Annotated in this window: 52 protein-coding genes (1 of these 52 cut by a window edge); 36 read left to right on the top strand and 16 right to left on the bottom strand. The window is 46.6% G+C overall.

The window, feature by feature from the left end; translation table 11 throughout:
* Nucleotides 1-710: the end of a sodium/proline symporter PutP gene (gene putP, locus GZ78_RS00645; protein ID WP_034831959.1), read on the top strand. It extends 820 nt beyond the left edge of the window; only the last 710 of its 1530 coding nucleotides appear in the window; its start codon lies beyond the left edge, outside the window; its stop codon occupies nucleotides 708-710.
* A gap of 406 nt (nucleotides 711-1116) precedes the next feature.
* Here putP and GZ78_RS00640 read toward each other — a convergent pair whose 3' ends face one another.
* Nucleotides 1117-1653, bottom strand: a complete 537-nt coding sequence (locus GZ78_RS00640) for a hypothetical protein (RefSeq protein ID WP_034831957.1) — start codon at nucleotides 1651-1653, stop codon at nucleotides 1117-1119.
* Between the two features lie 126 nt (nucleotides 1654-1779).
* Between GZ78_RS00640 and GZ78_RS00635 the strand changes: the two genes are divergently transcribed.
* Nucleotides 1780-2007: a hypothetical protein gene (locus GZ78_RS00635; RefSeq protein WP_034831955.1), complete on the top strand. Its 228-nt coding sequence runs from the start codon at nucleotides 1780-1782 to the stop codon at nucleotides 2005-2007.
* A 57-nt stretch (nucleotides 2008-2064) separates the two neighbouring features.
* Here the strand turns inward: GZ78_RS00635 and GZ78_RS00630 are convergent, their stop codons facing one another.
* A complete protein-coding gene (locus GZ78_RS00630; protein ID WP_034831954.1) occupies nucleotides 2065-2280 on the bottom strand; it encodes a DUF6500 family protein in 216 nt (71 codons plus the stop codon).
* 55 nt (nucleotides 2281-2335) lie between these two features.
* Nucleotides 2336-2668 (bottom strand): hypothetical protein, encoded by a 333-nt coding sequence (locus tag GZ78_RS00625; protein ID WP_034831952.1) that lies wholly within the window; start codon nucleotides 2666-2668, stop codon nucleotides 2336-2338.
* 262 nt (nucleotides 2669-2930) lie between these two features.
* On the opposite strand from GZ78_RS00625, the gene GZ78_RS00620 reads away from it, so the two are divergent.
* From GZ78_RS00620 to thpR, 6 genes are all read left to right on the top strand, one after another.
* The gene (locus GZ78_RS00620) at nucleotides 2931-4364 is read left to right on the top strand and encodes an isochorismate synthase (RefSeq protein WP_051785686.1); all 1434 of its coding nucleotides are present in this window, start codon (nucleotides 2931-2933) and stop codon (nucleotides 4362-4364) included.
* Nucleotides 4365-4401: 37 nt separating this feature from the next.
* Entirely contained in the window at nucleotides 4402-6144 is a 1743-nt protein-coding gene (menD, locus tag GZ78_RS00615) for a 2-succinyl-5-enolpyruvyl-6-hydroxy-3-cyclohexene-1-carboxylic-acid synthase (protein WP_034831950.1), read from the top strand.
* Nucleotides 6141-6977 carry a 2-succinyl-6-hydroxy-2,4-cyclohexadiene-1-carboxylate synthase gene (gene menH, locus GZ78_RS00610; protein WP_051785685.1) on the top strand — a complete coding sequence of 279 codons (837 nt, stop codon included), beginning with the start codon at nucleotides 6141-6143 and terminating at the stop codon, nucleotides 6975-6977. The genes menD and menH overlap by 4 nt, the downstream gene beginning before the upstream one ends.
* 139 nt (nucleotides 6978-7116) lie before the next feature.
* Nucleotides 7117-8169: an o-succinylbenzoate synthase gene (gene menC, locus GZ78_RS00605; RefSeq protein WP_034831949.1), complete on the top strand. Its 1053-nt coding sequence runs from the start codon at nucleotides 7117-7119 to the stop codon at nucleotides 8167-8169.
* Complete coding sequence (menE, locus tag GZ78_RS00600; RefSeq protein WP_051785684.1) at nucleotides 8145-9551, top strand: o-succinylbenzoate--CoA ligase; 1407 nt, start codon at nucleotides 8145-8147, stop codon at nucleotides 9549-9551. The genes menC and menE overlap by 25 nt, the downstream gene beginning before the upstream one ends.
* An 83-nt stretch (nucleotides 9552-9634) precedes the next feature.
* Nucleotides 9635-10222 (top strand): RNA 2',3'-cyclic phosphodiesterase, encoded by a 588-nt coding sequence (gene thpR, locus GZ78_RS00595; RefSeq protein WP_034831947.1) that lies wholly within the window; start codon nucleotides 9635-9637, stop codon nucleotides 10220-10222.
* An 84-nt stretch (nucleotides 10223-10306) separates the two neighbouring features.
* On the opposite strand, the gene thiM is transcribed toward thpR, so the two are convergent.
* Nucleotides 10307-11107 carry a hydroxyethylthiazole kinase gene (gene thiM, locus GZ78_RS00590; RefSeq protein WP_034831945.1) on the bottom strand — a complete coding sequence of 267 codons (801 nt, stop codon included), beginning with the start codon at nucleotides 11105-11107 and terminating at the stop codon, nucleotides 10307-10309.
* A 420-nt stretch (nucleotides 11108-11527) separates the two neighbouring features.
* Between thiM and alaE the strand changes: the two genes are divergently transcribed.
* The 11 genes from alaE (at nucleotide 11528) to GZ78_RS00535 (ending at nucleotide 23558) form a co-directional block, all read left to right on the top strand.
* The gene (gene alaE / locus GZ78_RS00585; protein ID WP_034831943.1) at nucleotides 11528-11959 is read left to right on the top strand and encodes an L-alanine exporter AlaE; all 432 of its coding nucleotides are present in this window, start codon (nucleotides 11528-11530) and stop codon (nucleotides 11957-11959) included.
* Nucleotides 11960-12487: 528 nt separating this feature from the next.
* Nucleotides 12488-14230 carry an ABC transporter ATP-binding protein gene (locus tag GZ78_RS00580; RefSeq protein ID WP_034831941.1) on the top strand — a complete coding sequence of 581 codons (1743 nt, stop codon included), beginning with the start codon at nucleotides 12488-12490 and terminating at the stop codon, nucleotides 14228-14230.
* A 121-nt stretch (nucleotides 14231-14351) separates the two neighbouring features.
* A complete protein-coding gene (locus GZ78_RS00575; RefSeq protein WP_034831940.1) occupies nucleotides 14352-15911 on the top strand; it encodes an ABC transporter substrate-binding protein in 1560 nt (519 codons plus the stop codon).
* A gap of 421 nt (nucleotides 15912-16332) precedes the next feature.
* Nucleotides 16333-17313: an ABC transporter permease gene (locus GZ78_RS00570; RefSeq protein WP_034831939.1), complete on the top strand. Its 981-nt coding sequence runs from the start codon at nucleotides 16333-16335 to the stop codon at nucleotides 17311-17313.
* Nucleotides 17310-18254 (top strand): ABC transporter permease, encoded by a 945-nt coding sequence (locus tag GZ78_RS00565; RefSeq protein WP_034831938.1) that lies wholly within the window; start codon nucleotides 17310-17312, stop codon nucleotides 18252-18254. Before GZ78_RS00570 ends, GZ78_RS00565 begins: the two co-directional genes overlap by 4 nt.
* A 218-nt stretch (nucleotides 18255-18472) precedes the next feature.
* On the top strand, nucleotides 18473-19339 hold the full coding sequence (locus tag GZ78_RS27020; RefSeq protein ID WP_161787272.1) for a transposase: 867 nt from the start codon (nucleotides 18473-18475) through the stop codon (nucleotides 19337-19339).
* Nucleotides 19329-19955: a transposase gene (locus tag GZ78_RS00555; protein ID WP_034831936.1), complete on the top strand. Its 627-nt coding sequence runs from the start codon at nucleotides 19329-19331 to the stop codon at nucleotides 19953-19955. The genes GZ78_RS27020 and GZ78_RS00555 overlap by 11 nt, the downstream gene beginning before the upstream one ends.
* A 351-nt stretch (nucleotides 19956-20306) precedes the next feature.
* Nucleotides 20307-20519, top strand: a complete 213-nt coding sequence (locus GZ78_RS00550) for a hypothetical protein (RefSeq protein ID WP_152558471.1) — start codon at nucleotides 20307-20309, stop codon at nucleotides 20517-20519.
* 144 nt (nucleotides 20520-20663) lie between these two features.
* Entirely contained in the window at nucleotides 20664-22352 is a 1689-nt protein-coding gene (locus tag GZ78_RS00545; protein ID WP_034831931.1) for a colicin E5-related ribonuclease, read from the top strand.
* A gap of 15 nt (nucleotides 22353-22367) precedes the next feature.
* On the top strand, nucleotides 22368-22685 hold the full coding sequence (locus GZ78_RS00540; RefSeq protein ID WP_152558470.1) for a hypothetical protein: 318 nt from the start codon (nucleotides 22368-22370) through the stop codon (nucleotides 22683-22685).
* Between the two features lie 408 nt (nucleotides 22686-23093).
* The gene (locus GZ78_RS00535; protein WP_034831928.1) at nucleotides 23094-23558 is read left to right on the top strand and encodes a hypothetical protein; all 465 of its coding nucleotides are present in this window, start codon (nucleotides 23094-23096) and stop codon (nucleotides 23556-23558) included.
* Nucleotides 23559-23674: 116 nt separating this feature from the next.
* Here the strand turns inward: GZ78_RS00535 and GZ78_RS00530 are convergent, their stop codons facing one another.
* Nucleotides 23675-24835 carry a glycosyltransferase family 87 protein gene (locus GZ78_RS00530; RefSeq protein WP_034831926.1) on the bottom strand — a complete coding sequence of 387 codons (1161 nt, stop codon included), beginning with the start codon at nucleotides 24833-24835 and terminating at the stop codon, nucleotides 23675-23677.
* 464 nt (nucleotides 24836-25299) lie between these two features.
* On the opposite strand from GZ78_RS00530, the gene hemG reads away from it, so the two are divergent.
* Entirely contained in the window at nucleotides 25300-25887 is a 588-nt protein-coding gene (gene hemG, locus GZ78_RS00520; protein WP_051785682.1) for a menaquinone-dependent protoporphyrinogen IX dehydrogenase, read from the top strand.
* Nucleotides 25888-26243: 356 nt separating this feature from the next.
* Here the strand turns inward: hemG and GZ78_RS00515 are convergent, their stop codons facing one another.
* Nucleotides 26244-27566 (bottom strand): TolC family outer membrane protein, encoded by a 1323-nt coding sequence (locus GZ78_RS00515; protein WP_034831922.1) that lies wholly within the window; start codon nucleotides 27564-27566, stop codon nucleotides 26244-26246.
* Nucleotides 27567-28095: 529 nt separating this feature from the next.
* Here GZ78_RS00515 and GZ78_RS00505 point away from each other — a divergent pair.
* A complete protein-coding gene (locus GZ78_RS00505) occupies nucleotides 28096-28899 on the top strand; it encodes a M23 family metallopeptidase (RefSeq protein WP_034831919.1) in 804 nt (267 codons plus the stop codon).
* Nucleotides 28900-28945: 46 nt separating this feature from the next.
* On the opposite strand, the gene GZ78_RS00500 is transcribed toward GZ78_RS00505, so the two are convergent.
* Nucleotides 28946-29635, bottom strand: coding sequence for a sporulation protein (locus GZ78_RS00500; protein ID WP_269078744.1), 690 nt, complete (start codon nucleotides 29633-29635; stop codon nucleotides 28946-28948).
* A 66-nt stretch (nucleotides 29636-29701) separates the two neighbouring features.
* Nucleotides 29702-30106, bottom strand: coding sequence for an IS200/IS605 family transposase (tnpA, locus tag GZ78_RS00495; protein ID WP_034831916.1), 405 nt, complete (start codon nucleotides 30104-30106; stop codon nucleotides 29702-29704).
* A 69-nt stretch (nucleotides 30107-30175) separates the two neighbouring features.
* Between tnpA and GZ78_RS00490 the strand changes: the two genes are divergently transcribed.
* Together GZ78_RS00490 and msrA are read left to right on the top strand one after the other, a co-directional pair.
* Entirely contained in the window at nucleotides 30176-31447 is a 1272-nt protein-coding gene (locus GZ78_RS00490; RefSeq protein WP_034831913.1) for an RNA-guided endonuclease InsQ/TnpB family protein, read from the top strand.
* A 331-nt stretch (nucleotides 31448-31778) separates the two neighbouring features.
* Complete coding sequence (gene msrA, locus GZ78_RS00485; RefSeq protein ID WP_034831910.1) at nucleotides 31779-32426, top strand: peptide-methionine (S)-S-oxide reductase MsrA; 648 nt, start codon at nucleotides 31779-31781, stop codon at nucleotides 32424-32426.
* A gap of 257 nt (nucleotides 32427-32683) precedes the next feature.
* Here msrA and mnmC read toward each other — a convergent pair whose 3' ends face one another.
* The gene (gene mnmC, locus GZ78_RS00480; RefSeq protein WP_051785680.1) at nucleotides 32684-34717 is read right to left on the bottom strand and encodes a bifunctional tRNA (5-methylaminomethyl-2-thiouridine)(34)-methyltransferase MnmD/FAD-dependent 5-carboxymethylaminomethyl-2-thiouridine(34) oxidoreductase MnmC; all 2034 of its coding nucleotides are present in this window, start codon (nucleotides 34715-34717) and stop codon (nucleotides 32684-32686) included.
* Nucleotides 34718-35087: 370 nt separating this feature from the next.
* The gene (locus GZ78_RS00475; RefSeq protein WP_236631451.1) at nucleotides 35088-36074 is read right to left on the bottom strand and encodes a tRNA dihydrouridine synthase; all 987 of its coding nucleotides are present in this window, start codon (nucleotides 36072-36074) and stop codon (nucleotides 35088-35090) included.
* A gap of 853 nt (nucleotides 36075-36927) precedes the next feature.
* Between GZ78_RS00475 and GZ78_RS00470 the strand changes: the two genes are divergently transcribed.
* From GZ78_RS00470 to GZ78_RS00455, 4 genes are all read left to right on the top strand, one after another.
* Nucleotides 36928-37212 (top strand): OadG family protein, encoded by a 285-nt coding sequence (locus tag GZ78_RS00470; protein WP_034831904.1) that lies wholly within the window; start codon nucleotides 36928-36930, stop codon nucleotides 37210-37212.
* Nucleotides 37213-37264: 52 nt separating this feature from the next.
* Nucleotides 37265-39052 carry a sodium-extruding oxaloacetate decarboxylase subunit alpha gene (gene oadA / locus GZ78_RS00465; RefSeq protein WP_034831901.1) on the top strand — a complete coding sequence of 596 codons (1788 nt, stop codon included), beginning with the start codon at nucleotides 37265-37267 and terminating at the stop codon, nucleotides 39050-39052.
* A 14-nt stretch (nucleotides 39053-39066) separates the two neighbouring features.
* On the top strand, nucleotides 39067-40365 hold the full coding sequence (locus tag GZ78_RS00460; protein WP_034831898.1) for a sodium ion-translocating decarboxylase subunit beta: 1299 nt from the start codon (nucleotides 39067-39069) through the stop codon (nucleotides 40363-40365).
* Nucleotides 40366-40545: 180 nt separating this feature from the next.
* Nucleotides 40546-41004 (top strand): methylglyoxal synthase, encoded by a 459-nt coding sequence (locus tag GZ78_RS00455; protein WP_034831895.1) that lies wholly within the window; start codon nucleotides 40546-40548, stop codon nucleotides 41002-41004.
* A 339-nt stretch (nucleotides 41005-41343) separates the two neighbouring features.
* Here GZ78_RS00455 and GZ78_RS00450 read toward each other — a convergent pair whose 3' ends face one another.
* Nucleotides 41344-41748: a hypothetical protein gene (locus GZ78_RS00450; protein WP_152558469.1), complete on the bottom strand. Its 405-nt coding sequence runs from the start codon at nucleotides 41746-41748 to the stop codon at nucleotides 41344-41346.
* 1061 nt (nucleotides 41749-42809) lie between these two features.
* On the opposite strand from GZ78_RS00450, the gene pflB reads away from it, so the two are divergent.
* From pflB to GZ78_RS00435, 3 genes are all read left to right on the top strand, one after another.
* Entirely contained in the window at nucleotides 42810-45092 is a 2283-nt protein-coding gene (gene pflB / locus GZ78_RS00445; protein WP_034831890.1) for a formate C-acetyltransferase, read from the top strand.
* A gap of 151 nt (nucleotides 45093-45243) precedes the next feature.
* Nucleotides 45244-45975 (top strand): pyruvate formate-lyase-activating protein, encoded by a 732-nt coding sequence (gene pflA / locus GZ78_RS00440; protein ID WP_034831878.1) that lies wholly within the window; start codon nucleotides 45244-45246, stop codon nucleotides 45973-45975.
* A 116-nt stretch (nucleotides 45976-46091) separates the two neighbouring features.
* Nucleotides 46092-47261, top strand: coding sequence for a hypothetical protein (locus GZ78_RS00435; protein ID WP_034831876.1), 1170 nt, complete (start codon nucleotides 46092-46094; stop codon nucleotides 47259-47261).
* A gap of 27 nt (nucleotides 47262-47288) precedes the next feature.
* Here GZ78_RS00435 and GZ78_RS00430 read toward each other — a convergent pair whose 3' ends face one another.
* From GZ78_RS00430 to yciA, 3 genes are all read right to left on the bottom strand, one after another.
* Nucleotides 47289-48326, bottom strand: coding sequence for a GMP reductase (locus GZ78_RS00430; protein ID WP_034831874.1), 1038 nt, complete (start codon nucleotides 48324-48326; stop codon nucleotides 47289-47291).
* Between the two features lie 467 nt (nucleotides 48327-48793).
* On the bottom strand, nucleotides 48794-49417 hold the full coding sequence (gene udk, locus GZ78_RS00425; protein WP_201772623.1) for a uridine kinase: 624 nt from the start codon (nucleotides 49415-49417) through the stop codon (nucleotides 48794-48796).
* A 10-nt stretch (nucleotides 49418-49427) separates the two neighbouring features.
* Complete coding sequence (yciA, locus tag GZ78_RS00420) at nucleotides 49428-49811, bottom strand: acyl-CoA thioester hydrolase YciA (protein ID WP_034831871.1); 384 nt, start codon at nucleotides 49809-49811, stop codon at nucleotides 49428-49430.
* Between the two features lie 228 nt (nucleotides 49812-50039).
* On the opposite strand from yciA, the gene GZ78_RS00415 reads away from it, so the two are divergent.
* The 4 genes from GZ78_RS00415 to GZ78_RS00400 all read left to right on the top strand — a co-directional run bounded on the left by GZ78_RS00415 (nucleotide 50040) and on the right by GZ78_RS00400 (nucleotide 55083).
* A complete protein-coding gene (locus GZ78_RS00415; RefSeq protein WP_051785679.1) occupies nucleotides 50040-51107 on the top strand; it encodes a class I SAM-dependent methyltransferase in 1068 nt (355 codons plus the stop codon).
* A 324-nt stretch (nucleotides 51108-51431) separates the two neighbouring features.
* Nucleotides 51432-52241 carry an amino acid ABC transporter substrate-binding protein gene (locus tag GZ78_RS00410; protein ID WP_051785678.1) on the top strand — a complete coding sequence of 270 codons (810 nt, stop codon included), beginning with the start codon at nucleotides 51432-51434 and terminating at the stop codon, nucleotides 52239-52241.
* A 137-nt stretch (nucleotides 52242-52378) separates the two neighbouring features.
* A complete protein-coding gene (locus GZ78_RS00405) occupies nucleotides 52379-53044 on the top strand; it encodes an amino acid ABC transporter permease (protein WP_034831869.1) in 666 nt (221 codons plus the stop codon).
* A gap of 332 nt (nucleotides 53045-53376) precedes the next feature.
* The gene (locus tag GZ78_RS00400) at nucleotides 53377-55083 is read left to right on the top strand and encodes a hypothetical protein (RefSeq protein WP_152558468.1); all 1707 of its coding nucleotides are present in this window, start codon (nucleotides 53377-53379) and stop codon (nucleotides 55081-55083) included.
* A gap of 53 nt (nucleotides 55084-55136) precedes the next feature.
* Here GZ78_RS00400 and GZ78_RS00395 read toward each other — a convergent pair whose 3' ends face one another.
* Both GZ78_RS00395 and GZ78_RS00390 read right to left on the bottom strand, forming a co-directional pair.
* Nucleotides 55137-55847, bottom strand: a complete 711-nt coding sequence (locus tag GZ78_RS00395; RefSeq protein WP_034831864.1) for a tRNA1(Val) (adenine(37)-N6)-methyltransferase — start codon at nucleotides 55845-55847, stop codon at nucleotides 55137-55139.
* Nucleotides 55847-56764 carry a DMT family transporter gene (locus tag GZ78_RS00390; protein WP_034831855.1) on the bottom strand — a complete coding sequence of 306 codons (918 nt, stop codon included), beginning with the start codon at nucleotides 56762-56764 and terminating at the stop codon, nucleotides 55847-55849. The genes GZ78_RS00395 and GZ78_RS00390 overlap by 1 nt, the downstream gene beginning before the upstream one ends.
* Nucleotides 56765-57074: 310 nt before the next feature.
* Between GZ78_RS00390 and GZ78_RS30850 the strand changes: the two genes are divergently transcribed.
* Both GZ78_RS30850 and GZ78_RS29905 read left to right on the top strand, forming a co-directional pair.
* Nucleotides 57075-57176, top strand: coding sequence for a MerR family transcriptional regulator (locus GZ78_RS30850; protein ID WP_407919740.1), 102 nt, complete (start codon nucleotides 57075-57077; stop codon nucleotides 57174-57176).
* The coding region (locus GZ78_RS29905) for a recombinase family protein (RefSeq protein WP_236631450.1) at nucleotides 57151-57472 on the top strand (322 nt) is incomplete at its 3' end. The genes GZ78_RS30850 and GZ78_RS29905, both read left to right, overlap by 26 nt.

The following is a 57472-nucleotide window of genomic DNA, read 5'->3' as shown; positions in this document are numbered from 1 at the left end:
CCCTGGCAAGACGTATTGCGATCAGCTGGACCGCTATTTGTATGTTGGGTGCATTGCTGGTCGGTCTGGCAGGAATAGTTTATACCGAGAGAACAGGTATTCAGCTGGATGATCCTGAAGCCATCTTTATGCTGATGGTGAATACTCTTTTCCATCCAGTGCTTGCCGGTATTCTGCTGGCAGCTATTTTGGCAGCTATCATGAGCACAGCAGATTCTCAGTTACTGGTTTGCTCAACGGCTTTTGCTGAAGACTTCTATCGGGATATTTTCAGAAGGAATGCCAATGCTCAGGAAGTGCTTCTGGTGGGGCGTTTGGCTGTTGTAGGTATTGCGGTGATAGCAACCTGGTTGGCTATGAATCCTGATAGTAGTGTTCTGGGAATGGTGTCATATGCCTGGGCTGGTTTTGGTGCCGCGTTCGGACCGGCGCTACTTTTGTCTCTGTATTGGAAAAGAATGACTGGCGTAGGCGCAATGGCAGGCATTATTGCAGGCGCAGTCACTGTTCTGGTATGGAAGCCATTATCCGGTGGGGTATTTGATCTTTATGAGATTGTCCCGGGGTTTTTGATTTCTCTGCTCATTTGTATTTTGTTTAGCTTGATGAGTCGACAGCCTTCAAGGGATATGATTGATTGTTTTGAAGAGGTGGAGAGCCGGGCCCGTTCTGTTTCTCGCTATGATGATGAAGAGCCCTCACTGTCATAATTCAATATCACCTGCACACTGCCTATAAAAGCAGTGTGTAGGTTGGCCAGACAATTACGATCACAGTCAGTAACCAGTAAGCTACATCTCCGACCTTTTGTTCTAGGTGAATCAGTTTTTTCAAGTCGTTCATTACAGTTCCATTGAAACAATTGATGATGTGGAGAAACGACTATCGGCACTCGTCATTCAAACATGACAAAAAATTTTATGGCTCCTGTCACAGTTTAAAAACACTCGCCCAAAACATCACTCATGTTGATCACTCCAGAGGCTCATTGCTGTTTCTACACTCTAAAAGTTATGAGTTTTCGAAGACAGTTACTTTGATGTTTTTGTGATAGCAGGATAAACGACGAAGAGAATGTGTTTAGGCCTCGCATAAGATTTACGAGGCCCGGAGAAGTTAGGCTTTTCGGGGGGAGAACCAGAAGTTGTAACTGAAGGGTTGAGTTAGGCTTGACCCTTGAGCCGCTAGCATTGCTTCAGGGTGATAGCGTTGTATCTGTTGCTTAACGAGTAGCTCCTGAGTTCTGTGGACGTCGACCATAATAAGGTACTGACCTTTTTCAAGGTCATTATGAAAGCGCTTGATTTTATAGTTCTCCTTGGTAATGCCTACCAGTCCACCACACCATGCCCCAAATAGGGTGCAGCAGACCATGACTGCAGCTGGAACAAGTAGCGGTAATGAGAAAAGGCTGTCGACGGTGAGTCCGGCCATAGTGCCTAGAGCAGCGCCAATCATGGCACCCATTTCTCCCGAATGGATCAGATCATTTTGGTGGAAAAGATTGGCACCATGAACATGGCGGTGGTAGAGGCCGGCGATATCTTTACTGAGTACGTGGATGTTCCAGTCTGATAAGCCTTCCCGGTGAAGATCGTCTGAGATCTGACTGACGCTGTCCAGTGACTTGGTCAGGTAGTAGAGACGTTTCATGAACTCCCTCCTGCACTATGGCACGCAGAAACAATTATTTGAGTATAGAGTAAGGGGTGTCTGCTCTGAGAGCTGTTCTCAATAAAGAATCCTGAGTTCATATATTAATGAAATATGGAGAGAGTCATGAAACAATTGAAAGTTGCAGTCAAAAAGCGTGATCAGGAAAGCGAAATTCGCGACCCTCATGATGACGAGTTAAGGCAAGTTCTGGAGCGACTGAAGAAAAAAGGTCTGAACCCTATGCAAATGTGTCACAAGCTGATCGAGCATGATGAGCCAGCCCCGAAAAGCCAGTCCTGGAGCTATGACCTGGTGGTGGAAGAGTGCAAGCGATTGAAGGTGATGCTGTAAATCTGGATATGAAAAGCCTGCATCGTAATAGTGCAGGCTAATGGTTCACCAGAAAGGTCAGTTGGACTGAATCATGGCTTTAATTTTTATGGCTTTTTCAAAATGGTCCAGCTGATGAGTCATAATCCACCACTCTGCAGCTTCCATGAGCAGTTCTGGGTCATCATTTTTGTTTTTGAAAAATGCATAAAATGAAACGCCTGCGTCCTCACCCTTGCTGGCTACTTTTTTATCACATATTTCAATAATCTTACGTTTCAGACTTTCTCTCATCTTCCTGATTTTGAACTCAAGGTAAGTGATGGGTGACTCTATGCATGAAAGAGGTTTATAACTTGCCTGTTTTTAGCAGTTGCTGAAACTTCAACTTCTTCTCTTGTGCTGTTAGTTGAGGGGCTTCGGCATCAGCATGAGAAACCAGCGGTCCCAGATCCAGACTAACAGGTTCACTTTCTGGTGTGGGTGGCTCCTGATCTTCCTGAAGCAGATGATTATCCATTACATCCAGGGCTTCAAGCAGTCCTGGATAAGTCTCATCGGACTCATTCAGGTCCTGTAACTTACTTGAGATGCTATCGCGTATTTGTCGTATACGTTCAAGTGAAACCTTGTCCTGGTTTTCTTCCAGCCATCTTCTGGCAGATTCGCCATTGGTTGCCATACTCGATCTAGTTCCAGAGTATTTATGTCAGCCCACATAATACCATTTCCATGCCGCTTCTGGTGAGTGTTTCGAGTGGACATTATGAATGTATCTCAAGAAATGCCTCTTGAGTGACTTTTACAGGTGCTAGGCGAAGGGTTCTTCAGGATAAATGCTGCTCGTGTTTTTGTCTGTTTCGGTAATTACCATCCTGAATGGGCTGATGCAAATACGTACAATTTAATATCTGAATTTGGCCTAAGCGCTTGGGAGTAGGGTCTTGATAGAAGAAGTTCGAAGTCAGGTAGCAGAGCTGACTGAGCGGCTGAGGCAGCTTCGGTTGTCCGGTGCACCAGGGCAGCCTCTGGTACGGATAGAACAGCCCTTTCCCATGATTAATCTTTTTAACTGGCTTACGGCTCAGACACTATCAGGAAAAAGTTACTGGCAGGATAGAGACAGCGACTACAAAGTGGCAGGGCTTGGCAAAGCCTGGCGTTTCAAAATCAGGGATCAGTCGGAAGTGAGCACTTGTTTTGAGCAGGTCGATTCATTACTGGGCAAAACAACACGCTGCCTGGGCTATTTATCCTTTTCCGACAGTCATCACATGATCTGGCCTGACTTTGGTTACGGTGAATTCTTTTTCCCGGTGCTGGAAGTGACTCAGACCCGAAAGGGGGGGTCTCTGGCCTGTCATTTACTGGGTCAAGATGAACTGTCATGGACGTGTAGTATTGAAAAAGTTCTGAACAACCTGGAGCAGGTGAGTTGGGCTCTGGAAGAAACGGATACGCAGTGTTTGCTCAGTACGCCGGAGTTTAAGCCTGATCAGTCCCTCTGGACTTCCCTGATCAGGCAGGCCTTGCAGGGTTTTGAGTCGGGAGTGTTGAAAAAGGTGGTGCTTTCCAGAGAAGCACGTTTGCACTTGTTGGAAGGGCAACTGGATCCCTGGATGATATTGTATTTATGGCAGGTTGCGAATCCCAGGTCTTATGTCTTTGGCTTTGAATCTGACGAAGGTTCTCTGTTCTTTGGCTGTTCGCCTGAGCGACTGTTTCGCAGAGTCGATCGTGTTATCCATACTGAAGCTCTGGCCGGCACAACGAGACGGGGCAGTGACAGGGATGAAGACTTTAAACTTGAGCTTCGTCTGCTTAATGACTCAAAGAATGTCCATGAAAATCGCCTGGTGCTGGAAGATATTCGCACACGTCTTGAATCAATATGCAGCTACCTGGAGTTCGATCGCAGTCATTCTGTTGTCAAACTCCAGACCATCCAGCATCTGAGGCAATTGATAAGAGGCGTTCTCAAAGAAGGTGTCGATGACAGTCAGTTATTTTCCCTTTTACACCCAACACCTGCGGTGGGTGGCGAACCCAGAGAAATGGCCCGGCACTTTATTGAAAAGCATGAAACCTACAATAGAGGACTTTATGCTGGCGCCTGTGGTGTATTGGGTAAAAAACGCAGTGAATTCACCGTATCTATACGCAGCGCCTTGCTGGAGGAGAAGAGCCTCTCGTTATTTTCTGGTGCAGGCATTGTCAATGGCTCAGATGTGCAGGATGAATGGCAGGAGTTGAATAACAAGATCAAAACTGTTCAGTCACTTCTGGATCAGAAAACCTGTGTTACAGAGACATCCATCAGCCGTGAGCCGGAAGTGCAGCATACGCCGGATCATGAAAATGGCTATCGGGTTGGCTAAAGCTGCATCACCATAGAGTACTGTATTGGAAAACCAAATGACCTTTCCCACCAGGCATCCTAGCCTTAACTTTCTTTGGTCTGCACTGATTCTGGAAGAGTTGAGTCGTCTAGGCGTTGAACATGCCTGTATTGCACCGGGCTCGCGTTCTGCCCCTCTGACATTGATGGCTGCAGAGCATCAAAAACTTGAGAAACATGTGCACTTTGATGAGCGCGGGTTGGGTTTTTTTGCTTTGGGGCTGGCTAAAAGCACCCGTAAGCCGGTTGCCGTTATTACTACTTCCGGCACTGCGGTTGCCAATCTCTATCCGGCTGTTATTGAAGCCCGGCAGTCCGGGGTTCCTCTGATCATCCTGACTGCAGACAGACCACCCGAGCTTATTGACTGCGGGGCTAATCAGGCTATTGAACAACAGGATATTTATGCGGGTTATCCCGGAGCTACTTTAAAGTTGCCAACACCTGATGAAAATATCCCCCCAAGCTGGTTACTGACCAGTATTGATCAGGCGTTTGCCCGCTCCTGTATGCAGGGGTTACCCATGCACGTAAATTGTATGTTTCGTGAACCCTTATATCCGCAAGGGCGGGAGTTTGATTTCTCTGGCTATTTGAGTCGACTGTCACTCTGGTGTTCAGCTCATGCTCCCCATACGGTTTATGACGCTCAGTTGAATGTCTCAATTGAGAAGAGCCCTGTTGAGTGGTCAGAGTTTGCCAATGGTAAAGGGGTGATCATTGCTGGCCGTATTGAGGAAAGGGAGTCTGCAGAAGCCGTTGCAGAGTTGGCGCGTCAATTGGGGTGGCCTCTGCTGGCCGATCTCCAATCCCAGCTTCATGGTCATCCGGATGCTATTCCTCATGCAGATCTTCTATTGGCTGGCAAAGCAGGAAAGTTTCTCCTTAGTCAGGCGGATCGAATTTTCCAGGTCGGTGGTCATTTAGTTTCAAAGAGACTGGATAAGTTTGTATCTGCAGGTGAGTGGCAACATTACTGGATGGCAGGGCAGGAGTTCAGGCGGATGGATACGGGTCATAGTCAAACGTATCGCCTGGTAGCTCCTGTCGCTGATTGCTGTCGTATGTTGGCGGGTCGGTCCTGTGTAACTGACTCTGAGATGGCATGGAAAAAACAGATCGAGCAGCTGTCTCAATCGGTCCATTCTCAGGTTACTGAGCTTGATTCGGAAACAGGATCGTTAACTGAGCGTTGGTTGGGTGCAAACCTGACTCAAATGCTGCCCGAAGGCAGCAGCCTGTTTTTGGGTAACAGCCTGCCGATTCGATTGCTGGATATGTTTTCCCTGTTTCCCACCGGTCAGGTGTATACCAACCGTGGAGCCAGTGGTATTGACGGGCTAATGGCGACGGCAGCAGGGTGTGCTTTGGGTGAAAAAAACGTCATGGTGGCAGTGATTGGCGATCTTTCATTCCTTCATGATCTGAACTCTCTTCAACTGCTGCGTCAGCTGAAAACACCTTTTGTATTACTGGTGATCAATAACGACGGTGGTGGCATTTTTAATATGCTGCCTGTGGAAGATCGGCCTGAAGCTGCACAGGAATACTTTGTGACTCCCCATGGCCTGAATGCCAGCCAGGCTGCTGCGATGTTTGGCCTGTGTTATCACCAGCCTGCCAATCGTCATGAACTGGAATCTTTACTGAAACAGGCGGGCCAACAGTCAGGCGCTTCAGTCATTGAGGTCACGACTCGGCCCGGTCAGGCGGCTGAACAAATAAAGCAGGCGGTGAGCCTGCTGGAGATGTTGTCATGAGCGAAATCAATCTGGCTTATCGAACCTGGGGTATCCGAGAAGGGGTGCCACTGGTTTTATTGCATGGATTTCTCGGTGACTCCAGTGACTGGGAAGCATTGGCTAGAAATCTTGAAAACGATCTTTATCTGGTGGCTGTGGATTTGCCCGGACATGGTAAAAGCCGCGATATCAAGGTCAGTCAGGACAATGCGTTTGAAGCATTTAGCGATTTGCTGCGCCAAACGCTTTCCCAGCTTGGGCTCAGTCAATACAGTCTTTTGGGCTACTCACTGGGTGGGCGTTTGGCTATGAGTCATCTGGTTCAGGAAACAGAGGCTGTTGACCGGTTGCTGGTGGAGTCTTCCCATCCGGGTCTCGAAGACGAAGCTGAGCGAAAGGCTCGCTGGAAGAATGACCAGGGCTGGGCAGAACAATTCCGCAATAATCCATTAAGTGAAGTCTTGCAGCGTTGGTATCACCAACCGATTTTTGCTGATCTGAACAGTCGTGAGCGAGAACGGCTGATGCAGCATCGTTGCAACAGTCATCAGGTAGAAATATCGTCTACTGAGCAGGAGGCAGCTACTGAGAGTGGTGAATCACTGGCGTATGCCCTTGAAGCCTTCAGCCTGTCTCGGCAACCTGAATTTTGGGGGATGCTGAACCGAACTTCGGGAGCTTCACATTATTTTTGCGGTGAGAGAGATTTGAAGTTTCAGGCCATCGCTCACCGTCTGCTGGAGATGGGGTGTTTTCATGGGATTCATGAAATTAAAGAGGCGGGTCACAATATTCACAGGGAACAGCCAGAGGTAATGGCGAAAATGATCAGGCAGTTACTTTTACCGTGATAAAGACTGTGCTCAGCGACTTCCTCTACTCAAGGGAAGCTGAGAACAATGTTATTTGCTCATGGCTGTTTTTGAAGAGTCTTGAGTCGTCTCTGCAGCACACAGCCAGTCGCACTGGTACAGGAGTCTTCAGCCGTCTATGAAGCAAGCGTTATTCCAGTCATGTCATATTTATCGCTACCGACAGCCACTAAGAAAGTCCCTTCCTTTAAAGACTGTGACTTTGACTGAGCGTGAAGGATTTATTCTGGAAATGGTGGATCAGGCAGGGCTTGTTCACTACGGAGAAGCCTCTCCACTGACTGATTTTAGCCAGGAAACTCTTTCAGAGGCTCTGATGCAACTAAAGCATGCCGCAGAGCTTTACTGTACTCGGGGGACTGTGGATCAAAACCTTATGTTCCCCTCTGTTGCTTTCGCTATTGAAAGTATTCGATTCAGTGCTGGAAAAAAGAAATGGTGTCGGCAAAAGGCGCCCAGTGCGCCTTTGCTCATGGGGGCTGATGAATCCTCACTTGAGCGTCTTGACCATTGGCAGGGAGATTGGCCAAGGGAGTTTAAGTTGAAGGTTGGGCGCAATGCCATCAAGCAGGATGTTGAAGCGGTAAAAAAAATACTTGAACGTATCCCTGAACAGATAAATCTTCGGCTGGATGCCAATCAGCGTTGGTCACTGGATGAGGCTATCGACTTTTCCATGCAGGTACCCATTAACAGGATCAGTTATATCGAAGAGCCGACTGGTGATTGTGGGGACTTCCCTCAGTTATTTCAGGCAACAGGTATGGGGTATGCACTGGATGAAACACTGCAGGCATGTGCTGTCAATTTGAAACGGCCAGAAATGGTTCCGTTCAATGTTGTTGATGGGCTCAAGGCTGTTGATGGGCTCAAGGCTGTTGTATTGAAACCGACTCTGGTGGGGGGTATTGCCAAATGCCAGTCTCTGGCTGCCTGGGCCAGAGAGAGCGAACTCAGAACCGTATTTAGCTCATCGTTTGAAAGTGCTCTGGGTGTGGGGATTATCGAACAGCTCAGCCTTGAATGTGATCCTCTGGAAAGCGCAGGCCTTGATACGCTTTCTGCATTTCGTTCTCCGGAATTTTGCCTTTTACCTGACATTGGTAAGCCTCTGCCTTTTGATTTAACCCATAACATGGAGATTGTATGGAGTTATCATTCTGCCCTCTGAGGGAGTGGGTTCTCAAAGATCCACGCCGGAGTATTATCCGTCTTGATGGACAGGCTGTTTCCAGAGCTGAGCTTGATAGAAGGGTAGAAACACTTCGTGGTTCTTTTCATGAGCAGGGGGTTAAGAAAGGAGATCGAATACTGGCTCCACCTGTCCATGTTCTGGATGCCGTAACGCTGATTGTTGCGTGTTTGAGGAGTCACTGGGTCTATTGCCCGATCAATCCCCAAATGCCTGAAGAGCAGAAAGAGCAGTATTGTCAGAAGATAGGTGCTCAATGGTCACTGCAGAAAGAACGTGGGGCAATGAAGAGACTGAAGTGGCCTTCTCAATCAGACAAGGTAATGTGTACCGAAGTCAGGCTGGCAATAAATCCCCAGGCTATTTTTGATCTGATTGCAACATCGGGTACTACCGGTGTTCCCAAAGCAGTAAGCCACACTTTTGCAAATCATCTATACAGTGCAGAAGGTTCGTTGATCCGTATTCCACTTACAGAAGACGATAGCTGGTTATTGTCACTGCCTCTGTTCCATGTCGGCGGTTTTGGCATAGTCATCCGCTGTCTTCTGGCTGGGGCGGAAATGGTTATAGATGCCCAGAAAACGTCATTGCAGCAGTTGCTGGAGGAACAGCGGATCAGCCACGTCTCTCTGGTGAATACCCAGTTACGCAGGTTATTGGTACGAGGGGCTGGGCCTCTGGATAAAAGCTATCTCAAATGTATTCTTCTGGGGGGAGGGTATGCTTCACCAGAGCTGGTTTCCAGGGTTCAGGAGAGAGGTATTCGAATTCTGACCACTTATGGAATGACAGAAATGAGCTCTCAGGTCTGTACCGGGTCTCCTGACTTTATTGCTTCTGGTGTGACGTCTGGCGAACCGTTGCCTTTTCGAGAGGTCTCTATAGCACCTTCCGGTGAGATCCTGGTTAAAGGCCAGACATTATCACCCGGGTATTTTGAAGGTGGTGAGGTTCTTCCCTTCGTCGATGAAGAGGGTTGGTATCATTCGGGGGATCTGGGAAGGTGGGCGGGTAGCCAAATAATCGTTATTGGTCGTATAGATAACATGCTCATTTCCGGAGGAGAAAACATCCATCCTGAAGAAATTGAAAAGGCTTTACTCAGTATTGACGACATCATAATGGCTGTTGTGGTATCAGTAAGCGACGACGAGTATGGACAAAGGCCGTTTGCATTTGTACAAACCGAATCAGGTTCTCTGAATGAAGTATTTACAAAACAAAAGCTTGCAGGCACTATTAGCCGATTCAAGATTCCCGATAGGATTCGCTTGCTTCCGGTTGAGCAGATACCCACCGGCCTCAAGCCCAATCGTCAAACCCTGCAAGCACTGGCTGACAGGCTTGCAAACTCTTAATCGTTTTTTAACTGATTGTCGTCGCCATCTGTACCAGACCAAGGCATAATGCTGGCAGTAAGCGGCGATAGTTGAAGTGTCTGATGAAAACAAAAGATCAAAAAACCATCCGTGCATTTATCGCTGTCAGGATTCCGCTGGACCTTGCTGCGACACTGCACAAGAAAGCGCAGCACCGGGCCGGTGATGTCCTTCAGCATAAGTTGCGTTGGATGGTACCACAGCAGCAACACATAACACTGCGCTTTCTGGGTGAATGTGACGAGCAAAACCTTGAGCAGTTTTCCAGCTATTTTGAAAAGTCACTATCGAATGTTTGCGGATTTGACTGTATGACTGGCTGTTTTGAGTTTTTTCCTGATGCACACCGACCCCGGGCCTTGGCTTTGAATATGCATTCAGGTCAGCAGTTGAACTCGATTTCCAGAATTTGTGAGGAAGGTGCCCGCTTATGCGGTATGCGTCGTGAAATGCGTAATTTTCGGCCTCATGTGACCCTGGCCCGTTTCAGACAGCATCACCACGTGACGCACAGTCATTTCTTTAATATGCCCAGTTATCGTATGACGGTTAATGAGGTGGTATTAATGAAGAGTGAAACGACAGTGGAAGGTACTCAGTACTCTGTTTTGAAAGTGTTTCCACTGCAGCCACTGGCAAAATCTGCCTGATTCCAGCTTTCCAGATGCGCCTTTGAATAAAAACCCTGTTCTTTCACAGAAAACAGGGTTTTTTTTCATCTGCGGTTTGGGTTTTTAAAACGATTCGAGGTTTAGCTGGAGGCGGTTTCTAATCATGCTTTCATTAAGCAGAAAAAGCTGATCGAGCAGGTGCATTTGCAAACTGCCTGGCCCTTTGCTTAATTCTACGGCTACTTCTCCCGCAATGCCCATACAGCTCAAGCTGGAAAGGGCTGCCAGCCATGGGTCTTCACAAGTCGCTAAAAATGCGGCTGTCACGGCTGTTGCTGAACAGCCTGTGCCAGTTACTTTGGCCATCATAGGGTGTCCATTGCTGATGGCTGCCAGTCGTTTTCCGTCAGTTACATAATCTACAGCCCCCGTCACTGCCATTACTATACCCAGTTCGGCGGCACTGTGTTGTATCGTGCCAAGCGTAGAGGAACTGTCGTGAATGCTGTCTACTCCTTTGCCTGAGGCTTCGCCTGCCAGTACAGAGAGTATTTCAGAAGCATTGCCTCTAACGACAGTGGGTTTTAGTTGCAGCAATTCATGATTCATATTGAGCCGGAAAGTCGTTGCGCCAGCTCCAACTGGATCGAGAATCCAGGGCTTTCCCAGTTCATTAGCTCTCTCAATAGCTAGCACCATGGATGAAACCAGAGAGCGGGTGAGGGTGCCGGTATTGATGACCAGAGCGCCTGCAAGAGTGACCATTTCTGCCACTTCTTCTTCAGCGTGAGCCATGATCGGTGATGCCCCGATGGCGAGCAGTGCATTGGCTGTATTATTCATAACGACCTGGTTGGTAATGTTATGAACAACAGGTTGCTGTTCTCTGAGTATGAGCAAACAATTCGCAATTTCTTTATGCATGGCTGAATACCATCAGGTTCATAGAGGAAGATTCAGCACATTATGGTGTCCCAAGGGATTTAGTCCAGTTTGACAGTTAATTCAGTGATCAATCTTTAGGCAATGTCGGGCTAATCGATTAACAAGTTAATGGGTTGGTAGTGAGACTTTTTGTCTTGAAATTCATGTGTGGATTATTACTCTGTTGCGGGTTTTTAGTGTGGTGGTAAGCTCTGAAAAATGAGTTTAAAACAAAGTTATTAACTGTTGTAAATCGACCGTTCCAGGTATAAATTATGCCGCGTGGCACAGGTGTCTCAATCACATGATTTTTCGATTAGCCTGTGCCGGCCAACTTAATGTGGTTGTTATTTTTTTCAGTTTATTTCTGATGTTATTTACGTCAGAGGCTTTCTATTGTCTGAATTCAGGGGGAGTGACATGTCTATTAAACGCGAAACGCTGGCAGATACATTTGCCCTGATCAGCTTTGGATTGGTTGTTGGCATGTTAGTTGAGATTCTGGTGGCGGGCTTGAGTATTGAGCAGTCTCTGCAGTCACGACTGATGAGTATTCCTGTCAATATGTTAATTGCCCGTCCTTATGGCATGTATCGAGACTGGGCAATGAGTTTCAGTCATCTTTTTGGGTCGAGAAAAGTAGGCGACACAGTTCTGGATACTGTGGCATTTGTCTCTTTCCAGATTCCAGTTTATGCAGCACTGATTGCTACCACTGGAGCGACAGTTGAGCAGGTTATTACTGCATCTCTGGGTCAAATCGGAGCGCTGATGCTGATGGCTCGACCCTATGGTGTGTACATGCAGCTTTGCCGTAACTGGTTTGTTTCAGGTAGTATGAGAGCTGCCTGAAAGTACTTCCTTCTACATCAAATTCCCGACAAATACACCTATCAAATAGGGGTATTTATCTATCGGGGGCTTCCTATTTTCTGACTATCTGGTTATAGTTCTCTCCAGTTTTGCCCGAATGTGTTGTACGGGTTGCCTTTTTTAACTCTGCTTACAGTGGAATTAAACAGTCCTGGTTGCCTCTCTTTATGCAATTGCAGCGTCGTCCGGTAGATCCCGGATTCGCACAACTACTGCCTTGGTCGTTTCGCGAATGTATAAACAGAGTGTTTGCCAAAAGGCGAATGTGCACCTTTCAGGCCCCGATGTTTTGATCAGACCCTTTTGTTGTAGTGGGCATAAGTTCGCCTGAATTTTAAACGACAGAGTTTGCAAAGCACCAATAAGAATTAGATGAAAAAGCAGTCAGCACCAAAAATGTCTGACTGAAAAACGATTAACTGCATAACTATTTTTAAGGTTTCTCGTTAATTCAGTCAGGTACAAACAAATCAGCTGCATTTTCACAATGAATTTGAGGGGGGGAGCATGTCCTTATTGGAAGTTAATGACTTGCGCATTGAATTTCCTTCACGCCACGGATCAGCAGTGGCAGTAAAGGGAGTATCTTTCACAGTGGCCAAAGGTGAAATCCTGGGGCTGGTGGGGGAGTCCGGAGCGGGCAAGTCTACGGTAGGGAATGCCATTATAGATTTGCTCAGTGCTCCTGGTCGGGTGGCTGGTGGACAAATCAGCCTCAATGGTGAAACGATTTCCGGTCTTTCCGGAGAGGCCATTCGAAAAATACGGGGCAGGCGCGTTGGGTTTATTTTTCAGGACCCTATGACGTCATTAAACCCGCTCCTGACCATTGAAACCCAATTAGTTGAAACAATGACTGAAAACCTTGGGTTAAATCCTTCAGAAGCATTTTCCAAAGCAATAGAAATGCTGGCAGCGGTAGGAATTCCTGAGCCGGAAATCAGGATTAAGCAATATCCTCATCAATTCTCCGGCGGTATGCGCCAAAGAGTGGTTATTGCTATCGCTCTGGCTGGTGATCCAGAATTAATTATTGCGGATGAACCCACCACCGCCCTGGATGTTTCCATCCAGAATCAAATTCTCGATTTGATTCGCGAACTTTGTAAAGAGCGAAAGGTCGGGTGTGTCTTTGTAACCCACGATATGGGTGTTATTGCAAACGTCACTGACCGTGTGGCCGTTATGTATATGGGGGAGCTGGTAGAGATTGGCAAAACCCGACAGATTCTGGAAAGCCCGGAACATCCTTATACTCAAAGTTTGATCAGTGCGGTTCCAAGAACTGACGTAAAACTGCATCGTTTTCCCAGAGTTGAATACATTGAGAAAGTTGAAACTCGCAGCATTGATGTCAAAAATCATTGGTTGGGTCAGCGTGAGTCCTTTGGTGCGATAGAAGATGAGAATCTTCTGAGTGTTGAAGATGTCGTGCTTAAATTTGAAACCCAGTCAGCCTTTCTGAAAAAAAATCGCCGCTATGTGACTGCATCCAATAATGTGTCATTCAAAGTGCGTGATGGTGAAACGTTTGGCCTGGTGGGGGAATCTGGTTCAGGTAAGTCAACTATTGCTCGCGTTATTGCAGGGTTATATCAGCCTGATTCAGGGCAGATCTTCTTTGCAGGAAATGATATTACCCGAATGGATGAAAAGGCTCGCAAGCCTTTCAGACGACAGATTCAGATGGTGTTTCAAAACCCTTATTCCAGCCTGAATGCACGCATGACGGTCAACGACATTATTGCTGAGCCTATTCGCTTTCATGGTCTGGCTGAGTCCGAACAGAAAATCAGGCAGATTACCAAAGACCTGCTGGATCACGTTGGTTTGGGGAGTAAGGCTGGAATCAAGTTCCCGCATGAGTTTTCGGGAGGTCAGCGTCAGCGTATTTCCATTGCCCGTGCCTTGGCAACTCGTCCCCGTTTTTTGATTTGTGATGAACCGACATCGGCTCTCGACGTTTCAGTTCAGGCCCAGATTTTGAATTTGCTGAAAGATCTTCAGGAGGAGTTGGGTCTGACCATGTTGTTCATCAGTCACGACCTGCCTGTCATCCGTCAGATGTGTGACCGGGTTGGGGTCATGAAGCACGGAATTCTGGTAGAAGTGGGTGAGACAGAAAAGTTATTCACTGCTCCTGAGCATGAATACACACAGAACCTGATTGAGTTGATGCCAAAAATGGACCATCTCTCTCGTCAGGGGCTGGAAAATATACAACAACAAGCGCCGGTCGAAACGGTGTGAGTGGATGCTGGCTGAGTGTCTGGCCAGCTTACAGGAGTTCTGCGAGTCGTAATGCTCGTATAAAACAGTCTTGAACCTATAAAGATAACAAAATTTTATTGACCTGCCTTGGGGGTAAATAATGAAAAAAATGATTAAGTCGCTGGCTGGCGTTGCTTTGGCATCTACATTGGCCATGAGTGTACAGGCTGCTTCACTGAAGATTGCCTATGATGCTGATCCTGTATCACTGGATCCTTATGAGCAGCTGTCAGGGGGTACCTTGCAGATGGCGCATATGTCCTTTGATCCTTTGATTCGCTGGGGACAGGACCTGAGCTTTGAGCCTCGTCTGGCAGAAAAGTGGGAACGAGTTGATGATCTGACCATGCGCTTTACCCTTAGAAAGGGCGTTAAATTCCACTCTGGTAACACATTGACAGCCAAGGACGTAAAGTGGACCTACGATCGTATGGTTAACAGCGCGGACTATAAAGCGATCTTCGCCCCATTCGCTGAATTGAAAGTGATTGATGATTACACGTTTGAACTGGTAACCAAGAAGCCTTACCCGCTGGTTCTGAATTCTGCGACCTATATCTTCCCGATGGACAGTCAGTTCTACAGTGGTCAGGACGATAAAGGTCGTGATAAAGGCTTGATCAAGAAGCACGGTGATACCTTTGCTTCCCGCAACATCTCCGGCACAGGACCTTACATTGTCAGTGATCGTCAGCAAGGTGTTAAGCTGCAATACAAGCGCTTTGATGGTTACTGGGATAAGAAATCTCCGGGTAATGTTGACGACATCACGCTGACACCGATCAAGGAAAATGCGACACGTGTTGCAGCTCTTCTGTCTGGTGGCGTGGACTTTATTTTCCCTGTGCCACCCAACGACCATAAGCGTATAGAGCGTTCAGACAAGGCTGACCTGATTACTCTGACCGGCTCTCGTCTGATCTCTTTTCAGTTGAACCAGGATCGTGTTGAAGCATTCAAGGATAAGCGTGTTCGTCAGGCTATTGTCCATGCCATCAACAACGAAGGTATTGTTAAAAAGATCATGAAAGGCTTTGCAACAGCCGCTGGCCAGCAAGGGCCAGTAGGTTATGCAGGTTTTGTTGATGATCTGAAGCCTCGTTACGATCTGAAGAAAGCCAGGCAGCTGATGAAAGAGGCGGGCTATGAAGATGGTTTCACCGTGACTATGATGGCGCCAAACAACCGCTATATCAATGATGCCAAGATTGCTCAGGCTGTTGCCAGCATGCTGAATCGTATCAACATCAAAGTTGACCTGAAAACGATGCCAAAGGCTCAGTACTGGCCAGCATTTGATGAGCGTGCTGCTGACATCATGATGATTGGCTGGCACTCAGATACCGAAGATTCTGCCAACCTGACTGAATACCTGACGGCCTGCGCGGATGCTAATACGGGTTGGGGTCAGTACAACAGTGGCAGTTATTGCAACGAATCTATCGACAAACTGGTAAAAGTGGCAGGAACGGAAACCAATCTGGACAAACGCGCCAAGCTGCTTCAGGAAGTAGAAAAAGAATTGTACCAGGAGGCTGCTTATGTACCTCTGCATTGGCAGAACCTTGCCTGGGGTGCCCGTAAAGGTGTGAATGCTGAGGAAGTGGTTAATATCATGAACTTCCCATACCTGGGTGACCTGGTCGTCAGCGAGAAGTAATCGTTATAGGGTCGGTCTTGGCCGGCCCTTCTCGATCGTTCTCAATCGGTCATTTCCCAAATCAGTTTGAGTCGTCAATCGTATAGAGCATTTTTTTTCATTGGTTATGCATTGTTGTTCAGGGTTGCCGCCCTTTTTCCAATGTTCTCTTCGACACAGCCATGAGCGTAGAAAAGTATTTTGTAAAGTCCTTGAATATGACAATGGCCAGGTAAAATATTTTTCACGGTAATAGCGAACCGATTCAGAAAACTATAAATCAGCCGTGAGCGAAGGGTTTATGTTTTTATCACAACGATAAAGCATGACTCATTACAACAGCCTTGAGCCGTAAATGCCGTGGACAGTCATTATTTCAAAATGATTCAGTTAGCAGGAACAGCGGCATTTTTCAAAGTATAAGAACGCTGCAGGATTTTTTATGTTGTTATTTTTATTCAGGAGACTGATGCAAGGTCTGGTGGTGATGTTTGTCATCAGCCTGATCAGCTTCTCCATTCAGGACAATCTGGGGGACCCACTCAGAGAGATGGTGGGGCAGTCCGTATCCGAGGCAGAAAGAGAGGCACTTCGTGAAGAAATGGGTCTGAACGATCCTTTTTTAGTGCAGTATGCTCGTTTTATGTCGAAGGCCGTTCAGGGGGATCTGGGTACCTCTTATTTCTTTAAAGAGCCGGCACTGGACGTCATTTTAGATAAGCTTCCGGCGACCCTTGAGCTGGTGTTTAGCGCAACCCTGCTGATTATTTTGATCTCTATACCAGCCGGTGTATACAGTGCAATCCGTCCAAACAGTATCCTAACCCGACTCATCCTCGGGATCAGTATTCTGGGGATTTCTGTTCCTGTTTTCCTGACTGCTATTTTCAGTATTTATCTGTTTTCTATTGAACTGGGCTGGTTGCCGTCCTACGGTCGGGGTGAGCTGACTGCAGTCTTTGGTGGTTGGGAAACCGGCTTTCTGACCAAGAGCGGTTGGCTTCACCTGGTTCTGCCGTCTGTTTCTCTTGCCAGTATCATGCTGCCTTTGTTTATTCGCTTGATTCGTTCCGAGATGGTTGAAACGCTGTCTACGGAGTATGTGAAATTTGCGAAAGCCAAAGGTTTACAGAAAGTGCGTGTTTATTTTCTGCACGCTCTGAAAAATACCATGTTGCCCGTTATTACTGTGGGTGGTGTTCAGATCGGAACCATGGTCGCCTATACCATTTTGACTGAAACCGTTTTTCAATGGCCTGGTATGGGCTTCATGTTCCTGGAGGCGGTGAACCGGGTTGATACACCACTGATTGTGGCTTATTTGATAGTCGTCGGTGGTATTTTTGTAGTGGTTAACACTCTGGTCGATCTGATTTATGGCCTGATTAATCCAACAGTAAAACTGGCAGGAGGCAGCCAATGAGTGAGTTGACTGTTCAAGAAGCGCCTTCCACCTGGCAGAAGGTTCGTCAGTCCAATATCTGGCACTGTTTTGTTAACGATCGTCTGGCAATGGTGGCCACTTTAATTTTTGCTGTCATTGTGGGGGCAGCCTTGCTGGCTCCTTTGCTCTCGCCGACAAATCCTTATGATCTCTCGACCATTGATATCATGGATTCCGAGATTGCTCCGGCATGGAGTGAAGAAGGAGATGAGCGCTTTTTACTGGGTACAGACTCCCAGGGAAGAGATATGCTGAGTACCATTCTTTATGGTGCCAGAATATCCATCGCTATTGGTTTCTTTGCCGTTATTCTACAAGCGTTGCTGGGTATCGTTATTGGTCTGACAGCAGGTTATGTGGGTGGGCGCGTCGATAACTTCCTGATGCGTATGGCAGATATCCAGCTTTCCTTCTCTACCATGATGGTGGCCATTGTTGTGTTGGCTCTGTTCCAGGCGTCCTTTGGTTCCGAGCTATACAGCAAACTGGCTATGTGGATGTTGATTCTGGTCATAGGTATTGCTGAGTGGCCTCAGTATGCAAGAACCATCAGAGCTTCGGTGTTAGCGGAAAAAAAGAAAGAGTATGTAGAGGCAGCGAAGGTGATGGGTTTTGGTCCGGGCCGGATTATGTTCAGACATATTCTGCCCAACTGCCTGTCTCCCATTCTGGTTATTTCAACCGTTCAGATTGCGAATGCCATTATCAGTGAGGCGGCCTTGTCATTTCTGGGATTGGGAATGCCGGTTTCTGAACCTTCTCTGGGTTCTCTGATCTCCAGTGGTTTTGAGTATATTTTCTCAGGCAGCTGGTGGATCACTGTGATTCCAGGTGTTGTACTGGTCACATTGGTGCTGGTGATTAACCTGTTGGGTGACTGGTTGAGAGATGTGCTCAACCCCAAGCTCTATAAAGGTTAAGCAGCCATGGGTATTGGGTCTGATAGAGCTGCATTTTCATAGTAAACTGAGCTTAGTTAGAAAGCAGATGTTTAGGATTAGTCCTGAAATAACTGCCCGATTATCCTTTTGCGGTTCGTCATCCCCGCGAAGGAGGCTGTCGCAAATCCCTCAAGCAAGTATGATTAACTCATGCTTGCTCAACTCTTTACCTCATGACCACGAAGCAAAAAAAGTTAATGATTCGAACGCCTCAGTTCAGCCTCTTGTTTCAAGAAGCTGATCTTCCCGAAAATACTGAGGCCACACCTGACACCAAAGCCTTAGAAAGACGCTTTATTGCTCCCGACCCGGCGGACATTTCAGTGGGTAACGTCCTGCTGAAACAGTACTTGGTGAATGCAGAACAGCGCACGCCTATTATCATTGCTGAAATGCTTGACCAGCAAAACTGGTCAGCCTTTGAGGCTCACTATGCCAGTTCTGGCCGCCCTCCCTATGCACCACGCCATATGATGGGGTTGATTCTTTACGGCATCATGCAGGGCGTGACTTCGTTGCGCGCACTTGAAAAACTAGCAAAGCTTGATCTTGGCTGCATGTGGATCAGCGGAGGTATTCATCCAGATCATGCAAACATTGGCCGCTTCATCAATATGCATGAGCCATCATTAACCGGCGAATTCTTTGACGCGTTAACCCGATCCGTATTGAAAAAAACGAACCCCTCGGGCCAGCGGCTGGCTGGCGATGGAACCACTATTGAGGCTGCCTGTTCCAACTACAACCTGATTAAGGAAGAGGCTGCCAGGGCCGCGCTTGAGGAAGCCCACCGGCAAGCAGAAAAACATCCAGAAGATCCAAAGACACTGGCAGACCTTGAGCAGACGGCTGACGTCTTGGATAGATTGCTTGAACAGAAACAAAACCGAAAGGATCGCGGCCGGAAGGCAGAAGAGACCAAAGTCAGTCCAACAGAACCGGAAGCCATTGTTCAGAAAATGAAACGCAACCGGGGCTTTGCTCCGGGCTATACGCCCTCCATCCTGGTCAACGAGAAAAGAGTGGTGGTTGGACAAGCTGTAGATCCCACCAATGAAATCTGAAGAGCTGCTGCTGGACGGTGGATATTGCAATGAGGCAATAATATCGACCACTTTGGATCGTGATATCAGCCTGCTTTGCTCAGCGGGCAAGCTGTCTGGGCGGCCGACGAAAGGTAAAAAATTTCAGAAAGCACATTTCCGTTATGATTCAGCGGAGGATGCTTACACTTGTCCAGCAAAGCAGAAATTAACGCTGCAATATCCTCCAAAAGATATTACCGCCCCAAAGGCGCGCTGGGTTTACGGAGGTGCACCTTGTCAGGACTGCCCATTAAAAGGGCAATGCACGACCAGCAAAACGAAGGGTAGAAGGGTTATCCGCTTTGCTGTGGATAACCTCAAAGATACCTTGCGGGAAGTTATGGAACACCCGGCCGCTAAAAAGGTGTTCAAGAAAAGAAAGGCGATGGTTGAACCCGTTTTTGGTTATCTCAGAACGGTTCAGGGGTTAAACCGTTTCCGACGTCGAGGTTTGGGGTCGGTCAAGCTGGAATTCAGTCTGCACCTGCTGGCCTACAACCTCAGCCGGGCTGTAGCGGCCAGTTTTAGGGTTCTTTTTGCGCTTATCTGGAGCATTTTGACAGCCTATCAGCGTCGTCAGGGTGTATTGCTCTAAAAATGGCCTGAATGATATGCCCCCACACAAAGGCCTACGTTACAGTGAGAGCCTTTGTGCTGGGGGCTGGTTCCCGTCAAGATGTGGTTTTTGCACCGGCCTCGAAGGCGAGGATCCACTGTTCGTGGTGGATTCCCACCTACGTGGGAATGACGGAAATACGGAAGTTATTCTGGAATTGTTCCTTAATTGCTTTTTGCAGGGCGTTTTAGCACAGCAGTATGCGCCCTTTCAGAAAAGTTCATAGCCTTTCATACAAAAGTTTCAAACGTTCTATTTTTGTCAATCCTTGAAGTCCGTTTAATCTGACCTACTTTGTAGGGTTCATTCTCAGGTTCGATGGATCTTTTCATGAGTTGTATATTCTTACACTCGTTCTATGTTTTAGTGGCGACCTGCCTGCTGCTGGTGTTGACCTGCCAGGGTCAATTCGCGAATGCTTCCGGACAACCGCAACCTGATTTTGAAACGATTGAAAATACGGTTCTGGTTTACCTGTTTGAAGAGAAAACGCCATGGTTGGAAGACTTGAAGGCAGCCACTTCAAACAATACTGACAAGTAGCCTTTACTCTCAAGCCTTGAAAAACTGATTCAGAACTATTCAGCTTGGTCAGATATTTTTGACAGTATTGTTCCTTTCAATCTGACGCTTATGAGCCCTAATGAGCGTCTTCAGGCTAGTCATTTTTTTATACGATCAAGAGCAATGGGTCTATTCGTTCCTGACAGTATTTTCATCTATCTGGACACCTTGTATCAGGAAGACAACGGGTTGCTGAAAACGCTCGACGAGTTTCTTCTGCGAGGTATAGCGGACTTGCCTGAGGAGCAACTCCTCAACTGGTTTCATGAAAAACTGTTGGAACAGAGACAGATACTGAATGAGGGGGTTGCCGCATTGGAACAGGCGCCTGATGAAGATAAAGGAGTGCTTCATCATTTTCTGGTGGCTCTGCTAATGGTCAGACAGCCTTTTATGCGATGGCCCGCAGCAGATCGCTATTTGTCAGATCAGCAAAATAAAAGTCCGGATCAACGACCGGTTCTGGAACTCTATCGGTCACTATTACGACTCAGGTTTGCGCCTCATGAGAAGGTTGCAGGCAATGAAACGGGTCGAAGCTTTCTGGGAATGAAACTGTTTGCATCAGCGGGTGAAATGCCCACGTTTCAAGAGGAAGTGGATCGTTTGCTGACGACATTTGAAAGCATTGAGCAAGAACTGGCTTCATGGCAGGAGCGTTACGAAGCAGTAAAAGGGCAACAGCAGTTCACTCTTGAGCAGTGTGAGGAATACACGGTAACGCATGATGAGCTGAGTCACCGTTGCCAGAAAATGCTAAAAGCCAATAACCAGCAGGTTGATGCCTGTAACGACGAATATGACCGGGATCTTGCCACTGGAATTAATGAATGCAATCAGAGGAATGAAAAGACAGCAGAAATAAACCGGATCGTAAACCACAGAAATAAAGTAAAGGCAGAACGAAAAAACCTGATGTTTGACTGGTGGCAGCGTTGCAGTGGCTGGAATTACCCATGTCCCAATGGTATGGAGCGAATCTGTTACCCCTTTGATATACCCAATCATGCTTGCTGGCAATGGGCAGTCACAGAGCAGTTGTGGCAGGATGAACACAGCCGTTGGAAGACAGAGTACAACACCTGGTATTCCGAATTCAGTGATTGGAACCGAATCTGTGATCAGCGACGTAATGCACTGACTGCCTGGAAATCCCGATGTCTGGGTTTGGAATCGTTAGCCTCAAAACAAAATGCCCAATGTCGTGGCGAGATAAGTGCCTCTCACGCATTATTGAAAGATTGCCAGAGTCGATTAAGTCACCTTTCAAGACAGAAGACTGAGCTGAATGAAAAAAAAGCAGACCTGAATAAGGACTATGAAGCTTATCTTCAAGAGAAAAGCACGCTCAGAAATCGTATAGAGACTCTGCAAGCAGAGCTGGAGAGTATTCAGCCGGTCGCAGGTCATTGTCGTGTCGATGACTGCCAGTGGCTGGGTTTCCCCCAGGTAGAGCTGGATGATTTTGCCAATGTTGCAGGTGAAGTCTATTTGGCTATGGCAGGGCCAGGGGGTAAGCTGAAGGTTGCAAGTAAAATTGCAAAGTCAGTATATACTCAATTTGAAAAGAAAATTGAGAAGCAGATGATAAGTCGAGGATGGAATAAAGAGAGTATACTCCATACAATTAAAAAGCCTCATAAAACGGTTCAAACCAGAGATGCTCGATGGAAGTCTGACGGTACTCGCAGAGATGATCCTGCAACTGCATATATCCGTGAGGATGGCCATTATGTTATTCGTAACAATAACGATGGAACAATTGTTCAAATATCAGACAGAAATAAGCATGATTGGCGATCACCATTCTAATTAGTGATATCTATTATGAAAGAAATGATATTTGAAAAATTTCTAGGTGATACTCGTGAATATGAAGAAGAATTAATATTTCCAAAAGAGTTATGTATGGAATTCATTCAAGAGTGCCGTCTACATAAAGTTGCAATACTTGGTATTGAAGGATATCTGTTTCTACCGGATAAGTGTGTGAAGCCTGTGATTGATGAAGTTGCAGACTTTTCTGATTTATCAAGTCTTGGAAGGAAGCAATATGTAGACGAATCTGTCTATTCGGCTGAAGAATTTTTGAAACACATGCTGAAAAATGGAGTAAGTGACGGCTACAGCTTTGTGCTCGACTAATCTGAAACATATTTCCTCTGGCCACCAGAAAGGCGGTGCCAGAATCATGAAAGACTCAAACAAAAGCCTTTTCCCTGAATATATGACAAGGGATGAAATTGAAAGAGCTGTTCGGCAGGCCTACCGATACGGTAAGGAATAGTCCGTAAATAACTTCCTTATTTGACCACCCCCCCCGTTCGGGCTGAGCCTGTCGAAGCCCAGAGCCACCACCCTTCGACAGGCTCAGGGTGAACGGAGTTCATGCTTTAATCGGGAAGTTATTTCAAGACTAATCCTAAGCGTATTGAAACTCAAGAGAACCGGATTCATTTGCGTGGCAATGGTATTGATATATGGGTCAATAAAGATACAAGAAAAATATGACTGCATATCCTTCAACCAAGTGACAAGAAAGGAGTTACTGGATTGATAGTTCAACTAAAAAGTGAATCATTAAGTAAGTCTGACTTTAGTGGTGAAATCACAGGTGTGATTTTCTTTAGTTTGGGAAGTTTTCAGTTTCCTGAACAGGGCTGGGATGACTTTGCTGTTACCATTATGGGCTGGTGGCTTCGTGCATTAATTGATCTTAAAACAGGTGCTTCTGAGGAGGAAAAACTGTTATATATGGATGGAGCATTTTCAGTTATGGTAGAAAAGCGGAGTACTTCTATCTGCTGTCTTCATTTCATAAAGGGAGATACTCAGGTTTTAAAAACCATGGACCTATATCCACTTTCTGACTTGGCTGACAGCTTTCTATCTACAGCGCAGCAGCTCTACTCAGCTTGTCTGGACCATCAATGGATAAGTGATGACATTGATCTTTTGAAAGAGCGTATCGAGCAGCTGTCAGGGCTATACCCTGACCTTGGTGAATGTCAGACTTAGTCGGTTCATCAGTAAAGTGGCCTGTTTTGTGACGAGAAAAAAACTCCAAGCGCAGTTGTCTCTAAGGCACCGCTTTGACAGGACTATCCCAAAACGACTTTCCATTCTGGTGCGGTTTAGGGGGCAAATACACGTTTCCTGATTAACTGCCAGATAAGCACTCCAGTGAAAACGGCCGCCATCAGAGGGTTAAACCAGCTGGTGGTGTCAGTGACCAGAGTTCTTGAAATATCAAAGGCGAACAGAACACCCAGAGAGATTAATCCAGTGGTCCATGCCAGTGTTTTATCCCGCCATAGATAGATTGCAGCGGTGAACCAGAAAGCCAGTACTGAACCAAGAATAATGTAGTCAGTATTGACACTTCTTGGGTTGAACATCACGTGATAACAAGCTGCAAAGCTGAGCAAATAAATCAGGCCGTTCTTGGTACCGTGACGAACAATGGCATAAAAGCAGGTTGCCCAGGTCATGGCTGCCAGAATAACTTTAATGATGTTTTGCCAGTTTTCCGGAACCGAGTGGTGGGTAAGCTGCATGGGAATATTGAAGAAGCTGGCCCAGGTCGGAGTCGAAACTCCCAGTTCTACTGCCGAGTCAGCCATTTCCAGAAAGTTGTTGTATTGCTCAAGGCCATAATCCAGCCCGCCAAACACCAGTGGTAATGACAGAAAAGCCAGCAGCATCAATGGAACTCTTAGCCAGAAGGGTTTGAACAGTGTGGTTACCAGCAGGAAAAAGACAATAAAGGTTGGCTTCAGGCTCATAACCAAAGCCAGAACCAGAGCAGCAGAGTTCCAGCGCTTCTCGATGATCTGACTGATGATCAGCATCATGGCAGAGATCAGTACGACATTCATTTGTCCGTTACGAAAGCCTGAAAAGGCGATGGGAACAGCAATCACGCCGAATAATCCAAACCAGTTAAAGAGTTTTTCTCTGGAGTACGCCTGAAAATGGCTCAGCAGCCGAAGGCTGGCCCAGGCGTATAGTCCGATGATAAATACTCGCCATAGCAGATCGGCCAGAAAAACAGGAAGTTTGGTGACTGGTACAAGCAGCACTGCAAACGTAGGAGTGTAAATGAATCCCCCGGGCCCGGAGTATAGTTTTACCTGATCAATCCACCGTTCAGCTCCCAGTAAATAGCTGTCGAGTACCGTATGTTGACCGGGCTCTAGAGCTACTTTGGCAAAGATCAGAATGACGGCCAACCCCCAGAGAAAGACTCCAAAAAGGGCTGCAGGATGGTTTTTAAGGAGGGCTATGTCCTTCATCAGTACTCGTTCTTTTTTTAGAGTTATGACTGTTAACAAATGACTTTCAAACAGGGTGAAAGTGATCTGTTTTTTTTAAGGCAGATTACAACATACGACGAGAATGCCTTTTCCGCCAGTAGCCATGTATTCCGGAAAGTTCCTAAAGCCACTCCAGTCAGTCTAAAGGCTGCGGGAATACTGAGATATTCGTTTTCTGATCAGTACGAAAAGATGGCCGCTCTTTCTGGATTTTTAGGCCGGGCTGTCTATTCTCGGTCAGCCTCCTGGTAAAAGAGTCTGTTGAATACTTTCGTTGTATTGGTTTTGTTGAACTTTAAGACGTGGGCTTTGTTTCTTGAGGGCGGGGTGGGGAATTTGAAGAGCGTATTTTCAAGGTTTATTGACCCTGTTCAATATTGGTTAATAAGTTATCTGTCATCATCGGCACTATAGATTTAGCCATAGAGTTGTATATTTAAGCGATGTCCAAAATTGCGATGCTGTTTGCATCCAGGGAAGGTCAGACACAGAAAATTATTGAACGGATGTGCTCAATTGTGACCCGGGCTGGGCACGATGTGGATATGATTCATCTGGAAGGTCCGGTCACAAAAAATCGGCTGGAACAGTATGAGGCATTTGTTCTAGGCAGTTCTGTCCGGTATGGGCAGCATCACGATTATTTTTGTCGGTTCGTTGAGCAGAATGTTGCTGAGCTTAACCGTAAACCCTGCTATTTCTTTTCCGTTAACCTGACTGCGAGAAAGACCAATCGCAGTGAGCCTCACCAGAATCCCTATCTGACGAAGTACCTTCGTTATGGATCGCTTCGTCCCGATAGTGTGGAAGTGTTTGCAGGTGCTTTTAAATGGTCACGCTATGGTTTTTTCCAGAGACAGTTGCTGAGTCTGATTCTCAGAGTCAGTGATGGGTCATCGGCGCCTGCAGAAGATTGCGAGTTTACCGATTGGTGTCGAGTGATAAAATTTGCAGAGCGGTTTGTTCAGCAATTGGACAGCCATGCAGGTCAGAATCGGTATTCTGGTTGCAAAGAATGGGTGTGTGCCTGAGTAATAAAACGGGATGAAACAGGATCTTTGCAAAGGGTTCCTGTTTCAGGCGCTTCTGTAGCGGATATGGGTTAATGATTACACTTCGGGCTCAAGAGCCAGTGACAGTAACAGGGTAAAACCGTATACGATGGGAATAAAAAGAGACAGGGCGAGAATAATATAATCCATGTCCATGGAGCAGTACCTGTTGTTATTTTTATTATTGTTAGAACCTCACGTTGGGTGACCTGATAAGGTCCACAGGGTGAGATTCATTCAGCCTGTCTGTACAGGCTTCCTACCAATCTAGCAGTTATGGATGATGTTTGAAAAGCCCCCGTGTCAATCGACGTCCTTGTCAATCAATAAGGTTTTTAGCTTTCGGTATGCCAGCCTGCAGGCAGACCAATATGTAACTTCTTCAGAAGTTGACCCATGCTGTTCAGGACGCGGTAGCGGGCATAAACCACACGATAATTCGCTTTAGTGTATTCGCGCTGCGCCTGATAGCTTTCATTTTCGCTGTCCAAAAGGTCCAGCAGGGAGCGCTTGCCCAGATCAAACTGTTGTTTATAGGCTTTGACGGTTTGGGCGCTGGCATCCATATGTCTTTTCAGAAATGGCTGTTCTGAAGTCAGGCTGTCCAGAGATGACCAGGCCATTTTGGTGCTTTCTGTGACCAGACGCTGAGCATCTTGTTGGTTGGCTCGACTCTCTTCCAGCATATAGGCTGCTTCCTGACGTTTGGCGCTATCAGAACCCCCTCGGAAAAGATTGTAATTAAGGCTGAGCATGGCCAGTGTATCGTCGTGCTTTCCTTTCTGGCCATTGACGTCTCGATCCCAGCGTTGGGTCAGAGACAGATCGACCTTGGGCAGGAACTGGCTGCGGGTTTGATCATAGCCATGCTGAGAGGCTTTGACATCATAAATACTGGCGCTCAGGGCAGGGTGCTCCCTCATGGCAATTGCAATGGCTTCATCCAGTTCACCCGGTAGCTCAATGTCATTGACCTGAGGCATCGTCAGATCACTGGGGATGTCATTAACAAGGCGGAAATACTGGCTTTCAGCATCCCGAAGGTTGTTTCGGGCATTGATCAGGTTGGCCCGTGCACGAGCCAGACGACCCTCGATCTGGTACAGATCAGACTGGTTAGCTACACCCTGGTCTGCTCTCTTCTGAACCAGCTGGTGAATGCGTTCGTGGGTGTTCAGGTTGGCTTGTGCCAATTTGACCTGACGTTGCTGTTCCATGACCTTAAGGTAAACATCGGCAACGTCCAGAGCGAGCATTTCGGCTTTACTCCGCAGCAGCTCACGATGACTTTCTTTCTGCTCTTTTGTCTTGCGGTATTCATTGGTGGTGGACAAACCGTCGAACAGATTTTGGTTCAGGGACAGGGCGTTCTCTTTAGGCTTGAAGTCTTTCTGGTCTGAACCAACGGTACGAGTGTAAGGAGTGTCGAGCCTTTCAGAGCCGACACCTGCCTTGAAATCCAACGTGGGCAGGTAGCCACCCCGTGCCACTTTCACTGTTTCTGTGCTGGCCTGAAAACGGTTCAGAGAGGCCTGTGCCTGAGGGTTGCTTTCAAGGGTCCTGGTGATCACCTGTTCCAGGCTTTCTGCCTGTACATTGATGCTCTGGAGTTGAGCTGCAATTAGTAATGCCGGCGCAGACACACGAAGTATTTTCATGGAGGTGAGTTCCTCTGAATCATCTAATTCAAATGTTTATCTGAAAGCTGTTACCGCTTACTGTTGCCCTGATCACCTTATGAAAAACAGCGCGCCCGCTGTGTTCAGGAGGGCAGAATATTGTTTTCTCGTCAGACATAAGTCTTATACCCATCGCCTTTCAAGATGCTACGTTGTTGCCAGCGTTCGCTCACCCTGATCACCTACTACTTGTAGGCTCACAGGGCTTCGCTCACTTGTCGCCGAGTAGCATCTTGAAATCCAATGGGTATAGTTCAGGACGTCCGTCTCCTCTGGAGTGCCTGAAGAGACAACTCGCAGCGGTATTTTTGCCAGAGACTGGAGTAACCAGTTTGATCTCATTGAAACTAGCATAATCTGTAAAATCTGCCGGAATGCCGTAGGGCTTCTGAAACATGAGTACTCATCAGGACAACAAAATACGACAACAACTTTCTGAATAAGTTAGAGCTAACGTATGATTTAATGACGATAAAGTTGATACACATAAAGTAGACATGGAGTCCTCATGCGTCTAACTCTGTTGTTGTTTTCCTGGTTAATAATCCCGTGCGTGATGGCTCAGGGGTCGGTATCTCTGAAGTCCAAGCTGGTTCAAGGCGGTTTCTATGTAGGCAAGGTCAAGCCAGGTACTGAAGTCATATATAAGGACAGGCTGGTTAGAGTATCGAAGCGTGGTCGTTTTATTGTGGGTTTTGGTCGAGATGCTTTGCTTCAGCAAACACTTTTGTTGAAAGATCCGGACGGTAGCAGTGAAACCCTCAAATTGACGCTGTCCAGGCGTGATTACAAAATCCAGCGAATTAAAGGTATTGCCAGAAAGTACGTCAGTCCGGCTGAGAAGGTGCTCGGGCGTATTCGTACCGAAGGTCAAAAGGTTAAATCAGCCAGGCAATATGATTCGGTTCAGAACGATTTTTTTGCAGGTTTTGAGCGGCCGGCCAAAGGACCGGTCAGTGGAGTCTATGGCAGTCAGCGCTTCTTTAATGGAGAGCCGAGAAGGCCTCATTTTGGGTTGGATATTGCCGGGCCTGAGGGCGCCGGGGTGATTGCACCGGCCCATGGTATTGTCAGAATGGCGGAACCTGATCTTTATTATTCCGGCGGGACCATCATCCTCGATCATGGCTTTGGTATTACAACCAGCTATTTACATCTCAGTGAGGTAAAAGTGGTTGAAGGACAGAAGATAAAGAGGGGAGAAGTGATTGGTGCGATTGGAGCGACGGGCAGAGTGACAGGTGCTCACCTTGATTGGCGTGCCAACTGGTTTGATGTTCGGCTGGATCCGGTTTTGATGATGCTTGAGTAAGTGTGGGAATTTAAACCGGGGATGTTAATGACATCCCCGGTTTAAATTAAACATCAAGAATGGGTTCCACAGCGGCTCTGATATCAGATTCAGTAGCATCGACAGGCAGTGTGAAAGAGAAGTATTGGTCGTCTTTCAGGCTCAGGGATTTGTCGACTTCTGCCAGACAGTGGATCTCATTGTCAGCAAGAATAAAGGACAATTCGATTTCTTTGGAGCCAATAAAACCGGACTTTAGAAACTCTATTTCCTGGTAACAACCTGAGTGAGAAGAAAAACCATTGCCTTGTAAAAATCCTTTTTCAACATCGGTTTTTTCCAGATCGAACCCGGCTTGCTCAATGGTATGAATAATACTGGCTATCACCGGTAGGGGCTGGACCTCGATGTAGTCACGGTCACTGGGATCGATAGCGAACTCAATATCCAATTGGGTCTCAACCCAGAATCGACATTGATTACTGCGAGCATTCAGCCCTGTGATGGGCGTTTCTTCATGGAGTGGCCAGGTGAAAGGGATGCTCTTTTCTTCGCCGGGATGAATGACAAAGGAAGATGTCATGGCCATCTCATCCAAAGGAAAAGTCTGGTAACTGACCCCGGAATCAGATTCCTCTTTCACTTCCGTGTTGAAAGTCAGGCTGATGGCAGTAATAGTCTGCTCAACATCGCCTCCTTTTATATAAATAGTCCCCGTTAATTCATCTCCCTGTTTCAGGGCAACATGGTCCAGTATTGTGTCTACCTGTAATCGAAAGAGTGCTCCCTGCGACCTAGCAGGGAGGTGAATTTCGTCAGCCCGTCAGGGCTGATCTTGGTTCTCGATATACTCCTTAATTACATCCAATGGTGCGCCCCCGCAGCTTCCGGCAAAATATGATCTCGACCATAAGACAGGCTTTCGATAAGCACCCGCAATATCACAAAACTCTTGCCTTAGTCTTCTGGACGAAACAGCTTTTAAACTGTTTATCGGTTTGGAAATAGACGGGGTTTTGGGCGTAAACTCAACCAGCAAATGCACATGGTCTGCTTCACCGTTAAATTCAACCAGCTCAGAATCAAAGCTCCCGCAAATTTCAGAAAAAATATCTTTCAGTCTTGTTAAGTGCAAAGCTCCCAGAACTTTCTTTCTGTATTTTGTGACAAAAACAATGTGGCAATGCAGGCTGTAAGCACTGTGCCGACCTTTCTTTATTTCCTGCATACTGATATTTTATAATCCGTATTATGGGCTATTATATATAGCATATAAGATATCACACTGATTGCATAAATGAAGATTATCAAGGCATATAAGTACAGACTGGACGTAACGCCAGAGCAGCATGAAAGGCTTATGCAGCTCTGCGGTACATGTCGTTTTGTCTGGAATAAAGCCCTGAGCATCTGCAATGAAAAATGGAAGTCTGGCGAAAAAATTCCATCCTCTTACACCATGCACAAATGGCTTCCTACATGGAAAAAAGAAGAGGAAACCAGTTTTTTAGCCCAAGGTAACGCTGTAGCTTTGCAGCAAAAATTAAATGACCTTGGAGCTGCTTGGGGGAAGCATTTTGATGATCTTGCAAAGCTCAAAGCAGGAAAAATGAAAGAGGTTAAGTTTGAGAAGCCTTGCTTCAAACAGCGCAACAAAGACTCCCATAATTCCATTCGTATCATGCAGTTTTCAAAATACTGTAGAATAGAAAACCGCAGGGTGAAGCTCCCCAGTAAGTTAGGCTGGGTAAGATTCCGCAAATCCCAAGAAATTTGTGGGGAAATCAAAAACTGTACAATCACCCGTAAATCAGGACACTGGTTTATCAGTTTCCAGACTGAGCAAGAGCGGCTTGATCCGGTACACCCCTCTGAAAAGATTGTGGGTCTTGATATGGGGGTTAAGAAATTCGTAACCCTTTCGACTGGCGAGCAATATAAACCCTTAAACTCGTACAGGAAGCATGAGAAAAAGCTTGCCAGTGAGCAAAGGAAGCTTTCTCGAAAGGTGAAATTTTCTGAAAACTGGAAAAAGCAGAAACGTCGTATTAACAGGATTCACAGCAAGATAGCTAATTGCCGATCCGATTACCTCCATAGAGCCTCATACGAAATCAGCAAAAACCACGCAATAATCGTCATTGAGGATTTAAAGGTGTCGAATATGTCAAAATCAGCAAAAGGCAATGCTGAGAATCAGGGTAAAAACGTAAAGGCAAAATCGGGTCTTAATAAGTCTATTCTTGATCAAGGATGGTATGAGTTCAGACGACAGCTCGAATATAAGCAGGCTTGGCGAGGTGGTGAGGTTATCGCTGTAAACCCGGCATACACAAGTCGAACCTGCCCTGAAGAGTCCTGTCGTTACGAGTCAAAAGAAAACAGACCGAATCAAGAAACATTCAGGTGCGTTAAGTGTGGGTATGAAAATAACGCCGACATTGTTGGCGCACTGAATGTATTAAGTATTTGGGAGCTGGGTCACAGCTTGTCAGCCTGTGGAGAGGGTTCGTTGGAGTCCTCTGAGAAACAGGAACCACGGCGAAATCGTGAGAGAGTAGCCGCCTAGTAATAGGAGTCCCCTAGCGACCTAGCTGGGGGAGGATGTCAACTTTGCTGCACCAAATCCTAAAGAGGCTTTCAGCTTGTCGAGCATTCGCTGCTTCCGTCAAAAATATAAGTTCGTCCATTGTCGCTTAGTATCAGAATGCGTTTCAACTCAGATGCAGTAAAAGTGTCAGTGATCATGAATCTTCAGGTGAATTGTTCTAAATCAAACAGTCAGGATTGATAACATTTTTTGTGAGGCTTTTGTAAGAAACCGCTGTTCAAGGAAAGTGCCAGTTGAATTTCTGAGCTAAAGCTCCATAAAGTCATTATGAATCTCTGGAACTGAAAGGATGAGAGTTTTGTTTGATAAGCATCAATTACCCAGTCAAGAGAGCGCTCTGAAAGGGCGTGATCAAGCCGTTGAGGTGCCTGCTGAGCACTTTGTAAATGGCCATGCCATACAGGCTCCTTTTCCAGGTGAACTGGAAGTGATCTACCTCGGGATGGGCTGTTTCTGGGGCGCAGAAAGACTGTTCTGGCAGCAGGAAGGCATTTGGACAACAGCGGTTGGGTATGCGGGTGGTTATACGCCCAATCCAACTTATGAGGAAGTTTGCAGTGGCAGCACGGGCCATGCTGAAGTGGTCATGGTGGCTTATGATCCAAAGGTTATCAGCCTGGTAGCTTTGCTCAAGTTATTCTGGGAGTCGCATGATCCCACCCAGGGCATGCAGCAGGGAAATGATCGTGGAACTCAGTATCGTTCTGTTATTTATACCACTTCGGAGGAGCAGAAGGAGAGCGCTGTTGAGTCCCTGGCTCAATATCAGGTGGCATTGAGTGATGGTCATAAAGGCAGTATTACGACTGATATTGTTGAAGCACCGGTGTTTTATTATGCAGAAGCATATCATCAGCAATATCTGGCCAAGAATCCGGAAGGTTACTGCGGGTTAGGAGGGACAGGTATCTGCTTGCCTCCTTCATTGCAAAGATAGGGTGAATCGAGCCGTTCTGCACTGATGGATATTCTTCAGGCAAAAAAAACCGGACAGTCTCGAAGAGGGGAGAACTGTCCGGACGCAGTTTGCTGAACGAGTATCCTTTAGGAATTGCTAAATCCGATAGAACTAAAGATAGACGTGCCTTCGGTTTATCTCCCTGAGTAAATATCCGTTTGCCGTTTCGTTATACCGCTATTTTTGATCGGTTATTACCTATCTTGTTGATGCCGGAAAGAGCAGAGGGCTGGTGCTCACGTTTTGTTTCGACTCATGGCTCTCACCAGAAACCGGGTGGGGTTGAGATGGTCCAGCAGGTCAGAAGTGACAGGTGAGCACTCACCATTCATTTGGGCGGCCAATAACTCACCACAAAGAGGTGCGGTTATTAATCCTCTTGAACCATGCCCCGCATTGATATACAGACCTTTGAGGTATTTTGGAGGTTGAGTGAATCGGTGCTTCATGTTTTTTCTGAGCATGGCAAAGTCTTCCTGAAAACATGCCTGATCAACAATTGCTCCCACGGCAGGCATATAATCAGGGGTAGTGCACCGGAAGCTGGCCCTGCCTCCAAGAATGTGGGCTTGGGCCCCTCCCAGGGCTTTATAAATCTCAGGTGCACAAGTTTCCTGCATGGACAGGTTTTGCTCATGATCTTTTTCTAATACTTCAGCAGAGTCACTTTGGAAATCGAACGTGGCGCCAATAGTGTGCCGACCCTTGATAGCCGGAGCAGCGTAGCCTTTTCCACAAACGGTTGTTTTCAGTAATGAGCTTTTATCGGTGCTGCTGATCTCGGTTATTTGCCCCCGGATATTTTTCAGGGGGATATAGCTCAGTGGTGGTAATTGAGTCGATGCTTTAGCGCAGGTAATGATGACATCACGGGATTGCATTGTCTGGATGTTATCTTCACTCTGCAGGGTCAGAGTCCAGCCATTTTCATCTTTTTTAAGGGATTGCAGTCTCGCATTGGCGACCACATTGATATTATCGTGCTTCGCCAGTGCCTTGCAGAAGTTTGCAGGATCGACCCAGCCCGCGTGAGGGAAATATATGCCTTCATGTTCCAAAGGTATACCGGCTCGCTCTGAAAGCTCTTCTCTGGACAGGAAACTCAGGAAGTCTTCCGGGAAATGCCGGGCCAGCTCCAGATGGCGTGTTCGAACTTTTTCGTTAATGGCCAGTTGTATGACCCCTGACTGTTGCCAGAGGTCGGGTTGTTGGCGGGCATAAGTGTTCAGCAGACTGATGGAGTAAAGATACCCCTGAGCGATAAATCGACTGAGTGGGGTCTGGTTGGCTGACAACTTGGTATACAGAATACCCTGAGGGTTACCTGAGGCTTCCATAGCCAGAGCATTGTGTTGCTCCAGTAACGTGATCTTCCAGCCTCTTTCAGCCAAAGCCCGTGCCGTATTGCAGCCCGCCAGACCACCACCCACAATAATGGCGCTGCGTGTTTTTTCATCCATACCTGAGCTGGGTTGAGTTGTGCCTTGATACCAGAGCGGCCTGATTGTTTGATCGTCAGGCTTATGAATCAGCTTACCGTTGATCATCTCTCTTTTAAGTCCGAACCCAGAGCCTTTTTCAACAGAAAAGCCGGCCTGGATGAGTCCATCTCTAACGATTCTTGCCGCAGTGAAGGTCGCGTATGTTGTATTCAGATGGCTTTTTCTGGCCATGGCAGAGAACAGTCCGGGTTGCCACATTTCAGGGTTTTTGGCTGGGCTGAAGCCATCCAGAATCCAGGCATCAACCTGACCTTCCAGATCAGGCAGTAAGCTGAGTGTATCGCCCATGCAGAGTGTCAGTTTTATCCTGCCACCATCCAGGCTGAAATGCTGATGGCCTTCGACAGCGGGTATGTAACAGGCCGTCAGTTGTTTTGAGTAACTGGCCAGTTCAGGCCATATTGAGAGTGCCTGTTGAAGGTCTTCGCGTGCCAGTGGGTGTTTTTCGGTTGAAATATAATGAAGCCTTGCCGACTCGGGCGCTTCTTTCTCAAAACAGGCCCATGCACATAGGAAGTTGAGCCCTGTGCCAAAGCCGGTTTCAGCAAGAGTAAAACACTCGTTCTGATTAAGTGCGCTGAAGCGTTCAGGCAGGCGATTGCCATTGATAAAGACGTGCCGGGTTTCTTCAATACCGCAAGTAGTAGAAAAGTAAATGTCGTCAAAAGCTGTGGAAACGGGCTGACCGTTCTCATTCCATTCCAGGTCTGCATGAGCCAGAGGTTGCTTTCTTTGTTGCGGTTGAAGAGGTGAGTCTTTTTTGCTCATGCAGGGTCTCTAATTAAAGATGTGTAGATGGATCGACAGGAATTCCGTGTGATCCGGCAGGTGTGAAGGTTGGTTTCCGGATGTCGATCGAGAGGTTGTTAATTGACTGCGAATCTACCGTTGGCAAATGGGGTTGTCAATTAATGCAGAGATGAAGCATTCCTGTAAAAAACAGGACATGAATTCTGTTGGTTGTTTCCCTCGCCCGATAGCATCTGGAGAGAGGGGTATGACTCTTATCTAAAGGTAATTTTGCCCGTCATCATGATAATAAGGCTGCATGCAATAAAGTTGAATGAGTCTTCTATAAATAGAGATCAGATGTTTTCGCCGGGGTGAAGGCAATACCTTTCAGTATTGCCAGAGAGTTTCACGAGGCGGCCTGAATAATATGAGTGAGCGTCTGAAGGCAGCTTTCCCGCTTTACTTTTTCAAACAGAATCTGGGCATTAGTTGAGCTTTTACTCATCATACTTAGCCACTGTTTGAGTCTGCCATCCAAATAGCGTCTGGGGTTATTTATGAAGTAAGGGTGTTCCTGTTCCGGGCTTTCAGGAGGGGTGATGACCTTTTCGGTAAACCTCTGAATCAGCGAGAGAGAACGTGCCCAGCGCTCTTCCTGGCATTGGGTGTGCTGACTGGCCACAATGGCAGCAGGCAGATCCGGGTCACGAAGAATGCCCCGACCAATCATAATGTCCTGACAGCCTGAGATCTCTCGGCAACGTTGAGCGTCTTCAACCTTGAAAATGTCACCGTTGGCAATTAACGGAATAGAAAGGGCTTCACGCAATGCAACCAGCTCTTGCCAATGAGCCGGAGGTTTGTATCCCTGAAGCTTGGTTCTGGCATGGACGACCAGAGAGTTTGCACCGGCACTTTCTATTGCCTGAGCATTTTCCAGAGCCAGGTCGCTGTCCAGATAGCCCAGCCTCATCTTTGCAGTGACAGGAACTTCGGCAGGAACAGCCTTTCGAACCGCTGAAACAATTTCATGAATAAGCTCTGGCTCTTTCAGAAGAACCGCACCGCCTTTATGTCGATTGACCGTTTTGGCAGGACAGCCAAAATTGAGATCAATGCCCAATGCGCCCAGTCGGGCAGCTTTGGCGGCATTGTAGGCCATCATTTCAGGGTTGTTACCCAGAAACTGGATGTGAACCGGTGTTCCTCCCCGTGTACGGCAGCCGTTCTTTAGCTCCGGACAAATTCTATGAAAAGTTTGCGTGGGCAGACGGGTGTCAGTGATGCGAATAAATTCTGTCACACACAGGTCAATGCCACCGGCTTCTGTCAGTAACTCCCGAAGCAGAAAGTCTACGACACCTTCCATAGGGGCCAAGGATATAGTGCTCATGAATGAATAGGGTATCGCTATTGGGCAAACGCGACAATTTAACAGAAAAATTTGTGTCCACAAGTCGTAACTTCTGAAGGGAGGAGGCTAAGGAGTATGAATTTTTATGAGAGGTAAGAAGGGGTTGTCATATAGTTTACACGGACGTTTTAAATAGGTGACGGGTTGCCTAAGGTGAGCACTGTAGCGTGCTGCTTTTCATGATCTTCGCCAGCAGGTAGAAAATGTTCTGAAAACAGGGCGCATTTGGTAAATTGCTTATTTTCTCCTGACAGGGTAAATTTGCGTGGCAATGCCTCTGGACACAAAATAGTTTTGTTCGATCAGGCTGATTGTGGTGAATTATAATTTCTATTTTATGAAATAAAATTCACTTTCTTTGGGGTTGAAGTGCTCATTGCTGATATGAATGGAACTCTGCTTCGAGAATAGCTTTGTCGTGTAAAGTCAGAGACGGGTTAGGGAGTGTTCCCCGAGGAAGCTTGAGGTCAGCACTAGGTGGCTGACCGAGAATAGACAGCCCGGCCTAAAATCCAGAAAGAACGGCCATCTTTTCCACTGAATTTGCTTAAATAGGTCAACTATTCGCACAAATTCAGTGAAAAAGCTGACTCGTTCTACTGAATTTTATGCTCGGACGCTATTCTCGGTCAGCCTCCTAGGATAGGCTGCCATTGAGTTGACTGAAAACCGCATTGCCAGTAAGAACCATAAAATAAGTACAAACTGTTTTGATCCCGCTAAAGGGGCAAAAGGTTTAAAAGTAAACCGCCGTGATTGAGTCTTATTATTCGTCGCACGGATGATGTAGAAGAGTTTTCGGTAATAACTATAACAAAGGATCCAGCTGATTATGTCCCCATCTGATCTTTTGTCAGAAGGCCTGAGCCTGATGGCTTTTGGAATGGGCTTTGTGTTTCTGTTCCTCTCTGCCCTGGTGGTTGTCACCTCTTTGATGTCACGGGTTATTGGACGTTACTTTCCTGACCCTGTACCTGCCAGCCCTGTTTCTGCCCGGCCAGTAGCAAGGCCCGGTGCTCATAAAAACGACACCGAGCTGGTGGCTGCAATTTCTGCGGCCATCCGTATGCACCGCTCCAGAGATTCTGGTGCGAAGAATATAAAAACGAATAAATAATTTTAGTTATAACAATTAAAATCGGTTCTGGCCTGTTTGGGGGAATACGCCAATGTCTGACGTAAAACCGCTGGAAATAACGGACGTTGTTCTACGCGACGCTCACCAGTCTCTCTTCGCAACCCGTCTTCGTCTTGAAGATATGTTGCCTATTGCTGAAAAGCTCGACCAGGTAGGTTACTGGTCCCTTGAGACGTGGGGGGGAGCTACTTTTGATGCTTGTATTCGTTTTCTGGGGGAAGATCCCTGGGAGCGTTTGAGAGCCTTGAAAAAAGCCATGCCCAATACCCGTCAGCAGATGCTGCTGAGGGGACAGAATTTGTTGGGGTATCGCCATTATGCGGATGATGTCGTTGACAGGTTTGTTGAACGGGCTGTAGCTAATGGCATGGATGTTTTCCGTGTCTTTGATGCCATGAACGACCCAAGAAATCTGGCTCAGGCTATGACTGCGGTGAAGCGGGAAGGGGCTCATGCCCAGGGAACCATCTCTTATACGATCAGTCCCGTGCATACCATGGAGAACTGGATTGATCTGGCCAAGCAGATCGAAGATATGGGCGCTGACTCACTCTGTATTAAAGATATGTCGGGCATCATTTCTCCATCGGATGCCTTTGAGCTGGTTTCCCGGTTAAAGAGTGAAACTGATTTCGAAATCCAGCTTCATTGCCATGCGACTTCCGGCCTTTCATCCATGTCACTGCTGAAGGCCATTGAGGCAGGCATTGACCGTGTTGATACAGCGATCTCGTCCATGTCCAGTACTTACGGACATTCGCCAACTGAGGCGATTGTAGCGGCTCTGGCAGGAACTGAGCGAGATACAGGACTTGACCTGAATAAACTGGAAGAAGTCGCGGCTTACTTCCGTGAGGTACGCAAGAAGTACGCTAAGTTTGAAGGTGCTCTGAAAGGCGTCGATGCTCGTATTTTGGTGGCTCAGGTACCAGGCGGCATGCTGACCAATATGGAAAACCAGCTGAAAGAGCAGGGTGCCAGTGACAAGTTTGATGAAGTATTGCAGGAAATTCCCAGAGTCAGGGAAGATCTGGGGTTCATTCCTCTGGTAACACCTACCTCTCAGATTGTGGGTACTCAGGCAGTATTGAATGTTCTGACGGGTGAACGTTACAAGAGCATCTCGAAAGAAACTCAGGGTATTCTGAAGGGCGAATATGGTTCTGCACCTGCTCCTTTTAACTCAGAGCTGCAAGCCAGAGTTCTGGATGGGGCAGAGCCGGTGACATGTCGTCCCGCTGATCTGCTGGAAGCGGAAATGGACAAATTGTCTACTGAGCTGGAAAGCATTGCCAAAGAGAAATCAATCACTCTGGCAGAACAGACCGTAGATGATGTGTTGACCTATGCCCTGTTTCCACAGGTAGGTCTGAAATTCCTTGAAAATCGCGGTAATCCGGATGCATTTGAACCTGCGCCGGGTACTGAGCCTGCACCTTCTGAGTCATCTGCTCCGGCAAAAGGTGCAAGTGATAGTGGTGTTTATACCGTCAAGGTTAATGGCAACAGTTATGTCGTAGAGGTGAATGAAGGGGGTGATGTTACCTCTGTTAATCAGACCTCTGTCGTCAGTGCTCCCGTTGTATCTGATGCACCTGCAGGTGATGGAGAGCCGATGCCTGCACCCTTGGCGGGTAATATCTGGAAGGTGCATGTCTCACCGGGTCAGGAAGTTCAGGAAGGCGATGTATTACTGATTCTGGAAGCCATGAAAATGGAAACCGAGGTTCGTGCACCCAGAGGAGGAACCATCTCTTCTGTAGGGGTTCGTGAAGGCGACAGTGTTGCTGTAGGCGATACTTTGCTGGCCATTGCCTGATAAGGAGCGACGTTATGGATAAGCTTCTTAATTTGTGGCACGGGTCTGGGTTATACAATATGACCGGTGGCCAGCTGGCCATGATTCTCGTGTGTCTGGGACTGCTCTATCTGGCTATTCGAAAGGAATTTGAGCCTCTTTTGCTGGTTCCGATTGGCTTTGGTGGGATTCTGGCCAACATACCTGAGGCTGGTTTGGCCTATTCGGCTTTAGAAATGGCCGTTCACCAGGCCAAGCCTGAAGTCATGCAAGTGATTTCTGGTCTGCTGGGTGAGGAAGGTCTGGCGGGTAAAGAGCTACTGGCTGCTTATGCCGGGGCTGGCAGTGCTGTGCAAATGTCCATCGAGGGTGTGGTCTCTGATGCCGGCTATATCAATGGTGTACTTTATCAGTTTTATTCTGTTGCCATTGGAAGTGGTATTGCGCCTCTGCTGATCTTTATGGGTGTGGGGGCCATGACAGACTTTGGTCCTTTACTGGCAAACCCGAAAACCCTGTTCCTGGGAGCAGCAGCACAGTTTGGTATTTTTGCTACCGTTTTGGGTGCCGTACTGCTGAACATGACAGGCGTGATGGATTTCAGTCTGTCGGATGCTGCGGCTATCGGTATCATTGGCGGAGCTGATGGCCCTACTGCGATTTATGTCTCCAGTGTATTGGCTCCGCATCTTTTGGGCGCCATTGCTGTAGCGGCGTACTCTTATATGGCTCTGGTGCCATTGATTCAACCTCCGATCATGCGTGCTTTGACCACGGAAGAAGAGCGCAAGATTGTCATGACTCAGCTTCGCACTGTCAGTAAAACAGAGAAAATTGTCTTTCCTCTGCTGTTGCTGGTTCTGGTTGCACTGTTGCTTCCGGATGCGGCTCCGCTACTGGGCATGTTCTGTTTTGGTAATTTGTTGAAGGAGTGCGGTGTTGTTGAGCGTCTGTCTGATACTGCTCAGAATGCGCTGATTAATATTGTGACTATTTTCCTGGGACTTTCTGTTGGCTCTAAGCTGGTCGCAGATAAATTCCTGCAAACGGAAACTCTGGGTATTCTGACACTGGGTGTCATCGCATTTGGTATTGGTACTGCAACCGGTGTGATCATGGCCAAGTTGATGAATATGGTGAGCAAAAACAAGGTCAATCCATTAATTGGTTCGGCAGGTGTTTCGGCTGTGCCGATGGCTGCTCGGGTATCTAACAAGATGGGACTGGAAGCCAATCCACAGAACTTCCTGTTGATGCACGCTATGGGGCCGAACGTTGCAGGTGTCATCGGTTCTGCAGTTGCAGCGGGTGTCATGATCAAGTATCTGAGTTAATAGTTACGTCTGATCAGGTATAACTGGAGCTTTTGTTTCAGTTATACCTCCTCCTTTATTTGAATGCTTTTTGTTCGATTCGCACCTTTTTTTCCTCCCTTTATGGATACTGTTTGACAGTCACTGTGCCAGCAGTTACATATTCCAGTCATCTTTCTGTCTGTATTGGAAATATTCTTTATGGAATATAAAACACATGTTGTTCCAGTGAAAAAGAACATTGCCCTGGTTGCCCACGATAAAAAGAAGGAAGAGCTGGTGGAGTGGGCTCTGCGTCATCGGGATGAGTTGGCGAATCATGAGCTTTATGCCACGGGTACTACAGGTAGTCTTTTGGAGAAAAAGTTATCTCTGCCCATTAAAAAATTCATCAGTGGTCCTTTGGGTGGGGACCAGCAGATTGGTGCTTTGATTTCTGAAAGCAAGCTGGATTTATTGGTGTTCTTTTGGGATCCCTTTGAGTCCCAGCCTCATGATCCTGACGTAAAAGCCTTGTTAAGAATCGCAGCGGTTTGGAATATTCCGGTAGCCTGTAATCAGAGTTCTGCTGAATTTATGTTTTCCTCAGATATGATGGGGAAAAGTCATGAAAGAAAAATACCGGATTATGAGCAATATCTGAAATCCAGGCCGTTTTGATCCATTTTGATCGGCCTTGATTCTGAGAAATGAGTACGAAATGGCTTTCTTTTCCTGGTGAAGGAAAGCTGTTTTACAGAGATAAAAACATCCATTTTTCTGTGCTGAAAATTGTCCTGATTACTCGGGAAGATGGTAACGAAGTTTTTAAGAAGTTGGCGTCTTGATCAGTATTCAGTGCTATTCGAATTTCTTTCCCGATTGGGTTGGAAGAAAATTATTTTTTGACCAGACCTTTTGCACATCTATCGATGTCAGGGGAAGTAATTCCATAAAAAATTGCCCGTAAAATTTTTACGAGCAATCAATTTATGATGAGTTTCCGGGAATCAGCAGCTTTTATAAACCGACTGAATCCACACTTTCATTACCCATGGAAGGCTCATAGTGACGACGTTTTTTGTAGGTCACTTTTGGTGAACGAGATGCTTTGTGATCTTCAATAATGCTTTGACACTCAATGGGTTTTTGAGGGGTAGTTCTGATTGAATAACTGGTGTGTCGATGACTTTGAGTTAAAGGTTGTCTGGGTGGTTCTGGTTGGAAATCAAGTTCATCATCTAGGAAATGACTAGGTTCACTAGACAGGGACTCCTGATCTTGCCCTTCTGATTCCTGCATGTTTAGCCGCATTCTATAAGGGTGGCCATAGCCTCTTCTTCTGCGGGGTTTATGCGATTTTGGCTCTGGTGGTTTTAAGCCAGTGAATTGTTCATAAACAGTGGCGTAAATGTATTTGCTCATTACTGCCTCCAAAGGAGATTCATCCCGGAAATTAAATTCTTTATTTGTTGAACGATGGTATTAAATCTCCATTAATGCATGTATAGGTAAGAGTACCTAAATAAAAAAGGCAGTACCTAGTAGCTTGAAATGGAGTGTCAGGTCGTTTAATTAACGATGCATTAATCATGGCCATGATTGATGAAGCGTTTTTCTATGGCTCATAATGTTTGGAGGCAATGATAGCAGTCGGATATTTACGAGGTTACTTATTTAAATAATATTTTCGCATGTTGAAAATTTGTTAATAACTATTTAATAAAATTTGAATTATTAAAATGAATTTTTAAAAAATAAAGTACTGTTAAGTTTATTTGATTATATAACTCTAAATTCTTTATATGGATAAATTTTAGAGTTAACTTTTTCTGGTTGGGTTTGTTTGATTTTGAATCTCATTGTTACTTTTTGGTGAGCATGTTATCTGCAAAGTTGTGCTACCTTGCCAATCATCAAGATGCTTTTGGTCGTACAATTATTTATCCGACCGAAAAGATTAGATAGGTGTCTTAATAAGTATTGGTCACAATAGTAGAAAGCAGTTAGTTAATATATTTTGTAACTCATCGAAAGACAGTTTTTATCGGGCAGAAAGGCAGTCGAGCTGATGCTCCAATACATGAGTAACGGTCATTGTACTGAGTCATTAATTTCAATTTTTGACCCAGCTCAACAGACATACACCTTTCCTTTCTGCATCGTCAGATATTTTTAATATTGTGAAAGTACACCTTCTATGAAAGTACACTTTCTAAAGGTTCTATAGTTATTTTCTAAAGGTTCTATAGTTATTTTCATGGTTCGGGCCGTCCAGCAGGATGGTAAGCTAAATTTTTATCTTACCGCTCATTGTGTGAGAACAGTTTTCACTCAGGCGTTGACGAGAAACTGTTTAAGACGCCCATGTTCTTTTATTTTCTGATGTGATGGTTGTTTAGGGGGCGGCTTGTTTATTGATAGTCAGGCTCCTGGTCACATCAAACACTTCACCAAAGATTTTCAAACACGAGGAGCTGCTATCCATGAGCACTCAAGCCAAAGAACTCCCTGCTGGTTGGGCAGGATTTGCTCAGGGTGAATGGACCGAGAGCGTCAATGTTCGGGACTTTATTCAAAAGAACTATACCCCCTATGAGGGCGGTGACGACTTCCTTGCTGATGCTACTGAAGCAACTCGTCGTCTCTGGGACGATGTGTTGGAGGGTATCAAGGAAGAAAACCGTACACATGCTCCTATCGACTTTGACCATGATCTGCCTTCTACCATTACTTCTCATAAGGCCGGGTATATTCAGAAAGATCTGGAAAAGATTGTCGGTCTCCAGACTGACAAGCCACTGAAGCGAGCACTGATTGCCAATGGTGGTATTCGTATGGTGGAAACTTCCTGTGAAGTTTACGGGAAGCAACTGGACCCTATGGTGAAGAAAATCTTCACTGAATACCGCAAAACCCATAATGCTGGTGTTTTTGACGTATACACACCTTCCATTCGTAACTGTCGGAAGTCAGGTGTTATTACGGGTCTGCCAGATGCTTATGGTCGTGGTCGTATTATTGGTGATTACCGCCGGGTTGCGCTTTACGGTATTGATCGTCTAATTGCAGACAAAAAAGTACAACATGGTGAGCTGGATGCTGTACTGGAAGCTGGTGAGAACCTGGAGCAGACCATTCAACTGCGTGAAGAGATCATGGAGCAGATCCGTGCTTTGATGCAGATGAAAGAAATGGCTGACAGCTATGGTTGTGATATCAGTAAGCCTGCAACCTCTGCTCAGGAAGCCGTTCAGTGGACTTACTTTGGTTACCTGGCTGCAGTTAAATCCCAGAATGGCGCAGCTATGTCTTTGGGGCGTACAGCCTCTTTCCTGGACGTTTATATTCAGCGTGACCTGGAGATGGGGGAAATCACTGAGTCTGATGCTCAGGAAATGATTGACCATTTCGTTATGAAGCTGCGTATGGTTCGCTTCCTGCGTACGCCTGAATACGATGAGTTGTTCTCTGGTGATCCTATCTGGGCGACAGAGTCTATCGGTGGTATGGGTCTGGATGGTCGTACACTGGTCACTAAAAACAGCTTCCGCTTCTTGCATACGCTGTACACTATGGGGCCTTCCCCAGAACCAAATATTACTGTTCTCTGGTCCGAGTCTCTGCCTCAGGGCTTTAAAGAGTTCTGTGCCAAGGTGTCAATTGATACCAGCTCTATTCAGTATGAAAATGATGATCTCATGCGTCCTGATATGGACAGTGATGACTATGCGATTGCCTGCTGTGTGTCTCCAATGATTGTTGGTAAGCAGATGCAGTTCTTTGGTGCTCGTGCCAACCTGGCTAAAACACTGTTGTATGCCATCAATGGTGGTGTTGATGAGAAGCTGAAGGCTCAGATTGGTCCTAAGGTTGCACCCATCACGGATGATGTTCTGGACTATGATACGGTCTACGCCAGCATGGATCATTTCATGGACTGGTTGGCTACTCAGTATGTAACAGCACTGAATAGTATTCATTACATGCATGACAAGTACTCCTATGAAGCAGCCCAGCTGGCTCTTCATGATCGTGATGTCGTGCGTACTATGGCTACCGGTATTGCAGGCTTGTCTGTTGCTGCAGACTCTCTCTCTGCAATTAAATACGCCACGGTTAAGCCAGTACGTGATGAAGATGGTCTGGCGGTAGACTTTGAGATCGAAGGTGACTATCCAAAGTTTGGTAATAATGAAGAGCGTGTAGATGCCATTGCCTGTGAACTGGTAGAAACCTTTATGAAGAAGGTGGCATCACATAAAACGTATAGGAATGCGATTCCTACACAGTCTATTCTGACCATTACCTCTAACGTAGTGTATGGCAAGAAAACGGGTAATACGCCTGACGGTCGTCGTGCCGGCCAGCCTTTTGGTCCTGGTGCCAACCCTATGCATGGTCGCGACACCAGTGGTGCGGTGGCATCTCTGAGTTCCGTTGCCAAGCTGCCATTCTCTTACGCAAAAGACGGTATATCCTATACCTTCTCCATTGTGCCAAAAGCGCTGGGTAAGGATGAAGACGGTCGTCGTCGTAATCTGGTCGGCTTGATGGATGGTTACTTCCATCATGAAGTTGAGCGTGAAGGCGGGCAGCATCTGAACGTTAACGTATTGAATCGTGAAATGTTGGAAGATGCTGTTGAGAATCCGGACAAGTATCCTTCTCTGACTATTCGGGTGTCCGGCTATGCTGTTCGCTTCAACTCTCTGACACCAGAGCAGCAGAGAGACGTTATAGCCCGTACTTTTACAGCTACTCTGTAAAATCTCCTGGTGTGACAAAGGCCGGCATTATGTCGGCCTTCTTTATATGATTAATTTATTTTGAACATTCAATCGTGTGAGGACCTGCAGCCATTAGCATTATTTTGTGCGCTGTAATTTCCAATCATGGCTGTTTGAGTTGAGGTCAGTTATGGCAATTGGACGTGTTCATTCCATGGATTCATTTGGAACCGTCGATGGCCCGGGTATCCGATATGTGGTCTTTATGCAGGGCTGCCTGATGAGATGCCGTTATTGCCACAACCGGGATACCTGGGATCTTCGTGAAGGCGGGGAGCTGAAAAGCCACGAAGAAGTATTTCGGGAAATTAAAAAAGTAAAAAACTTTCTTTCAGGTGGAGTGACGGTCACTGGTGGAGAGCCAATCCTGCAGGCAGAATTTGTTGCTGATCTGTTTGAAGCGTGTCAGAAGGAAGGTATTCACACTTGTCTGGACACGAATGGATTTGCCAAACACATCAATGATGATGTTGTTCGTCTGTTGGACAGCACGGATCTTGTTTTGTTGGATATTAAGCACATGGACGAGGAAATGCATCACAAGTTGACTTACGTCACAGGGAGTCACACTCAGCACTTTGCCCAATATCTGGCTGAAATCAATAAACCTGTCTGGATTCGTTATGTTGTCGTTGATGGGTACACCGTTGATCCTCAATACGCAGGTATGCTTGCTGAGTTTATTGAGCCCATGAAGAATGTTGAGAAGGTTGAAATTTTGCCTTATCACAGTTTGGGTGTGCATAAGTGGGACTTTTTGAATGATACTTATGAACTGGAAAAAGTAACGCCCCCCACTCAGGAACAGTTGGATCTGATTCGGGATGAGTTTACTACCAGAGGTGTAGCAGCGGCTTATTAGTGTGTGAACGTGTGTTAGAGCATTGAGTGATGATCAGATATAGATAAATTATCCGGTGGGAATTTGTTGCATTGGCTATTATCTGATGTCATGTGAAACGTCTATGGCGCGCTGGTATGGTGAATGCAACTTTCTTCAGGAAAATTCTGGTATTCATTTCTGTTTCAGTGCTCTGTAGTTTGTCTGCTTCAAACTATGCGCATTACCATTTTTCTAATTATGTCACTCAGCTGCCGCACCCAACGGATAACACTAAAGTTCGATATGTTGTCCAACTGCCAGAAGGGATGACTCATTTAGCGCTCAATTATGAATTGCCACCAGGCTTTCAGTGTCAGACAGGCGCAGTGTTGCAGAATGGTATGCAGTGTTTTCCATCAACGATGTACCCAAATCAGATTGTCTTTGATGTGAACGCTGATGTAGACCCTGCTTTTATTGAGGGCTTTCTTAATGTAGTTGAACAGGATCAGCTTTTGCATCCAATTGAGATGGATGTAAATCAACTGAACCAGTTAATTCAACAACTGGTGACAGTCACACTGTTGCAGCAGCTTCAAACTCAGCCTCAGGCCGCTCAGCTGAATGCAAATTCTCCAGTTATATCCGGTGTAAATGTAAAAGGGCTGGCTGATTCCTTGGCCGGGCAGCTCAGAGTCCGTGGACGGGCTTTCGCTCCTGTTGGCTTTTTGGCAGGGGGTTGTAATGCACTACCGGGTATAAATTATGTTATGGCTCCCCAGCTGGCTCTGAATTTTGGCGATGACTCAGATAAGTCTGACCCAGAAAAAAAATTTGATCAGTGTAACGAGTACTGTAAAAAGAGAATGACATGGTATAAGCCATTTTTTCAGGCTGTAGCCCATCCTTGTAAGCATCTTGCTCAGTTTATTGGTTCGATGATTTACTTGGTTATTGTGCCCGGTGCATATCTGGTTTCTGTTGTTGTGCCAAATGTTTTTCTGACTGCTGAGGAAGCAGAGGTATCCATTGCTTCAGAAGAAGTTTTTAGTGCTTTTAAAGAAATTACCGGGAATTTTACCCGACGTCCTGAGCCTGATGAAAGGATTCATTTGAATGGTACTGTCGTCACTATCCGAACTGCCAGGAATGAGAATATCAGTGTTGCGACGGCCAGTACTGTGGACTGGTTAATGGATGTTGTTAAGTTTATTGCAGCTGCCGTTCTTCTGAAGTATCCCCATTTTGTTCTTGGTCCGATTCAGGGTATCGTTGTTGGAGCAATTAATTTAGGTGAGCATGTTGTGGGTAGGGTCAGGCACTGATAACAGTGCCTGAAAAGCATTTTGAGCTTAGTTAAAAAACCTGTTTTCCTGTTCCTGAACACGAATGAAAGTCGTTCGTTTGGTCAGTTCTTTCAGAGTGGCTGCGCCCACATAGGTGCAGGTGGAGCGTACGCCGCCCAGGATATCCTGAACGGTGTTTTCAACCGGACCACGGTAAGGTACCTTAACGGTTTTACCTTCTGAAGCACGGTAGTTGGCAACACCACCAGAGTGCTTGTCCATAGCGGTTTCGGAGCTCATGCCATAGAACAGCTTGAACTTCTTGCCGTCTTCTTCGACTTCTTCGCCAGCAGATTCATCGTGACCGGCAAACATACCGCCGATCATAACGAAGTCTGCCCCGCCACCAAATGCTTTGGATACGTCACCTGCACAGGTGCAGCCGCCGTCTGAAATAATCTGACCACCTACGCCGTGGGCTGCGTCAGCGCATTCGATAGTAGCGGATAGTTGTGGGTAGCCAACACCGGTTTTGACACGGGTGGTGCATACGGAGCCTGGTCCAATGCCGACTTTAACGATATCAGCACCTTTTAGAATCAGCTCTTCAACCATTTCGCCAGTCACTACGTTACCTGCGATAATGACTTTGCCCGGGTGCTGTTTACGCACTTTGGAAACATACTGAACAAAATGCTCAGAGTAACCATTGGCAACATCAATACAGATAAAACGAAGTTTGTCGTCCAGTGCAAGAATGTCATTGAGCTTGACAAAATCAGCTTCGGAGGTGCCGCTGCTGACCATGATATGATTTTCAATGCCCGCAGGTGCGCTGTCCAGAAACGCTTTCCATTCTTCGATGGTGTAGTGCTTGTGCACTGCGGTCAGCATTTTGTGTTCGGCCAGTGCCAGGGCAATGGAGAAGGTACCCACTGTATCCATATTGGCAGCAATGACAGGGACACCTGTCCACTCCTGATCGGTGTGAACAAATTTGAAGGTACGTTCCAGACTGACCTGGGAGCGACTCTTCAGGGTTGAACGCTTGGGCCTGAACAAAACATCTTTAAAGCCCAGCTTGATATCAGCTTCAACACGCATAACTTTCCCGTTAGACCTTTTTACAGGTTAAAGACCGTTCAATAGTTGATGACTCAGTCTTCGGCAGGTTAATGACAAGGGAGAGTGTACAAGCAGCAGGATTTGGGAGGCTATCTATGAGGTCTTCTTCAATGGGATAGCGATGACCCGGAAAGCGCGCGCACTTTCGACGCCTATACCGGTCGATTATACAAAAACAGGTATTCAGGTCAAAGGTTGATTTTCCAAAACACTTTTTGCCGCTTGAATGGATTCACCCGTGAATGTGGGGAGAGGGGGATGCTCTGTCTGAAATATCGATCTGACTGTAAAGTAGCAGATATCGCAACAGGGCATATACCCATCGCCTTTCAGATGCTACGTTATTGCCAGCGTTCGCTCACCCTGATCACCTACTACTTGTAAGCTCACAGGGCTTCGCTCACTTGTCGCCTGGTAGCATCTTGAAATCCAATGGGTATACCTGATCAGTCGATCAGGTCCTGAATCTTGGTCTTGATCAGGTCAATAGCAATTCTGTTCTTACCCCCGTGAGGAATAATCAGATCAGCATGCTGACGTGCGGGTTCAATAAACTGCAGGAACATTGGGCGTACCGTCTCCAAATATTGTTTGATAACGGAGTCAACTTCACGGCCGCGTTCAATAATATCCCGCTTCAGTCGTCTGATCAGACAGATGTCCAGAGGGGTATCCATATAAAAACGGAGATCAAATGTTTCGCGAATTTCCGGACGGGTAAATAGCAAAATACCTTCAATCAGAATAACACGGGCGGGTAAAACCTTTCGGGTTTCCTGTTTACGGTTGTGCTCTGTGTAATCATACAGGGGGACTTCTACCGGAGTGCCTTCCTTTAGCCGCTTCATGTGTTCCAGCATCAAGTCATGATCCATGGATTCAGGGTGGTCATAGTTGGTTTGAACCCTTTGCTCCATCGTCATGTGAGTTTGATCCTTGTAATAAGAATCTTCAGAGATAACACACACGTGCTCCGACTGAAGCTCCTCAACCAGGGTGTTGGCAAGCAGGCTTTTACCAGAAGCAGAGGCGCCGGCAATGCCGACCAGGATGGTTTTTTGTTTCATCATTTTTATCCCGTTATTCATCACGATCCACAGATTGAGGGCGACCGTCTTCATCAATGGCTACAAAAGTGAAGATACCTTCAGTCACCTTTATACGTTGCTGATTAAAAGGCATGTTCGTGATCCAGACCTCCAGCTTGATCCTCATTGAGGTGGTGCCGACGTGCATAATTTCAGCGTAACAGCAGATAACGTCGCCGACATTGACTGGCTGGTGAAATGACATGGATTCAATAGCGACTGTAGAAATGCGGCTGTGGCTTCTCTGCTTGGCGGCAATACCGCCAGCAATATCCATTTGTGACAGCAGCCAGCCACCGAAAATATCACCATTAGGGTTGGTGTCTGCGGGCATTGCGAGGGTTCTCAGTACCAGCTCGCCTCGTGGCTCCAGCATGAGGGGTCTCCAGTGAGCACGAATAAAATCTGGCGCGAATCCTAAAATTGATGGGAGGCCATGTAAATCGGTAGTTTCAGAAAATTTGTGCGCACAAAGGAATTTATTAGAATATTATTCAAGCATACTTTGCAATATCGGCTATTTCCGGTATAAGAGCCGGCTGATTTCTCACCGGAGCAGGCAAGCAATACTGGTCCGTGGTTTTCTTTTTTATTGAAGGATTTTATGAGCGCACGAGTTCTCTCCAACCCTGGTCAGCTGGTGGTTCGCAACAGTGAGTGGCTGAACTGTGATAAGTTGCTTGTGCTGGGTACACCAGCAGATGGACTGGGAAAAGAGCTGGTTCAGGACGGCGTTGCGCAAGAGGTTTACGGGCTGACTCGTGACTTTTCTGTCTACAGGGCCATTAAGAGTGAGTGGGCATCTGCGGGTCATCAGCTGACGCTTCAATATGGCTCCGTGGTTGAGGCTTCTGAATCCCGATTTGACGGTGTGCTGATTTTTTTGCAGAAGAGCAAGCCTTTGATGGATTTCTGGCTGGCCATGATCACCCCATTATTAAAAGAGAATGCTGTCGTATGGTTGGTGGGTGAAAATAATGAAGGGATTAAATCCTGGCGCAAGCGACTGAAGCAGAACTTTTCAGCCGTCAAAAACATGGATAATGCTCGTCACTGCAGTTTAATTGAAGCGTCAGAAGTCTTTGATAATGACTCTGGGTTTTCCAGGTTCGATTTTTACAGTGCTTACGATCTGCAGATTAAGAATACTTCCATGAAACTGTTTTCCTTACCTGGGGTATTCAGCCATGGGCGTGTTGATGTAGGTACAGCGGTACTTCTGGATACCTTTGATGCCTGTACTGCCATGCAAGTACTCGATTTTGGCTGTGGTGCCGGAGTGGTGGCCGGTTTTCTGGGGCAACTGAATCCGGATGCTCATTTTACCCTGGTTGATTCCGATGCGCTGGCTATAGAGAGTTCAACCCGTACGCTGCAAGAAAACGACGTAAAGAACTTCAATATAGTGGCCAGTGATGGCTTATCGGAAATCAGTGGTGAGTTCGACCTTATTGTTTCCAATCCTCCTTTTCATCAGGGCGTGAAGACTCATTATGCTGTGACCGAGCAGTTTCTTGCCGAATCGGCTAACCGCCTGAAAAAAGGTGGAGAGCTTCGGATTGTAGCCAATAGTTTTCTCCGTTATGAACCCATCATCAAAAAGGCTTTTGGTGATTGTAAAACACTTGTCGTAAAAAACGGCTTTACTATCTATCAGGCATTCAAGCGCTGACCTGTGCTGTCTGTACTATCTCCCCGGTCACTTGCTATTTTGCAGGCGTCTGGGGTCTCGTTCGCCTTGCTGCCCTTTAGCTATTCCAAGCTCTTTGAGTCAATAAGTTAAGTGTTTTTTGAGTCAGGGACTGGCTGAAGCCTTGCAAATCGCTTTATATAATTTATAAGAATAAAAAATAATTAAAAAAATATTTCAGTTATAAGTGAGTGGACTGATAATCTGCGCTTCTGATTTTGGGCAGGTAACTGACATTCTCATTGATCTCTGGATATTGAGAAAGTGATCAGTCCTGTGCCCATAGCTGTTTTCAGGGGATACCTCATGTTCGGTCTTACATTCAAAAAAACCATAACAACCGCTATTCTGGCAGCGTCTGTGATACTGGCGGGCTGCTCTGATGACAAACCAGCACAAGCACAGAATGATGAAGTGAACACTTCTGTCGTTAAAGTTGGGATGTCTGGTACTTATTATCCGTTCACTTTTATGGAACAGGGTGAGCTGAAAGGCTTTGAAATTGATCTCTGGAACGAGATCGGCAACCGCTTGAATAAGGATATCGAGTTTGTCACTGCTCCATTCTCAGGTTTGTTTGGTATGCTTGAAGCTGGACAGCTGAATACTATTTCCAATCAGATCACCCTCACGGAAGCTCGTGCCGAGCGCTATGCATTTTCGGAGCCTTATGTTTACGACGGTGCTCAGATTGCTGTCCATCAGGATAATAATGACATCAAGTCCGTTGATGACCTGGCTGGCAAGAAAGTTGCTGTGAACCTGGGCTCTAACTTCGAAGCCATTCTGCGTCAACATGACCCTGAGAAAACCATTAATGTGGTGACCTATGACACGGGTATTGAGCAGGATGTGGTACTGAAACGTTCTGATGCCTTTGTGATGGATCGCGTCAGTGTGATGGCTCTGATCGAGAAGTCTGAGCTGCCACTGAAGTTAGCCGGCAAGCCCATTGAAATTCTTAAAAATGCTATGCCTTTCATCAATGATGAAACAGGTCGGGCTCTCAGAGATCAGGTGAACTCGGCTCTGGATGCCATGCGTGAAGACGGAACTCTGGCCACTATTTCCAGTAAGTGGTTTGGTGACGACATTACGGCTAAACCTGCAGGATAAACCTTTCATCCAGCACCTTTCTTTGGAATACTGCCCCGTTTTTCTACTGTCAAAAACGGGGCAGGCTGGTTTGTGTCATAACGCAGTAAGGCGATGACATTCTCCCGGGTGTTCCAATGTCAGTTACAGGCATTTGAATGATTGATTACGAATATACTGTTGGGATGTTGCCGACGGTCGCCATGAATCTGGATACCACCTTATACATGACATTGGGTGGTCTGGTTCTGTCATTATCTCTAGGTCTTGTCCTGGCGCTGGTAAAGATTACTCGTCCTTTTTATCTTCACCATGTCGCTGACCTGTATATTTCTTTCTTCAGAGGCTCTCCTCTGCTGGTTCAGCTTTTCCTGTTCTATTACGGGCTGCCGCAGTTGATTCCAGCTCTGGCGGGTATGCCTGCCATTGTGGCAGTCATTATTGGCCTTGGACTGCATTTTGCGGCCTATATGTCAGAAAGCATGAGGGCGGCAATCATCAGTATCCATTCCGGGCAAATGGAAGCAGCGCTGAGTGTCGGAATGACCCAGGGGCAGGGTATGAGGCGTATTATTATTCCACAGGCCGCCAGGGTGGCTTTTCCCGGGCTAATGAATAATGCAATTGACCTGCTCAAGAGTACATCCCTTGCTTTTACACTGGGTGTTGTCGAAATCATGGCTCGTGCCCAAATGGAAGCTGCCAGCAGTTTTCGATTCTTTGAGAGTTACTTGAGTGTTGCGCTCATTTACTGGGTTGTAGTGATGGTCTGCACCTGGTTCCAGAAATGGGCTGAAGCACGTCTTAATCGAGCCTACATCTAGGAGCCTGACCGAGAATAGACAGCCCGGCCTAAAATCCAGAAAGAACGGCCATCTTTTCCACTGAATTTGCTTAAATAGGTCAACTATTCGCACAAATTCAGTGAAAAAGCTGACTCGTTCTACTGAATTTTATGCTCGGACGCTATTCTCGGTCAGCCTCCTAGTAGAACTTTCCAACGGGTGCCGTATCTACGACACCCGGCATTCTTTATCGATCACTCTGAATTTATTGTGTTGTTATTCTGACTTCTTCTTATATGAGCGTTCCTGATTCCATTTCTTACCTATACTAATCAAAAGCTATGACCGAGTTTGACCACGGAGAGGTCAGGATGAGTTTAACAACACGAATAGAGTCGATAATTCCTCGACTGTCCCATTTCCAAAGCGAAGTTGCCCAGCAATTCAAGGCTATGCACCCCAAAAAGGTGCTGGTCAGAAACTGGGGGCGCTTTGTTCAAGGCATGCGTATTGTGGCCTTCCATGCTAAGCGATTAGCGAATGGAATTGCAGATAGAATTCCCAGAATTCGAATTTCTACAAGACGTGTGGTTCAGGTCAAGACGGAAGGTGCGATTCTGAACCGCTCCATCAAGGCCAAGAGTAAAGATGGTATTAAGCTTTCGCCTGAAGATTACAAGCTCCTGAATGGAAAATCGGGTTTTGTTATTGAGACTCGTGGTGAAACCGGGGCTGCTCAGACCCAGCACTTAGTTAAGGTTAAGTCCAGCGCTCTCAAGCAATCTGAAAAAGCGTTTGAAGAGACCCTTGAGCTTTATGTTCAGGCCAGAACAGATTTTGATGCGAAAGAGGTAAAGATTCCTCATACAACCCTTACTGGTAAAGCATTGGAAGACCGTAAACAAGAGTTTGCAGAAATGAAGCGTCTTGAAAGAGAGATGCTCGGAAAAGAGCAGCACTATGTTCAGCTCAGAGCTCTGGCCACTCGATTAAAACTCAGAGAAATTGGCGGTCAACACGATACCAAGGCTGCTCTGAGAGATGCCCTCAGATTCCATGCTAAAGCCGAGGCTGCCAAACTTGCAGATGCCGGTTCACTCGTTACCGGTGTGGCCAGTAGCGTTCAGTCGGTTACTCAGAAACGTCAGGATATTGATGCTGATATCAGAGCGATCAGTGAAAGATACAGACACAAAGTTTACAAGGATATCAAAGCGTTTATTGACAGCGACAATGAAAACTCTGAACACAATACTCTGGTCAGAGCTCAGCGCAACAGGCAGATGATTAAAGGTACTGACAAGCTTCGTTTTGCCACCACTAATGCTGGGCATGCCAAGCGCCTGCCTGGACTTGATTACTACATGTCTGCAGCCAGAGAAAGTATGAAGGCGCAGGGTCAGGAGATTCAAAAAGATCGCCTGGTGCTTGAGGCTGTGCGTATGATGCACAATGACTGGTCTCTGTTTGCTCATGATGTGCAAGGTCAAATTGACCAGATAAGAGTGGATGAGAACGAGGCAGCGGGCAAAAAAGGCAGCTTCGATGCGGACAGGATGTGGGAATATCATCACCTGAGAAGTTTCCAGGAAACTCTGGTGAAACTCAGGAAACTGGCCACGGTCGATAAGGATAGTCAAAGCAGAATTTTCGACTTTCTTTCAAGTTATGGTGAAGAGTTAGGTCTGGGTGAACATCCAGGGTACAACCTTGATGTGTTGATGAAAGAAGCTGAAGCCAAATATGGTGTTAACAATTTCAAATTGCTTGAAAGCACCATTCCAAGAACCGAAGTTGGTGTTGAAGCCCATCCGGAATATTCACCAATACCCCCTTATTCAGTTTTCCCCCCACCTTATAGTTCTGGTATTGATACAACGACGGCGGAATTACTGGCTGAAAATGGAAATCCGTTCACACTGGATACTTCTCAAGAGTCTTATCCTCAGGCGACGAGGCCAAGAGATGACGCCAGAGATGTGTTTGATATAACTCAATGGCCATGGAATGATTCGACTGATGAATCAGCTCCTCTACTTCCTCCTAATGATGACAACAAAACCAATCCTTTCAACTAGGAAGGGATCAAAAAGGAAGCGATAGAAACGGCACCCACGGGTGCCGTTTCTATTTAAAGCTTCAGATAATAAGGCTTGAGAAGTTCTGTGGTCGCCGGTGCGTATGCAGGGTGTTCGCTGTAAATGGTTATCTGCTCACGGATATTAGCTGAGTTCGACTGATTCAGAACCAATATATGGCGATGGTCTTTGTGAGTAGACGACGAGCGAACGGCAATGGTGCGTTCCAGCTTCAAGTGAGTAGCTTTCTGGACCTCTTCCAGAAACAACAGACTGGACTCAACCGGTAACAAAATCCAGGCTTTTCCATCTTCAGAGATCAATCGATCAATATTCCTGGCCAGTTCCAGAAAGCTTAAACTGTCTGTGTGACGCGCTAAGGATCGTTTGTCACAGGAAGCCTTGTAAGCATTCTCAAAAAAAGGGGGATTGCTGAGTATGCAGTCATATCGTTTTTCAGGTATGTAAGACTGAACAGGGCAATGATGTAACGTTAAGCGGCTGTTCCATGGGCAGGCTGCGAAATTCTCCCGAGCCTGAATAGCGGCCTCATCGTCCAGTTCAATGGCATCTATGCTGGCTGTGGATCTCTGGGCTGCCATTAAACTGAGCAGGCCGGTTCCAGCACCAATATCAAGAATAGAGTAGCTGTTTTCCACCTCCGCCCTGGCTCCGAGGATACAGGCATCGGTGGTGATCTTCATGGCCGTCTGGCCCTGTTCTACCCTGAATTGTTTGAATTGAAAGTAACTGTTTCTGGCCATTAGTGGTTGCTCATTACCGGAGTCTCTGGCTGTTTTTTGGTTTTTGGCTTTCTTTGCTGAAAGACAACGGATGCCACAATCATAATCAGTCCCACATAGGTGGAGGGATGAATATTTTCATTCAGTACGTTAGCGATAAAAATCAGCGAAAGAAAAGGGCTTAGATAGCTGATGTTACTGATAACCGCAGTGTTGTCTGCCAGCTTCAGGGCTTTGAGCCAGAAAATATAAGCAAACCCCATTTCGATCAGGCCTATGTAGATGGCTCCACCCAACCCTTCCATAGAGATTGGCCAGATACTGGATTTCAAGATAATAGCGAGAGTAATCCAGGGTAACCCAAACAGGAAACATAACAGCAGGCCTACCATTGAGTCGCCTTCATTTTTGGCGTTCAAGATCCAGTATAAAGCCCAGACTAATGTGCTGGAGAGAACCAGAATTACGCCCTGAGGGCTACCAAAGTTGAGGTTTTGAAGCTCACCCCGGGTGCTGATAATGACAACACCGAGATAGGCTATAAGACAGCAAACAGCATCTTTGAAACTCAGCTTATTGCCCAGCAATGGAACGGCAAGTAGAGTGAGGGCCAGTGGCCAGCTGTAATTTAGAGCCTGCGCCTGCTGAGCGGATAACAGGTCATAACCCCCAAAAAGAGCAATGTGATAAAGGAAAGGATTGAGGAATCCTAACAGGGTATAAAGCCAAAAATATTTTTTTGCCTGTTGAATCAGCTGAGGCAGTTTGCCTTGGGCAAATACAAAACCTCCCAGTAGTAGCGTTGACGTCAAAACCGACCAGAATACCATTTGCCAGGGATCCAGATGATCCAGGGTAAGTTTGAAGGCTGTGGCAATGGTAGACCACATAAGGGCGGTGGCCAGAGCAAACAGACAGGCTTTGGTTTGTGAAGACATACAGCTCTAAGTCTCTACTGGTGGTTACTGGGAGCCGGGTAGGGGTAGCGCTAGAGCTTGAACATAAGTCTCCTGGACAGCTTTACTTAAGTCGTGCGAATAGTTGAACTATTTAAGCTAATTCATTGGAAGATATGGCCGTTCTTTCTGGACTTTAGGCCGAGCTGTCTATTCCCTGTCAGGCTCCCCATGCCTGGCTCAGGCTCCTGGAGCGAGTCTTATATCATGATATTCTCTTTTTCGCCATGAAGATTTAAGAGGGTTCGAAACAGCATTGATTAATCTATGATATCTACCAAAATCTATCATTATGGATAAGAGATTAGTTAAGATTGGTGAAGCCGCTCGCTTGCTGGGTACTGACCACTCAACATTGAGAAAGTGGATTGAGAAAGTGGGAGAGCACGGGTGAGTTGCTCCCAGCCAGAAAGACCAAAGGCGGTACACGTTATTATGACGTGGCTGAACTCATGGGATTCAGCAACGAAGCTGCACCTACACTTTGCTACTGCCGTGTATCCAGCCACGATCAAAAAGCCGATCTGGATAGACAGCAAGAACTACTGGAGGCTTATTGCTCTGCCAAGGGCTGGCGAACGCAAGTGATCCGTGATCTTGGCTCCGGCATGAACTACCGGAAGAAAGGTCTGAACCATCCCACAAGGACAGACTGCTTCGGTTCGGTGCCGAGTGGGTCTTTTCGCTCTG

The organism is Endozoicomonas numazuensis (assembly GCF_000722635.1).
Lineage (GTDB): Bacteria > Pseudomonadota > Gammaproteobacteria > Pseudomonadales > Endozoicomonadaceae > Endozoicomonas_A > Endozoicomonas_A numazuensis.
The sequence above is the reverse complement of the archived record's forward strand: the minus strand, read 5'-3'. Positions and strand labels throughout refer to the sequence as shown.

Excerpts from the sequence above, each read along its gene's own strand:
- GZ78_RS00565 (WP_034831938.1), top strand. The coding sequence starts at position 17,310 with ATGAGTGAGTTGACTGTTCAAGAAGCGCCTTCCACCTGGCAGAAGGTT.
- hemG (WP_051785682.1), top strand. The coding sequence starts at position 25,300 with ATGTCCAAAATTGCGATGCTGTTTGCATCCAGGGAAGGTCAGACACAG.
- GZ78_RS30850 (WP_407919740.1), top strand. The coding sequence starts at position 57,075 with ATGGATAAGAGATTAGTTAAGATTGGTGAAGCCGCTCGCTTGCTGGGT.
- mnmC (WP_051785680.1), bottom strand. The coding sequence starts at position 34,717 with ATGAGCAAAAAAGACTCACCTCTTCAACCGCAACAAAGAAAGCAACCT.
- GZ78_RS00450 (WP_152558469.1), bottom strand. The coding sequence starts at position 41,748 with ATGAGCAAATACATTTACGCCACTGTTTATGAACAATTCACTGGCTTA.
- udk (WP_201772623.1), bottom strand. The coding sequence starts at position 49,417 with ATGATGAAACAAAAAACCATCCTGGTCGGCATTGCCGGCGCCTCTGCT.
- pflB (WP_034831890.1), top strand. The coding sequence starts at position 42,810 with ATGAGCACTCAAGCCAAAGAACTCCCTGCTGGTTGGGCAGGATTTGCT.
- alaE (WP_034831943.1), top strand. The coding sequence starts at position 11,528 with ATGTCTATTAAACGCGAAACGCTGGCAGATACATTTGCCCTGATCAGC.
- oadA (WP_034831901.1), top strand. The coding sequence starts at position 37,265 with ATGTCTGACGTAAAACCGCTGGAAATAACGGACGTTGTTCTACGCGAC.
- GZ78_RS00530 (WP_034831926.1), bottom strand. The coding sequence starts at position 24,835 with ATGAAGGACATAGCCCTCCTTAAAAACCATCCTGCAGCCCTTTTTGGA.
- GZ78_RS00625 (WP_034831952.1), bottom strand. The coding sequence starts at position 2,668 with ATGGCAACCAATGGCGAATCTGCCAGAAGATGGCTGGAAGAAAACCAG.
- GZ78_RS00415 (WP_051785679.1), top strand. The coding sequence starts at position 50,040 with ATGAGCGCACGAGTTCTCTCCAACCCTGGTCAGCTGGTGGTTCGCAAC.
- GZ78_RS00475 (WP_236631451.1), bottom strand. The coding sequence starts at position 36,074 with ATGAGCACTATATCCTTGGCCCCTATGGAAGGTGTCGTAGACTTTCTG.
- thpR (WP_034831947.1), top strand. The coding sequence starts at position 9,635 with ATGAAAACAAAAGATCAAAAAACCATCCGTGCATTTATCGCTGTCAGG.
- GZ78_RS00570 (WP_034831939.1), top strand. The coding sequence starts at position 16,333 with ATGTTGTTATTTTTATTCAGGAGACTGATGCAAGGTCTGGTGGTGATG.
- GZ78_RS00555 (WP_034831936.1), top strand. The coding sequence starts at position 19,329 with ATGAAATCTGAAGAGCTGCTGCTGGACGGTGGATATTGCAATGAGGCA.
- GZ78_RS00580 (WP_034831941.1), top strand. The coding sequence starts at position 12,488 with ATGTCCTTATTGGAAGTTAATGACTTGCGCATTGAATTTCCTTCACGC.
- GZ78_RS00630 (WP_034831954.1), bottom strand. The coding sequence starts at position 2,280 with ATGAGAGAAAGTCTGAAACGTAAGATTATTGAAATATGTGATAAAAAA.
- msrA (WP_034831910.1), top strand. The coding sequence starts at position 31,779 with ATGAGAGTTTTGTTTGATAAGCATCAATTACCCAGTCAAGAGAGCGCT.
- menE (WP_051785684.1), top strand. The coding sequence starts at position 8,145 with ATGGAGTTATCATTCTGCCCTCTGAGGGAGTGGGTTCTCAAAGATCCA.
- GZ78_RS00430 (WP_034831874.1), bottom strand. The coding sequence starts at position 48,326 with ATGCGTGTTGAAGCTGATATCAAGCTGGGCTTTAAAGATGTTTTGTTC.
- menH (WP_051785685.1), top strand. The coding sequence starts at position 6,141 with ATGAGCGAAATCAATCTGGCTTATCGAACCTGGGGTATCCGAGAAGGG.
- GZ78_RS00635 (WP_034831955.1), top strand. The coding sequence starts at position 1,780 with ATGAAACAATTGAAAGTTGCAGTCAAAAAGCGTGATCAGGAAAGCGAA.
- menC (WP_034831949.1), top strand. The coding sequence starts at position 7,117 with ATGAAGCAAGCGTTATTCCAGTCATGTCATATTTATCGCTACCGACAG.
- tnpA (WP_034831916.1), bottom strand. The coding sequence starts at position 30,106 with ATGCAGGAAATAAAGAAAGGTCGGCACAGTGCTTACAGCCTGCATTGC.
- thiM (WP_034831945.1), bottom strand. The coding sequence starts at position 11,107 with ATGCATAAAGAAATTGCGAATTGTTTGCTCATACTCAGAGAACAGCAA.
- pflA (WP_034831878.1), top strand. The coding sequence starts at position 45,244 with ATGGCAATTGGACGTGTTCATTCCATGGATTCATTTGGAACCGTCGAT.
- GZ78_RS00435 (WP_034831876.1), top strand. The coding sequence starts at position 46,092 with ATGGTGAATGCAACTTTCTTCAGGAAAATTCTGGTATTCATTTCTGTT.
- GZ78_RS00400 (WP_152558468.1), top strand. The coding sequence starts at position 53,377 with ATGAGTTTAACAACACGAATAGAGTCGATAATTCCTCGACTGTCCCAT.
- GZ78_RS00405 (WP_034831869.1), top strand. The coding sequence starts at position 52,379 with ATGATTGATTACGAATATACTGTTGGGATGTTGCCGACGGTCGCCATG.
- GZ78_RS00550 (WP_152558471.1), top strand. The coding sequence starts at position 20,307 with ATGAGTTGTATATTCTTACACTCGTTCTATGTTTTAGTGGCGACCTGC.
- GZ78_RS27020 (WP_161787272.1), top strand. The coding sequence starts at position 18,473 with ATGATTCGAACGCCTCAGTTCAGCCTCTTGTTTCAAGAAGCTGATCTT.
- GZ78_RS00540 (WP_152558470.1), top strand. The coding sequence starts at position 22,368 with ATGAAAGAAATGATATTTGAAAAATTTCTAGGTGATACTCGTGAATAT.
- GZ78_RS00460 (WP_034831898.1), top strand. The coding sequence starts at position 39,067 with ATGGATAAGCTTCTTAATTTGTGGCACGGGTCTGGGTTATACAATATG.
- GZ78_RS00545 (WP_034831931.1), top strand. The coding sequence starts at position 20,664 with ATGGGTCTATTCGTTCCTGACAGTATTTTCATCTATCTGGACACCTTG.
- GZ78_RS00640 (WP_034831957.1), bottom strand. The coding sequence starts at position 1,653 with ATGAAACGTCTCTACTACCTGACCAAGTCACTGGACAGCGTCAGTCAG.
- GZ78_RS00455 (WP_034831895.1), top strand. The coding sequence starts at position 40,546 with ATGGAATATAAAACACATGTTGTTCCAGTGAAAAAGAACATTGCCCTG.
- GZ78_RS00505 (WP_034831919.1), top strand. The coding sequence starts at position 28,096 with ATGCGTCTAACTCTGTTGTTGTTTTCCTGGTTAATAATCCCGTGCGTG.
- GZ78_RS00395 (WP_034831864.1), bottom strand. The coding sequence starts at position 55,847 with ATGGCCAGAAACAGTTACTTTCAATTCAAACAATTCAGGGTAGAACAG.
- GZ78_RS00410 (WP_051785678.1), top strand. The coding sequence starts at position 51,432 with ATGTTCGGTCTTACATTCAAAAAAACCATAACAACCGCTATTCTGGCA.
- GZ78_RS00575 (WP_034831940.1), top strand. The coding sequence starts at position 14,352 with ATGAAAAAAATGATTAAGTCGCTGGCTGGCGTTGCTTTGGCATCTACA.
- menD (WP_034831950.1), top strand. The coding sequence starts at position 4,402 with ATGACCTTTCCCACCAGGCATCCTAGCCTTAACTTTCTTTGGTCTGCA.
- GZ78_RS00515 (WP_034831922.1), bottom strand. The coding sequence starts at position 27,566 with ATGAAAATACTTCGTGTGTCTGCGCCGGCATTACTAATTGCAGCTCAA.
- GZ78_RS00490 (WP_034831913.1), top strand. The coding sequence starts at position 30,176 with ATGAAGATTATCAAGGCATATAAGTACAGACTGGACGTAACGCCAGAG.
- yciA (WP_034831871.1), bottom strand. The coding sequence starts at position 49,811 with ATGCTGGAGCCACGAGGCGAGCTGGTACTGAGAACCCTCGCAATGCCC.
- GZ78_RS00470 (WP_034831904.1), top strand. The coding sequence starts at position 36,928 with ATGTCCCCATCTGATCTTTTGTCAGAAGGCCTGAGCCTGATGGCTTTT.
- GZ78_RS00390 (WP_034831855.1), bottom strand. The coding sequence starts at position 56,764 with ATGTCTTCACAAACCAAAGCCTGTCTGTTTGCTCTGGCCACCGCCCTT.